The sequence below is a fragment of the Desulfovibrio sp. Fe33 genome, from assembly GCF_028532725.1.
In the GTDB taxonomy this organism is placed as follows: Bacteria; Desulfobacterota; Desulfovibrionia; order Desulfovibrionales; family Desulfovibrionaceae; genus Pseudodesulfovibrio.
The window spans coordinates 1-56,106 of sequence record NZ_JAQKGU010000005.1 but is presented as its reverse complement, the minus strand read 5'-3'; the positions used below and the strand labels follow the sequence as shown (position 1 = coordinate 56,106).

The following is a 56,106-nucleotide window of genomic DNA, read 5'->3' as shown; positions in this document are numbered from 1 at the left end:
CGCCACGTTCATGTTCGCTCACAAGGGGTTTGCGGACACGTCGGGGCAGGAGCTTGCCCGCCTCACCGGAGTGGCCGAGGGGACGATCTTCTATCACTTCAAGACGAAGGAAGGCTTGCTGCTCGCGATCCTCGAAAAGACCAGGGACGAGATAGTGGACCAGTTTGAACGGTTCTTCGAGAACAGGCCGTTCAAATCGGGTCTTGAGATGACGGAGGAGGTCGTTTCTTTCTATCTGTATCTGGCCGGTCTGCTGGAGGACAAGTTCCTGCTCCTTCACCGTCACTTTCTCTACCAGTACTCCGAGTCGAACCCGGAGTTCAGAGCGAACCTGGAAGATATCTACAATTGCCTCGTGGACATCTTCGAGAAGGCTATCGTGACGGGGCAGGAAGACGGCTCCATCGGCATGGAAATCAATCCCAGAAAATCGGCGCTCATTCTGTTTACGATGGCAGATGGTCTGGTTCGATTCAAAAACTACAACCTGTACGATGCGGGCGCGCTGTTCAACGAACTGATGCGCACATGCCGCAGGATGTTGCAGGCGTAATGCAAGGAAGAGGCTGAATGCTTTCACGGATAATCCCTTTCATCGGCTGGTTCAAAGGGTACAATATGGCGGCGCTCCGTGCCGACGCCATCGCGGGGCTGACCGTTGCCCTCGTGCTCATTCCCCAATCCATGGCCTATGCCCAGTTGGCGGGTATGCCCGCCTACTACGGCTTGTATGCGTCCTTTCTTCCCCCCCTGGTGGCGGCCCTGTTCGGCTCCAGCCGTCAGTTGGCCACCGGCCCGGTGGCCGTGGTTTCGCTCATGACGGCGGCATCCCTTGAGCCCCTGGCCACGGCCGGCAGCGAGGGATACATCGCCTACGCCATCCTGCTGGCCCTGATGGTCGGCATATTCCAGCTCCTGCTCGGCGTGCTCAAGCTCGGTCTGGTGGTCAACTTTCTGTCCCACCCCGTGGTCAACGGTTTCACCAACGCCGCGGCCATCATCATCGCTTCTTCCCAGCTTTCCAAGATGTTCGGCGTCTACGTGGACAAGGCGGACCATCATTATGAGACCATCATCCGCGTGGTCGAGAGCGCGGTGCATTACACCCACTGGCCTACGCTGGCCATGGGGGCGCTCGCTTTCGGCATCATGATCTTCCTCAAACGCGTCAATCCGAAGATCCCCAACGTCCTGGTGGCGGTCGTGGTGACCACGGCCCTTTCCTGGGGGCTGGGCTTCAATCACGACGTCAAGGCTCCGCTGGACGCCATCCGCGTTCCCGCCATGCACGACGCCATCAACGGTTTCAACACGGCTGTGGTCGGGATCGAGGATCTGGCCATGCAGCGAACCGCCCTGGGCAAGTCCATGAAGGAAGCCGAGAAAAGCGGGGACCCGGTCGGGATACTCGACATCCAGCACGATCAGAGCGTGGTCAACGTCAAGATGGCCCGCCTCAAGCTCCAGGCGCACGAACTGCGCGCCGGTTTGCGGGAGACCCTGCTTACCGGTGTTGAGCAGGCCGACGGCAGCCTGCTTTTCTTCGCCAAGGACGCGATTCCCGCGGGCATGACCTCGGACGGGCGCACTTGGCGGATCAAGGTCGGCAACGGCAGGCTCGACACTGCTTCCCTGAAGATGATGGGCGGCGGGGCCGTGGTCGGCTCGGTGCCTTCCGGCATTCCCTCCATCAGCGCGCCTTCCCTCGACCTGGAAGTCATGCTGCACCTGGTCCCGTTCGCGGCGATCATTTCTCTGCTCGGCTTCATGGAGGCCATCTCCATCGCCAAGGCCATGGCCGCCAAGACCGGACAGCGCCTGGACCCCAACCAGGAGCTTATCGGCCAGGGACTGGCCAATATTCTCGGCGCGTGCGGCAAGAGCTATCCGGCTTCGGGTTCCTTCTCGCGCTCGGCGGTCAATCTTCAGGCGGGCGCGGTCACCGGCATGTCCAGCGTGTTCACCTCGCTGATGGTCGTCGTCGCCCTGCTTTTCTTCACTCCGCTGCTCTACCATCTGCCCCAGGCCGTACTGGCCGCGGTCATCATGATGGCCGTCATCGGGCTCATCAACGCTTCGGGCTTCATCCATGCCTGGAAGGCCCAGTGGTATGACGGGGCCATCTCCATCCTGTCCTTCATTTGCACCTTGGCTTTCGCCCCGCATCTGGACAAGGGCATCATGGTCGGCGTCGTCCTTTCCCTGCTTGTCTTCCTGTACAAGTCCATGCGCCCCCGCGTCGCCACTCTGTCCCGTTCCGAGGACAAGTCCCTGCGCGACGCCACGGCCTTCGGTCTCAGGGAGTGCAGGCATATCGCCCTGGTTCGCTTCGACGGTCCGCTCTTCTTCGCCAACGCGAGTTTCCTTGAGGACCAGATCACCGAGCGGATGATGGGCAACGACAAGCTTCGGCATATCATTATCGTGGCCAACGGTATCAACGACATGGACGCCTCGGGCGAGGAAGCCTTGTCGCTGATCGTGGACCGGGTCCGGTCCAGCGGTCTCGATATCTCGTTGTGCGGGGTGAACGAGTCGGTCATGGCCGTGCTCGAACGCACCCACCTGCTGGAGAAGATCGGCAGGGACCACGTTTACGCCACCATGGAGAACGCCATCTGCGCCACGCACGAGAGTGCGCATCATGATGGCCAGGAAGATAACTGTCCTCTCACCACTGTTTGCCGCCTGGCCTAAGGCGAGAAAAGGGAGTCAATATGTCTGTCATTACCGTGTTCAACGGATTGTTCTGCGAGGCCGGAGTGGTGGTCAAGCGCGTTGTGGACGCCACGGACTGCCGCCTGGTCACCGACCAAGAGATCGTGGCCGACGCCTCCAAGCTGTCCGGCCTGGCCGAGGACCGCATCGCCCGGGCCTTCCAGGCCAAGGCTTCGGTCTTCAACGCCTTCAGTCACGAAAAGGAGCAGGCCATCGCCTGGATGCGCCTCGCCGTGGCGAAGCGGCTGGTCGCCGGAGAGAACCTCATCATTCCCGGGTTCGCTTCCCAGTTGCCCGATCCCGAGATCGGCCACATCCTCAAGGTTTGCCTTATTTCCGACATGAAGGCCCGCCTGGCCGTGGCAGAGCGTGAGGAAGGCTTCGCTGAGAAGCACGCCATGAAGCTCATCCGCAAGGATGACGAGGACCGCGCCGCCTGGGTCAAGGCCCTGCGGGAAGCCGACGACCCGTGGTCCGGCGTCCTCTACGATCTGGTTCTGCCCGTGGCCTCCACCGGCGTGGATCGTTCCGCCGACCTTATCGTCGAGCAGCTTTCCAACTCCGCGGTCAAGGTTACGGACCGTTCCCGCGCTGCCGTAAAGGATTTCCTGCTGGCCGCGCGGGTCGAAACCGTGCTCGCCAGGGAGGGACACAACGTCCAGGTGGGCGCGAGCAAGGGCACCATCACCCTGACCATCAACAAGCACGTGCTCCTGTTGGAGAAGCTGGAGCGCGAACTCAAGACCATCGTCTCCGATGTGGAAGGCGTCCTGGCCGTTGAGTGTCAGGTGGGCAAGGGATTCCACCAGACCGATATCTACCGCAAGATGGACTTCGAGGTGCCTTCCAAGGTCCTGTTGGTTGACGACGAGCGCGAGTTCGTCCAAACCCTGTCCGAACGCCTGATGATGCGTGACATGGGCTCGGCCGTGGTCTACGATGGCGAATCCGCCTTGAACCTGGTCCAAGAAGACGAACCCGAAGTCATGATCCTCGACCTGAAGATGCCCGGCATAGACGGCATCGAGGTTCTGCGTCGCGTCAAGCGTGAACATCCCGACATCGAGGTCATCATCCTGACCGGCCACGGTTCGGAGGATGATCGGAAGGTGTGCATGGAACTGGGCGCGTTCGCCTACCTGCACAAGCCCGTGGACATCGACGTCCTGAGCGAGACGCTCAAGGCGGCCAACGATAAGATTCGGGCTGGAAAGTAACCGTAAAAGCCGGGTGGCGTCATGGCATTGTTCGAGAAGATACGACCGCAGTTCTGGGATACGGACAGCGACGGCGGAGCAGGCAAGAGCCTCTTCGATTACCGGCGCATCTGGCGCTTCGCCATTATTTTACTGGCGCTGGTGGCTCTCATTCCCCTGATGGTTATGGCCTTCATCGACTATAACGTCACCCGGCATTCCCTGGAGTCGGAGAATCTGCTCCGCGCGGCCAGGACCACCTCCAACACCCGCCGGTCCGTGGCCTACTTCCTGGAGGAACGGTCCAAGGCGCTGGAGTTCCTGATTCAGAATCAGGGCATCGCTGCGCTGCGCGACAAGGAAAACCTGGCCAAGGTCATGTCCTCCCTGGAAAAGAGCTTCGGCGGGTTCGTGGATATCGGCGTGATCGATGCCAAGGGGCATCAGATCGCCTACATCGGTCCGTACGACCTGCTCGGCCGCGATTACAGCGGCCAGGAGGGGTTCGCCACCACCATGACCCACGGCACCTACATCAGCCGGGTCTTTCTCGGGTTCCGCGACGAGCCGCACCTGGTCATCTCGCGGAAGGTCAGGGACGATCGGACCGGGCAGGATTACATGCTTCGGGCCACTCTGGACACGGACCAGTTCAATTCCATTCTGACCTCCCTGGATTTGCCGGGCGGCGGAGACGCCTTCGCGGTGGACCGCAACGGCATCATCCAGACCCCGTCCAAGCAGCACGGCGCATTGCTGACCAAGGTGGACCTGACCATTCCCGGCTATTCCGAGAAGACCAGCGTGCAGCAGGTCCGGGGCGCGAACGGCGAAGAGTACACGGTCGGGTACGCCTATGTTCACGACACTCCGTTCATCGTTCTCGTGGTCAAACGCACCCGTGAGCTGATGAAGCCGTTGCAGACCATACGCATGGAGCTGCTCTGGATACTCATAACGAGCATCGCCGTGATCCTGCTGGTCATCGTGGGCGTGGCCACCCACATGGTCAACAAGATATACATCGCGGACCAGACCAGGGCGCGCACCCTGCATCGCATGGAGCACACCAACCGCATGGCCTCCATCGGGCGGCTGGCGGCGGGCGTGGCTCACGAGATCAACAACCCGCTGGCCATCATCAACGAGAAGGCCGGATTGATCCGCGACCTGTTTGTTTTCAAGCAGGAATACGCCCACGACGAGCGGCTGCTCGGAAACATCGACTCCATTCTCAGTTCCGTGGCCCGGTGCGGCAAGATCACCAAGCGGCTGCTCAGCTTCGCCCGGCACATCGACGTGGAGATGGACGAGATCGAGTTCAACGATCTCGCCAACGAGGTCATCGACTTCCTGCGCAAGGAGGCGGAATACCGTTCCATCTCCATCGAGATGGACGTGCCGGAAAACCTGCCTCCGTTCATCTCCGATCGGGGCAAGTTGCAGCAGATATTCCTTAATCTGGTGAACAACGCCTTCCAGGCCATGAACGACGGCGGCCATCTGTATATTTCCGCCCGGGACACGGCCTGCGACCATCTGATTTTTGTGGTGGAGGACGACGGATGCGGCATCCCGCAGTCTGACATCAAGCGCATCTTCGATCCGTTCTTCTCCACGAAGAAGAAGTCCGGGGGCACGGGGCTCGGCCTGTCCATCACCTATGGCCTGGTCCAGGAACTGGGCGGGACCATGACCGTTGAGAGCGAGGTGGGCAAGGGCACGACCTTCACCATCGTCATGCCTCTCAAGGGGGCCAAGCCCGAAGACAACAGGAAAGACAAGGCATAGCATGAAAGTACTTTTGGTAGACGACGAAGTGGAACTGGTTTCCGCCATGGCCGAGCGGCTCGGATTCCGCGGCCTGGAAGCGGACTGGACGGACAACGGCGAATCGGCTCTGGAGATGGCCGACGCCAACGATTACGACGTGGCTGTTCTGGACATGAAAATGCCCAGGTTGAGCGGCCTGGAGCTTATGGAGCGGATGGCCGCGAAACACCCCGGCATGAAGTTCATCTTCCTGTCCGGGCATGGCTCGGAATCGGATTTCAAGGCGGGCTGCGCGGCGGGCTGCAACTATCTCATCAAGCCCATTCAGCTCGAGGATCTCGTCGCCCTGATCCACAAGGCGACGGAGTAAGGACAAAGGAGTGACCATGAGCCAGACCCCCTGCGTGACCCGCGACGGGCTGCGATTTTTCGGACGCGTCAGCGCATCCGTGTCCCATGAGATCAAGAACGTGTTCGCCGTCATCAACGAGGCGGCCGGTCTGATCGAGGATTTCACGCTCATGGCCGAGCGCGGTATGCCCATCCGGCCGGAGCGGCTGAAGAGCGCGGCCAATTCCATTCAGGGACAGATACGGCGCGGCGATGCCATTGTCCGGAACATGAATGCGTTCGCGCACTCCACGGATGAAGACGTTCGTGAACTCGACCTGGTCGAGGGCCTGAGCCTGGCCGTGGCCCTGACCTCCCGTTTTGCCGATATGCGGCAGATCAAGCTGTCCATGGGCGACTGCAAGCCCGTGTCCATGGCTGTGTGCCCCTTTGATCTGACGCGGCTGCTGCACTCCTCCTTCGCGGCGGCCTTTGATTCCATGAAACCGGGCGACTCGCTGATTGTCACCGTCTCGTCCGTCGAGGGCGGCGCATCGTTCTCCCTTTTCGTGCCCGGAAAGGATGCGCCGCTGAGGAATGACGAACCGTTCGCCGACCTGGCCCGCGCCATGGGCGTTCGCGTCGAAGTGAACGAAAGGACCGGGGCCAGCGAATTGCGGCTTGCTGCCGCGGGCGCTCCCGCGTAAGACAACTTCATACCTGATCGGAGAAGAAAGAAATGGCAGAAAAAGTGCTGCTTATCGATGATGAAGTGGAATTCCTCGAAGCTCTGTCCGAGCGGATGGAGATCCGGGGCATGGATGTGACCACGGCCGACAACGCCGACAACGCCGTCAACGCGATCAAGTCGGGCGACTACGACGCCATCGTGTTGGACCTTCAGATGCCGGATATGAATGGGATCGAGATGCTCAAGGTCATCAAGAAGGGCAATCCGGACATGCAGGTCATCCTGCTCACCGGCCAGGCCACTCTTGAGGCGGGCATTCAAGCCATGAAGCTTGGCGCCATGGACTTCATGGAGAAGCCCGCGGATATCGACGCCCTGACCGACAAGATCAAGAAGGCGCAGGCCAAGAAGATGGTCATTGTGGAAAAGAAGACCGAGAAAAAGGTCAACGAGATTCTCAAGTCCAAGGGGTGGTAGCCTCTCGGGCGGACGGCGAAAAAAAGGCTGCCGGGATTATCCCGGCAGCCTTTTCGTTTGTCGAGGGGCGGGCGGTCAGTCGCCCAGCACCAAGGTCATGGAGTGCCAGGCCGCTCCGCCGTGGGTGGAGCTGGACAGCCCGTCGTCAGCGAAGCCGAAGCGGGCGTAGTAGGGGATGAGCGGCTCCTTGCAGAGCAGCTTGATCGCGGCCTTGCCCAAGTCCCGGGCATGTTCGATGAAGTTGGTCAGGAGCTTTCCGGCGATGCCGCGCTTCTGGAAGCTGGGGAGCACGGAAAGCGAAAAGATAACCATGTTGCGGCCATCCGGATCGTGTCCGATGAGCTGCTTGAATTCCTCGTCCGTGATGTCGTCCTTGTCGGTGGAACCGGCATTCACCTGGCCGACCACGCGGCCTTCCCATTCGGCCACCAGAAAACCTTCCGGGTAGATCTCGATACGGTTGCGCAGGCTGCTGGCCCAGGCGGCTTCGGCGGGCGGGAAGCAGTTGGCCTCAATGGTGTGGCAGGCGGGCAGGTCGTCCATGTCCGCGTGGCGGATGGTCAGGGCTTTCAGCATCAATCCAGCTCCACGCCCTCAAGGGCGGTTTCGAGTTCTTCCCAAGTCTCATAGGCGATTTCAAGATCCGACTCAAGAGCTTCCAGACGTTGTTGGTCCTGGGCCATCATTTCACCGGAATTCTTGTAGTAACCGGCCGAGGACATACGCTCCTGCAATTCGCCGAGTTCGGTTTCCAGCCTCTCGATGAGGGCGGGCATTTCCTTGAGCTTGTCCCGCTTTTTCCCGAGCTCGAACTTTTCCTTGTAGCTCAGTTTCCGCTTGGCCGCCTTTGGCTTTTCCTCGGGCTCAGCCTTGCAGGTGGCCGGAGCCGGGGCCGAAACCGTCCGGGGCCGTTGGCGGAGCCAGTCGTCATATCCGCCCACATACTCCGCGACCAGGCCGTTGCCCTCGAAACCGATGGTCGATGTGACCACGTTGTTCAGGAATTCCCGGTCATGGCTGACCAGCAGCAGGGTGCCGGTATAGTCCATGAGCAGCTCTTCCAGGAGGTCCAGCGTCTCGGCGTCCAGGTCGTTGGTGGGTTCGTCCATGACAAGGACGTTGAAGGGCCGGGTGAACAACCGGGCCAGGAGCAGCCGGTTGCGCTCCCCGCCGGAGAGCACGCCCACCGGAACCTTGGACCGGTCCGGGGTGAACAGGAAATTCTTGAGATGGGTCATGACGTGGACGCGGTTGCCGTTGATGTCCACGAAGTCGTTACCTTCGGCCACGTTGTAGCGGGCCGAGCGGGACTCGTCGAGCTGTTCCCGGAGCTGGTCGAAGTAGCTGACCTGGAGATTTACTCCGTGGCGGATCGAGCCGGATTGCGGTTTCAGCTCACCGAGAAGGATTTTGAGCAGGGTGGTCTTGCCCGCGCCGTTCGGCCCGATGAAGCCGACTTTGTCGCCGCGCATGATCGTGGCGGAGAAATTCGAGATGAGCGGCGTGTCGTCGTAACCGAAGCACAGGTCCTTGGCCTCGATGACGAGCTTGCCGGTGCGTTCAGCGTCCTGGACGATCATCTTGACCGAGCCCACGCGCTCCCGCCGGGCCTTGCGCTCCTCGCGCATCTTCAGCAGGTCCCGCACCCGGCCCATGTTCCTGGTGCGGCGGGCCTTGATACCCTGCCTGATCCAGGTTTCCTCTTCGGCCAGCTTGCGGTCGAAGTTGTGGTTCTGCTTGGCCTCGGCCGCCAGGGCGTCATCCTTGCGTTGCAGATAGGTTTCGTAGTCGCAGTCCCAACTGGTCAGCCGTCCTCGGTCGAGCTCCACTATACGGGTGGCCAGCCTGCGCAGGAAGGCGCGGTCGTGGGTCACGAAGAGCAGGGCCGCATTTCGCCGCAGGAGGAAATCTTCCAGCCATGCGATGGAGTCGATGTCCAGGTGGTTGGTGGGCTCGTCCAGGATGAGCAGGTCCGGGTTGGAGACCAGGGCGCGGGCCAGGAGCACGCGGCGTTTGGTTCCGCCGGACAGGGAGGCGAACAGCTCGTCCCCGTCGAGCTTGAGGTGGGAAAGCGCCGCTTCGATGGTTTGGTGATGCGGCCATCCCCCGGCGTCTTCCAGGGCGTGCTGGGCGCGCTCCAGGCTGTCCACCAGGGTTTGATCCGGTTCCGGCGCTTCGGCCAGGGCGCGGGCGGCGTCGTGGTAGGCGGCCAGATGCGCGCCGACATCGCCGAGCCCCAGGGCTGTGATGTCGTAGACCGTGCCCGCCAGTTCCTGTGGCACTTCCTGGGGAAGCATGGCTACACGGGAGCCGCGCGCGTAGTCGATCGAGCCGGAATCCGGCGGAGTCACGCCTTCGATGATGGACAGGAGGGTGGACTTGCCTTCGCCGTTGCGTCCGCGCAGGCAGACGCGTTCACCGGGCTCGATCTGCATGGACACCTTGTCCAGCAGCACCGTCCCCGTGAAATTGATGGAAATATCTCGTAAACTGACCAGGGCCATGATGTCGCTCAAAGAAAAAAGGGGCTGCCGGACAGCCCCTGTGAGAAAGTTGCCTTCGTTACTTGCAGGCGTCCTGAAACGCCTGGTGCCGTTCGCCGTAGGGCGGGTGCTTGAAAAACGCCGAGCCGGATACGAGGACGTCCACGCCGGCCTGGGTCAGTTCGCGCGCATTTTCCAGGGTCACGCCGCCGTCGATCTGGATCAGGGTGTCTGCCCCGGCCTCGTCGATCAGGGCCTTGAGGTCGCGAACCTTGTCCAGGCAGAAGGGGATGAACTTTTGGCCGCCGAAGCCCGGGTTCACGGACATCAGCAGGACCATGTGGAGTTGCGGCAGCAGATAGCGGATGCTTTCGGGCGGAGTGTGCGGATTGAGGGCCACGGCGGGTTTGGCCCCGGTCTCGGCGATCTGGGCGCAGACCCGTTCCAGGTGGGTGCACGCCTCCGCGTGGACGCATATCAGGTCGGCCCCGGCGTCGGCGAAGTCGCCGATGTACCGGCCAGGGTCGTTTATCATCAGGTGGCAGTCGAAGAAGAGGTTCGACTTGGCGCGCATGGCCTTGATGATCGGCGGACCGAAGGTGATGTTGGGCACGAACATGCCGTCCATGACGTCCAGGTGGACCCATTCGAGGCCGGCTGCTTCCAGGGCTTTCAGTTCGGTTTCCATGTTGGCGAAATCCGACGAGAGCATGGAGGGGGAAAGAATCATTCGCGTCACTCCGCTTGGTGTTTTTGCTGGCAAAGGTGTACCCGCTCGCGGGCGGGACCGCAAGGGTTTCCGAGGGGCGGTCAGGGTTGCTCGGCGATCAGCCGTTCAGCCGTGTAGCCGAGCAGTCCGCCGAGGACCAGGGCGAAGCCGAGGACCTGGAGCACGCCGAGCGCGTTCCCCGGATGGAGCAGGATGCCGAGCGGCAGGGAGGTGAGTATGGCGATGAACATGCCGGTGGCCCAGCTTTCGAGAGGCATACGGGCGTAGGCGATGATGATGCCCAGTCCCAGCCAGTGGAGCAGCACGGCCGCCACGGCCTGCCAGTCGGAGTCCAGGAAGACCATGGGGATGGCGTTCAGGATGCCTGCGGCCAGCCCGAGGAGCAATATCTTGTACAACTTGTGCATGGCCCCTCCGGTTTCTCTTATTTGTCCATCTTGAAATCGACTTTGATCTTGAACAGCTTGTCCGCCGGAAGGTTGAGCACTTTAATGCCCGTGGCCTCGGTGATGGAATCGAGGATGGCCTCGACCGCATCCATGTCCGGCGCGATCAGCGCGAACCAGACATTGAATTCGTTCTCGCGGAGGTAGTTGTGCGTCACCCCGTCGTGCTTGTTCACCTCGGCCACGAAAAGGTCGAGCTTTTCCTCGGGCACGCTCGCCGCGCACAGGGTGGACTGCCAGCCCAGCGCCTTGGAGGTGAAGTTCGCCCCCATGCGCCGAATCAGGCCGGATTGCTTCATGGCCCGGACGCGTTCAAGCACCTCGGCCTCGGTTAGGCCCACTTGATTGCCTACTTCCTCGTAAGGACGTGAGGCGAGCGGGAAATGGGACTGGATGATGTCGAGTATCTGCTTGTCGTATGCGTCCATAGGGTATGCCTTCGGTGGCCAGAGGGGAAACTTTTGAAAAAGTTTTTCCCCCGGACTCCCTTTCAAAACAATTTATCGCGCCTTCGGCGGGGTGCGTCCGGCCGCGTTCGATTCTCTTTCAAAAAATGGCTTCAGGTCAAGCTGTCCGGTCTGACTTCCCATCCCGTCTTCCGCGAAGCGATATAAAAAGTTTGGGAAAAGGGAGGGATGGGGGTCCGGGGGAAGGGAGGGAAAGACCCTTTCCAAAGGGTTTTTCCCTCCCTTCCCCCGGCCGCCGGAGGCGCGGCTACGCCTTCGGCTTTTTCTTCGGGGTGTAGGAGCACAGGGGCTCCTCTTTCAGGTAGTGGCCCTTCATGGTCTGGGCGCGGGCGCGGCAGCCGCCGCAAACCCTTTCGTACTCGCAATGGCCGCACTTGCCGTCGTAAACTTCGGGATTGCGCAGGTTGAGGAACTGCGGGGAGCTCTTCCAGATTTCCGGGAAGGGGATTTCGCGGACGTTGCCGCAGTCCAGTTCCAGGTAGCCGCAGGGCTGGACCTGTCCCCGGTGGGAGATGAAGCAGAAGCCTACGCCGCCGAGGCAGCCGCGCGAGACTGCGTCCAGGCCGAAGTTCTCGAAGTTGACGGGGATGCCGTCTTCCTTGGCGCGCTGGCGCAGGATGCGGTGATAGTGGGGCGCGCAGGTGGCCTTGAGTTGCATGTCCGTGGTCTTGCGGAAGTCGTAGAACCAGTTGAGTACGTCCTCGTACTCCTCGGCGGAGATGATCTCGGTGCCGAGTTCCACGGCCCGGCCGGTGGGCACGAGCAGGAAGATATGCCAGGCGGACGCGCCGATCCGTTCGCAGAGCTGGAAGATGTCCTTGAACAGATGGAGGTTGTTCTTGGTCACCGTGGTGTTGATCTGGAACTCGATACCCGCGTCCTTGAGATACTGGATGCCGCGCATGGAGGCGTCGAAGGCCCCGACCTCGCCCCGGAACTCGTCGTGCTGGACGGCTTCGGGAGCGTCTATGGAGATGGAGCAGCGTTCGATGCCCGCCGCCTTCATCTTCTGCGCGGTCTCGGGGGTGATGAGCGTGCCGTTGGGGGCCATGACGCAACGCAGCCCTTTGCCCTTGGCGTAGGCGATCAGCTCGTACACGTCGGCCCGCATCATGGGCTCGCCGCCGGTGAAGATGATGATGGGGGAGCCCACGTCCGGGAAGGTGTCGATGAGCGCCTTGGCTTCGTCGGTGGACAGTTCGCCCTCGTAGGGCTCGGGGTGCGCCTCGGCCCGGCAGTGCTTGCAGGCGAGGTTGCAGGACCGGGTCACTTCCCAGGCGATCAGGCGGCAGATGGGAGTGACGCCGTCGTCGAGAAACTTCTTGGGCGCGTGTTCCGCGCCGGGATGCATCTTGCCGTGGGGATGCCCGCCGGGATGGCCCTCGGGCGGACAGCCCGTCATGGAGCCGGGATGGCCTTTGGGATGTTCGCTCATATTATTTCAATACCTTGAGTACGTCTTCGGTGAAGTAGGTGATGATCATGTCCGCTCCGGCGCGTTTGAAGGCGACCAGGGATTCCATGACCACGGCCTTTTCGTCGATCCACCCGTTGAGGGCGGCGGCCTTGATCTGCGAGTATTCGCCGCTGACCTGGTAAACAGCCACCGGCGTGTCGAAATTGTCGCGCACCTGCCGGACGATATCGAGGTAGGGCAGGCCCGGCTTGACCATGAGGATGTCCGCGCCTTCCTCGAAATCGGCCACGGCTTCACGCATGGCCTCGCGTCCGTTGGGCGGGTCCATCTGGTAGGTCTTGCGGTCGCCGAACTGCGGCGCGGACTCGGCGGCGTCGCGGAAGGGACCGTAGAAGGCGGAGGCGTATTTGACCGCGTAGGACATGATCGGGACGTTGACCAGCCCTTCTTCGTCCAGGGCGGCGCGGATGGCGGCCACGCGGCCGTCCATCATGTCCGAGGGCGCGATCATGTCGGCTCCGGCCTTGGCCTGGGCGACTGCGGCCCGGGCGAGGAGATTGAGGGTCGGATCGTTCTGGACGTATTCGTTTTTCACCAACCCGCAGTGGCCGTGGGAGGTGTATTCGCACAGGCAGGTGTCGGCGATGACGATGAGCTCGGGCCAGCGGTTCTTGAGAAGCCGGATGGCCTGCTGGACGATGCCGTTGTCGTCGTATGCGCCGGAGCCGGTTTCGTCCTTTTGGGCCGGGATGCCGAAGAGGATGCACGCCTTGAGGCCGAGGGCCACGGCGGAAGCCACCTGTTTTTCCAGTTCCTTGAGGGAGAGCTGGTACTGGCCGGGCATGGAGGCGATTTCCTTGCGGAAGGATTCGTCTTCGGTTTCGACCACGAAATAGGGCATGATGAGGTCGTTGGCGGTGACCGTGTTTTCGCGGACCATCTCGCGCAGGGCGAGGGAGGTCCTCAGGCGGCGGCCGCGGTGGAAATCAGCAGGTATCATAATTACTCCGGACAAGCGTTTTCAAATTGAATTTGAAGATTTCTATACGCTTTTTCAGCGGGCTCGCAAACTTGTGCAAAGAGCGGACGCCGCAGGACTGCAAGGCGGTTTGCGGCAAAAAATCAGGAAGGGCGGCCGGGGAAACCTCTTTTGAGGAGGTCCCCAGGCCGCCCTGGACGTCGTGTTGTTACAGCTTTTCGCCGGTGATTTCTTCGTCGGTGAGGTAGCAGGCGGGGTCCTGGGCCCAGAAGTCGCCATAGTAGGCTTCGGCGCGGGCGCGGAAGTTGCCGCCGCAGATGTTCAGGAACCGGCAGCCTGCGCAACGTCCGCCGACATGCGGGCGCTTGTCCTTGAGTTTTTGGAGCAGCTCGATCTTCGGATCGGTCCAGATCTCGGAGAAGGGGCGTTCCAGGACGTTGCCGAAAGTGAGGTGGCGCATGAACTGGTCGGCGTGGACCTTGCCGTCCCACGAGATGCAGCCGATGCCGCGTCCGGAAGAGTTGCCTTCGTTCCACTTGAGCAGTTCGAGCACTTCCTTGGCGCGTTCAGGGTCTTCCTTGAGCAGGCGGTAGTAAACCAGGGGACCGTCGGCGTGGTTGTCAACGGTAAGGACTTCCTTGGGCAGTCCCTTGTCGAACAGGGCGCGGGTGCGGTCCATGATGAGGTTGACCACGTCACGGGTTTCCTGGTGGTTCAGGTCCTCGTTGATAAGCTCGGAACCACGGCCGGAATAGACCAGGTGGTAGAAACAGATGCGCGGAATGTCCATCTGCTCGATGAGGTCGAACAGGTGGGGAATCTCCACGGCGTTGCGCTTGTTGATGGTGAAGCGGAGGCCGACCTTGAGACCCTCGGCCTTACAGTTCTCGACGCCCTTGAGGGCCTGTTTGTAGGCACCCCGGACGCCGCGGAACTTGTCGTGGACCTCCTCGTTGCCGTCGATGGAGATGCCCACGTAGGACAGGCCGACTTCCTTGAGCTCACGGGCCTTGGACTTGGTGATGAGCGTGCCGTTGGTGGAAATCACCGCGCGCATCCCCTTGGACGTGGCGTACTTGGCCAGGTCCACCAGGTCCTCGCGGACCAGGGGCTCGCCGCCGGAGAACAGCATGACCGGCGCGCCGAACTGGGCCAGATCGTCGATCATGACTTTGGCCTGATCCGTGGAAATGGGATCCTTGTGGCCGCTCGGGTCTATGGCTTGGGCGTAACAGTGGACACACTTGAGGTTGCACCGCTGGGTCATGTTCCAGACCACGACGGGCTTCTTGTCCTTGGAAAATTGAAGCAAATGGGACGGCAGCTGCCCGGATTCGCGGTTGTAACGCAGGGCGTCGGATGCTTCAACGGCGCCGCAGTACAATTTGGAAATGCCTATCATTAATATACCTCTCAGGTGAAATGAAGGTCTCTCAGGTAGCACACAAAATGCGCGGTGTAAAAGACGAAAAAAGAGGCCGGGATTGGCCCCTCGTTTCAATCGGCAAGTCGATGGTAATAACTGTTGCTAGAAAGTCAAGAAAACAATGCGCGGCTAATCGGCCAGCCGAATTTCAACCCTTCGGTTTCGTTGCTGATCCTCTGGAGTCGCGCCGGAGGTCAGCGGGCGGGATTTGCCGAATCCCACAGCTTCGATGCGGTTCGGGTCTACATGCCACTTGTTCACCAGGTACGCCTTGACGGCTTCGGCCCGTTTTCGGGAGAGTGTCAGGTTGTACTGGACCGAGCCCGCGGCGTCGGTGTGCCCGCCCACCATGATCTTGCGCCCCGCGTAGCCGGGCGATGCCAGCGTTTCACCCAGGGCGTCGAGCACGGCGTTGGACTCCGGCTTGACCGTGGCCTTGTCGAAGTCGAACTGGATGTTCAGGTCCAGGCCCGTCACTTCGGGCCGGGGCGTGCCGTCGTCGGCGGTTTCTGACTTCGCTCCGGGGGCGGCCTGTCCCGCATCGGGGCGGACCGCCGTGCCGGTCGCCGGGGACTGCTCGGACGGAAGGTCTTCTCCCTGCGCGCCTTGGGCGGAGCCGGGCATGAGGCCGTTTTTGACCTCATCGGGAGTGGAGGCGTAGCGGTAATTCGCGTTCGGATCGGGCAGCCAGGCCTTGAGCGGTATGGCCATGTCCTTGGCGATGGAGCGGATCATCATGTTGAACGGGCTGTCGCTCATGCGGGTTTCATGTACGAAATAGATATAGTCGTCCGGGTTTTTCTGCTCGATGCGCGCGGATTGGAGCATGGTCCAGAGCAGGTCGCCGCTTCCCGCCGCGTAGACGTCCACCTGGAGGGTCACGGCGGAGTCGTCGAGGGTGGTTCCGTCGTAAAAATAGGGGACCTTGCCGATGACAAGCAGGTCCGCTCCGCGTCGACGGGCCGTCTCAAGGGCCGAGGAGAGCCCCTGGTAGCCATAGCCGGAAGCAAGCTCCATGGTTGAGAACAGCCGTTCCTCTGTCCAGACATTGAAGAATATTTGGGAGAAGGACGCGGACAGGGCCGCGTGGTCCGAGTTCTCCTGCTGAATGACGAAGGGATGGAAGTAGGCGGTCAGCGGCGTGTACTGCTTGCCCCTGGGGTGAACGGAGACCTGGAGCGCCGATTTCCTGACAGGCGCGTCCGTGTATATCTTGGTCTGGTCGGTCAGGGACAAGTCCACGTGGGAGCACGCGGCGACAATCAGCAACATGCTGAAAAGAAGTATTTTTTTCATATCATTCACCGGCTGATGGTTGAAACCGCCCGGTACGTCCCGCCGGAATTGCGACGGAGCCGGAATCCTCGGCGAGATCAAAGCAATATGTATGCCGGTGAATCTATTGGAGGGTCTGGGTGGGCGAGGGGGCGGATTCGATGGATTCCAGGAGCTGCTCGCGCGATTCCTGGAGCCCCTGCCGGAGGAGGAGCTTTTTGCCGGTGGAGAGCTTTCGGAACTCGGGCCGGTCGGCCAGTTCCGAAAGCCGCTCCATCTCGACGATAATGCTGCGGATGAGCTTGTGGATGTCGCGTTCCCGGGGATTGAGCTGGGAAGCGAGCAGGGCCAGGTCGCGTATTTCGATGGCCAGGCGTTTGAAGTTGCGCGGATCGGTCTGGCGCGCCAGTTTGCGGTGGGCCTTGTAGGTCTCGATTCTGCGCTTGAACCATCCGATCATAAACTTTCCTTATACGGTCGCCATCTGCCCCTGGAGCATGAGCAGGGCCATGATCATGCCCAGCAGAAGAGGCAGCAAAAGGACCGGGATGATCTTGCTGTAGCCGGTCTTGTGGATGTGCTTGAGACCGATGGCGGTGAGAGCCAGTCCCCACACGGCGTAGAGAAACATCCAGCCCGCCATGAATTCCACGGTGAACATGGGGATGATGCCGGTCATCATGGGGGCGTAGGCGTAGGCCACGGCCCTGAATGAGCCCTCGAATCCCTTGCCGCCCACCTTGAGCAGGCTGAGAATGACATGGTAGAAGCCGGAGATGGCGAACAGGGACAGGGCCACGAAAGCCGGGGTGAGCAGGAGCTCGAACAGCCCGTTGGTGGCGTCGTAGGGCACGGCCTGGAATCCCTGGCCGGAAACGTCCACGCCGGGCGTCAGACCGACCACGCCCCAGGCGTACTGGGCCACGGTCTGGATCATGGAGACCAGGATGGCGAAGGTCAGGGGCTTGGACAGCCCGTTGCCAACGGGCATGACCGAGAAGAACAGGCGCGGCGAGAGCAGGACCAGCTTGAGGGTCAGGAAGAGGCCGTGGAAAAATCCGTAGCGGTCCAACTGCTCGAAAGGCGGCGGAACCTGCATGGACATTTCGTCCTCATCCTCGTTCATGAATTCTTCCTGCATGGGGTCCGGGAAGTCCGCATTGAACTCTCCGGTCCAGCCGGGCACGGGTTCCTGATCCTGCTCCTGGCGGTGCTCCTCCGCGCCGTAGCGGTGTTCAGCGTGGGGCTCGTCCTGCACGGAGCGGCCCTTGTCGGGCGGCGTCATGGTGTGCAGCCGTTGCCACAGGGCGTCATTGGAGTCGTCGTCCGGGTCGGGCAGGTTGGGGAAGGCTTTTTCCCGCTCCTTGTCGGCGCGTATCTCGGGCCGTGTCGGAGGCTCATGGCGGGGGGGGCTGTAGGTCTCGGGGGCCGGTTCGGCCTGCGGCTCGGGAGTGGAAGTCTCGCTGACCGCCGATTCGGGGGCGGCGGGCGGTTGGGGGGCGGAGGCAGGTTCCGGGCGAGCGGCCGGCTCGGCTTCCTCCAGGAGAAACTCCTCTTCCGGCAGGTCGCGGAATTTGAACTTGGTCTGGCATTTGGGACAGGTCGCCACCTGGGATCGGGCGGGAATCCTGTTCTCGTCCACCTCGCGGGTGAACCTGCATTCGGGACATGTTATCTGCATTGTCGTTCCTTGAAGGACATGTATTTCACGATGTACGGTCTATACACTTTGTAGGTCAGAATCAAGCGGTCTGCAATCGGCCGCGCCGTCAGGCCGGGTTTTCCTCCAGGAGAAGCATGGAGAGGGAACCCATGAGGAGCGAGGCTTCGGGCAGCAGTGAGCGCTGCACGGTCGGATAGTCCTTGCTGAGCACATGGCCTACGGTGCCTCCTCCGGCCTCGTCGAACCGTTTGAGCTTCGCGGCCAGTTCCTCGGGGGACTTGCGCAACCGGCTGTAGTGCAGGATGGGCGCGTCCAAGACCAGGGCCGTGCGTCCGGTGATGCCGGTCAGCCGTTCGTGCACGGGACGCGTGAAGCGAACGGATTCTCCCTTGCGGAAGAGACGCAGTTGCAGGTCCGGCCACAGGCCGTAGCCCGCCTTGCACCTGTTTTCGTCCGGATACAGGGTCATGCGCGGGAACCAGCACGCCTCAAGCCGCTTGACGAGCATACAGGCGGTCAGCAGCCCCCAGACGTCTTCGCTGAAGGCTTCGTCGCCGTCCAGAAAGAGCGTCCATTCTCCCTCGCAGTGCTCGAGGGCGTGATTGCGCTGGGAGGCGAAGTCATCCAGGGGCCGGGCCAGATGGCGTATCGGCGCGGCGCAGGCGAAGTCGCGGTCGGGCGCGCATTCGGCGTCCCAGACCACCACCACTTCGCGGACCCACTCCGGGAACTGGGCGAAAAAGGTGTCGAGATCGGGTTCGTCCGGGTGCAGGATGACTCCCACGGACAGGTCCGGGGCCTGGACGCCCACGTGGCTCAGGTACGAGCTGTTGATGGCCTGATGCGGCCGGGCATTCATGAACAGCCGCTGGAGATTGCGGTATTCCGCGCGCCTGTCTTCGGGCAGGGTCGGATTCAGCGCCATGGTGACGTTGTCCGGGGCAACCCCGCTCATGTTCAGAATATAGAGATGGGCCCAAGGCGACGTGTCGGCCAGAAGCGAGGCGCGTGAGCCGGGGCCGTTCCATTCCGGGTTGGCGGCCAGGAAGGCGCGCGCCTTGGCGGGATCGGTCTCGCAGACGATCAGCCGAGTGCCCTCGGGCAGTCCCCGGGACAGGGCCAGGGCGTGTTCTCCCCCTTCCAGCCCGAACAGGACCAGGGTCTCGCTTTCGCTCTTTTCCAGGAGACGCAGCGTGCGTTCGGCGAACGCTACGGTTTCTTCCGCACTCGGAGCCTTGGGCGCGGGAAGGGCGTTTTCGTCGCCCTGGAAGCCGAATTCGAGGACTGCGTGGGTATATCGTTCGATCAATTCATGGTTCATTGCGTGATTCCTTTGCGCCGGAGCAGTTCCAGGTAGAGGGCCTCAAGCCGTTTGGTGATGGCCTGCATACGGTAAAGGCGCGCGGCCTTGTCCCGACCGGCCAGCCCCATCCGCCGCGCTTCGACCGGATGGGAAAACAGGTAGTTGAGGGCATTGGCATACTCTTCCGCGTTGTTGGCCACAAGTCCGGTGACGCCGTGTTCCACCAGTTCGAGCTGCGCGTTGTCGCGCAATCCTTCGCTCGGGTGGGTGACAACGGGCAGGGAACAGGCCATGGCCTCGGCGATGACCAGCCCGAAGGACTCGCCGGCGTCGTTGCCGTGGGCCAGGACCGAGACTCCGTTCAGGAAATCCGCGATCCCGGCGTCGGTCTCCACAGGGTCGTGGAGGATGACGTTGCGTTCCAGGCCGTGTAGGCGAATGAACTCCACGGCTTCGGGGACGGCCCCGATGACGTGGTAGCGGAAGTCGGGCACGTTTCGCACGAGTAATGGCAGGAAGTCCAGGGCCATTCGCGACCATTTGCCCGGGTCGGGACGGGATATGCGTCCGGCCGCGGGGGCGTCGTATTTACGGTTCGTCCTGGTCGCATTTGCGAAGAAGTCCGTGTCCACCGGGTTGTACAGGTATGTGTATCGGCCCGGATGCGGGCTGATGCCCGTGGCGTGGGAGAACCGCGTCAGGCAGAAACGGGAGACGAACAGGGTGTGGTCGATGACCGATGCCTGGGGGCTCGGGTCGTGGCGGCCGAAGACGTTGGTCTCCACCACGGCGGGCACGCGGGCGCGTTTGAGGGGAACGAGCAGTTCGGGTTCGGGCCAGCCTGCGCGGTGGATATGCACGATCTGCGGTTTGAACCGCCCGAGCACCGAGAGAAGGTCTCCCCCGATGAACGTGTCCACGCCCGAGGCGCGGATCTGCCTCGCGCGCACCCCGTCCGCCTGGCTGTAGACGGCCGGTATGAACCGGGACCGGTCGAGGTTGGTCACGAAGAGTTGCATGACCTTTTCCGTGCCGCCCAGGCCCAGGGATTTGATAACGTGAAGAACGCGGACAGGGGATGCATCCATGGCGGAAAAGTGACACATGCCGCATGTGTTGTAAATGACCGTCTATGGCCTCAAGAAAAAGGCCCCCGCGAAGGGGGCCGGTGATTCATCGGTTGGCGTTGTTGTAGGCGTTGGCCGCACGGAACTTGGCGGCCGCCGCGGCGGTCCGGAGCTGGGACGGCGTGGATGGAGCCGGAGCCGGTTTCGGAGCGGGGACGGTCTGCTTGGGCGGTTCCGCCCTCTGCGGAATCGGCGCCGCCGCATGGGCGGGCATGGCCTGAGCCGCCAGGGAAGGCTGAGGCGGCCTGGGTGCGCTTCCGGTGGATACGGTGTCGCCGGGGGCGGCCTTGCCGTCATGGATGGGCACGATCTGGGCGTAGGCCGAGCGGAGTCCGTCAAGAATCTTGATGACGTCGTCGATCATCTTGTTGTCCAGGCGGATGTTGGCCTTGACCAGTTGGGTGGTGCAGAACATGTAAAGCTGGCCGAGCTTTGGGGTGATGTCACCGCCTTTTTCCTTGTTCAGGCTTTCGGACAGCTCATGGATGATCGCCATGGCCTTGGATATGTAAATGCCCTTCTTGGCATAGTCCCGGTTGTCGATTTCCCGCTTGGCCCGCTTGAGGAATTTGATCGCCGCCTCATAGAGCATGAGGAGGAGTTCCCCCTGGGTAGTGGTTTCGACCTGGGTCGCCAGATATGCCTTTGCTGGGTTGGCCATCAATTACTCCTTCTATTCAAGCTGCGCCAATGCCGCTTCAAGCTGCCCCTGCTGAAGCTCGTACTGGCCGAGCAGAGAGTCGAGGCGCGCGTACTTCAGGCGCAGGTTGCGTTCCAGTTTCTCGATCCTGGTCTCCTCGTACGCGATCTTGTCGTCGATGGAGTCCATGATGTCGTTGTAGTTGTTCTGCAAGACCGCCAGGGGGCCGCCTTCATACGTAAATTTGTTGTAGGGCTTGGTCAGCGCGGTCAGCTCGTCGATCATCTCAGTGGCTTTGCCCGCCTTGACCGCCACCTCGCCGGAGTAGGTTCCGGCCGCAGTGTTGTTGAGCCGCAGGGCCATACCTTTCGCCGCGCCGGTCAGCCCGGTGATTTCCCAGCCCGATACGGACGCTTCTTCGCCGTTGATGGTGGCGCTGATGATCTGCGAGCCGTCGCTGACGACTTCGATGTCGTAGTCGCCGGGCATGGTCGTGCCGTCGATGAGCGAAGTGAAGGTGAAGTCCGTGGTCCGGCTGACGCCTGTCGGCTCCAGGGAAAAAAGTTCGGCCACGGCCGTGGGGTCCGACTGGAGGGCTTCTTCAAGCTTCTGATAATCGATGGTCAGCAGCCCGTAGGTGGCCGAGCCCTGTTCGGCGTCGGTCAGGATGCCGAGCTGCGACAGGGAGGAATATTTGTCGCCGGAGAGGGTGTCGTCGTCCCAAGGGGTGAACCCCAGGCCGATGTTGGCCGTGATGTTCTTCAGATTTTGCGAAACGATGTCGATGCCGTAGTTGCCGGTCAGGATGGAACCTTCGCCTTCATCGTCCACCTTGGTCAGGGCGATGATCTGGGCCCGGATGACGTTGACCGACTCCACGAAGGTCGCCACGTTCTCCGCGATGGAGTCGGTGTCCGTGGTTACGGTCAGGCTGATGACCGAGCTCGGATCTGCTTCCTTCAGGTTCAGGGTGATGCCTGTGATGATGTCGTCGATGGTGTTGGAGCCGCGTTCGATCCAGCCCGCGTTGGAAGTGGGGAAGCCGTCCACGCGAATCTGGCTGTTCTGGGCGTTCTGGGTCTCGGTGAAGCTGCCTGCGCCGAAGGCGAGCGAGCCCGCGTTGGAGATGACCAGTTGATTGTCCGCGCCCAATCCCTTGCCGGAAAGCTGAAGGTGGTAGGCACTGCCGTCGAATATGGTCGAGGCCTGGATCAAGCCCCGGGAATCGGGGTGGTTGTTGATGAGATTGACGAATCCCTCCAGCGTGGTGCCCGCCGAAATGTCGTCGATGGTCACGGACTGGCCGCCGTAGGAAAAGGTGAAGGACGTGTCCGAGGAGGCTATCACCGAACTCAGGGAGTCGGCCCCGGAGTTGGTAATCAGGATATCGTTGGTGGCCAGTTGGTTGACGACCACGGTGTGGGTGGATTCAAGAGCGTCGGCATCGGCCGCGGCGGTGAGCAGGTTGGTGTTGGAGCTGGTCGCGCCCTTGGTCATGAACTCGTTCAGGGTGTCCATTCCCTCAAGGGTGGTCTTCAGGCTGAGCAGTTGGGTGTTGAGTTCCTGGAACTGTTCGTTCTTGGTTTCCCAGGTGGCCTTCCAGTTCTCCAGGCGCGTGATTCTGGTCCGCTCCACATCGACGAGCCCGTCGATGAGGGAGTTGAAATCGGTCCCGTTTCCCAGACCGGTGAAGTTGATCGAACCCGATGTGTACGTGCTGTCTGCCATGGTTGCATCCTTGATCGGAAGTTTTTTCCCATTCCATTAGGTATGAAATGGACTGCAATCATGATGCCACGAAAATAAAACAAGAAAACCTTGGAAATACAAAGGGCCGGACCCACTTGGAGCCCGGCCCGAAAGTCGCTTTGCAGCGATGCTTTTGCCGCCTAGCCGAGCAGGGACAGAGCCATTCTCGGCATACTGTTGGCCTGGGCCAGCATGGAGACTGCGGACTGGGTCAGAATCTGGTTGCGCACGAATTCGGTCATCTCGGTGGCGACGTCCACGTCGGAGATGCGGGATTCGGACGCCTGGACGTTCTCGGCCTGGATTTCCAGGACGGTGACGGTGTTTTCCAGGCGGTTCTGCAACGAACCGAGGTTGGCGCGGATCTTATCCTTGGAGATGATCGCGTTGTTCAGGACGTCCAGCGATTGCTGAGCCAACTGCTGAGTGGAGATGGAGCGTCCCGAGGTGCCCGTTGCGCCGAGGCCGACACCGAGAGCGGAGGCCGTGGCCGTGCCGATCTGGATGTAGTAGTAGTCTTCCGAGGAGTCGTTGCCGGTGCCGAAGTGGACCTTCAGCTTGCCGGTGGACTGGAGGCCGGAGCCGTCGTGAGTCGCGCCGGACAGAGCGCCGTTGAGCAGGTAGATGCCGTTGAAGTCGGTGGAGTTGGCGATACGGGTGATTTCCGAAGCCATGGCCTGGTACTCGGAGTCGATGATCAGGCGCTGGTCGGAGTTGTAGGTACCCGTGGAGGCCTGCATGGCCAATTCCTTCATACGGATCAGTTTTTCATCGATAACGCCGAGAGCGCCGTCAGCCGTCTGGATGAGGGAGATGGCGTCGTTGGCGTTGCGGATGCCCTGTTGCAGGGAGCTGATGTCGGAGCGCATCAGTTCGCGAACGGCCAGACCTGCGGCGTCGTCCGCGGCCTGGGTGATGCGCAGACCGGAAGACAGGCGACGGGTGGACGTTTCCAGGTTTCCGTAAGAGACACCCAGGTTGCGAGCAGCATTCATCGCCATCAAGTTGTGGTTGATAACCAGGGACATAATTTCCTCCTTGAAATTGTTTTGGCTTCCATGCCTAGGTCGTATCCCGGCGGAATAAGGTTTTGCCGGGTAACCTTCTTTTGTTGCTCACTTCATCGGCGATGGCTGTAAAAACTTTAGGCTTCATGAACGATTTTTATATTCCGTATTCCATGAATATGGCTGGACTTTTCGGCGGGTGCTGGAAAAGGCGGACCAAAAGGCGCGTCAAAGCCCGCCTGGGCCGCCGGGATGCGGCGGAATGCAGGGCGACGGAGAGGAAGTGTCGTGGAATCGGTGTGTTGCGCGGATCAGCCGAAAGTGTCGCGCATGATCGAGAGGAGCTTTTTCAGGCGGTTCTCGTAGGTGTGTTCGGCCAGAATGCGGCGCAGGGCGGCCTGGGCGATATTCTTCCGTGCCGTCTCGTCGGCCGCGAATCGCTCCACCGTCGCGGGGATGTCCTCCACGCGACGGTAGACCGCGGCTTCGCGATCCAGGTCGAAGAGGTCCTCCATCTGCTCGCGGTGGTCGGTCAGGAGGAACCCGCCGCAGGCCGGGACGTCGAAGACCCGCTGGTTGACCGCGCCCTTCATCTGGCGGCTGGTGCAGTTGAAATTGATTTCGGAGCACGGGTAGAATCGCGGAAGGTCCCTATAATAGTCCAGAGGCGGCAGGAGTTTCGCTTCGGACTTTCCGAGGAGCCCGGTCCATCCGTCGTCTCCGACGATGAGCGGGGCATAGGGAAGGGTGGCCCGCACGCAGGTCAGCCTGTATTGCCGTGTGGCCTCCCAGGTGAGCAGGGATTCGGCGGCCAAGCGTTGTTCGCGGGCGGGCAGTCCGTGCAGCGCGTCGAGCCAGTCCTGGCGCTCGGCTTTGAGGAACCGAACTACCGAAGTTTCGCCCGAATTGCCGAACGCTGCGGCCACGGCCTCGTATTCTCCGGCCAGTGAAGCGGGCAGGGCGGCAAGGGCAAGGCTTCGGGCGACAGGCCTAGCCATGGAGTTGCCCACGAAGGATATCCCGCTTTTCCATTCAGGAAGCCCCGCGCCCGCGCTGGGATGAAATCTGTGCGGGTCCGTGGCCAGGGGCAGGTAATGCACATGCTTGAAGCCCCTGTTCAGCATCTCGTCGAGGTTGCCCGCATCGAAGGTGAAGATGGCCGTATTGTCCGCGCCGGGGTGGGCGTAGTCGAAGAGGATCAGGTGCGGGTTGTCCACGAACCAGGAGGCGAGCGGCAGGCCGAGGTCGTCGAGCAGCCCGGCCAGTTTGCCTTCGCGGTCCAGGCCGAAGTGGTTGACCGTCAGGACGAAGTCCGGCCGGAAGTCGACTACCGCCTTGAGCAGATTCTCGATGAATCGGCTGCTGCCGGTCTCGCGATCGTCCAGACGCAGGGGGCGGCACGGGACGTCCAGCCGTTGCAGGGCCGCCTGGATTTCCCGGCAGAGGAAATAGTCGGAGTCGAGGAAGAGCGCGCGGGGCCGGGATGACCGGAATTTCGGGTATCGGGCCAATGACCAGAAATCGGTGGGCGCGCCTTCCTTGAGGATTTGGGCCAGTGCGCCGTAGTATGCCCGGTCGAGCCTCTGATACAGAGGGAGGATCACCGGAACGAGAGGGCGGCCGCCGTGTTTCTCGCGCCAGGCCGTCAGACGGTCCAGGGCGCGGGCCGGGTCCGGGGCGTCGACATGAAGACAGGTGTCGGGTGCGCGGCCGTCGACGGCGTTGGTCAGGGCGAGCAACCCGGTCTCCTTGTCCGCTACAGCCACGGGCAGTCCCCGCTCAAGCAGCAGGTCCAGGCAGTGTCCAAGCCCTGCGCCAAGGAGCACGGGCAGGCTGTTGTCCGGTACGGCCCGGGCCAGTTCGGATTCCCGCTCAAGGCCGCTCCGGCCCCAGAGGTGCCAGGTCTTTCCCTGGATGCGGATGCGCAGGTCCGCGAGCGTTTTGTCATCGAAGACCTGTTCGGCCGTGTACGGGATGGAAGGCATGATTGGGATTTGTACTGCATTTGCCGCGTGTCCGGCAAGGGCGGGCGCGGACGAAAAGGGCCGCCCCGGCTTTTGCCGGAGCGGCCCGCGACTGCTTTGTGGGGCGTGTCTTATTCGGACCCGCCGAACAGCCCCTTGATGGCGCCGCCAACGGATTCTCCGGCCTTGCCCGCTCCCTCAACGGCCTTGCCGAGGGCCTTGGAGAGCTGCTTGCCGACTTCGGTCACAGCGCCTGAGACGTCGCCGGTCATTTCGCCGAGGACCTGGGCGAAAGCCTCTGCCGGGGTGGTCTCCTTGTCCTTGCCGATGTCCTTCATGTGGATGTCGGGAAGAGCGATGCCCATGCCCTTGTCTCCGAAGGCGTCGAGCATGGAGCCGCCCAGGTTGATTTTCCCGTTGCGGACGATGAAGTCATTGATCTGGATCGTCTTTCCGGCTCCCGCCTGTTCATCCTTCGCCGCGGCGTCCTGCTTCTTCTCGCTGGCCACGGTTTGCTTGATATTGTTGACGATGGTCTGGAAGTTGTCGGTGTTGCCCCGTTTTTCATAACTGATGACCGGGCTGTCCACGAAGACTTCCTCAATGATGATCTTGTCCTTGGTCAGGGAGTCGGTGTTCACCTTGACGCGGATGGTTCCGCATTCGATGGCGCTGGGCATCTTGAATCCTTCCGGGTTGCCCAGGTAGAAATCGGACAGTGTGCCCGATCCGGAAAGAACGGAGATATCCGCGGAACCGAGCCTGACGTCGGTTTTGGTGATGGGCGGGCCGAACTCTTCAACGGCGGTTTTCACCAGGCCGCCGAGGTTGAGGATAATGAGCACCACGGCGGCGATGATGCCTGCAATGAGAACGCCTGCGCCTATGAGGATGTATTTTTTCATTTCGGCTCCTGGTTGGGGATGGAAATTATTGGGAAACCATACTGCATTCCCGCTGTCCGGGCAACCCGTCAGCGGAAATGTCGCGGAAGTGTCGGAAAGGGGTCTCCGGCCAAATGCCGCATGTCCTTGGTGCCGGCGCCCAGTCTTCCCGAATCGAGGGACGGGCCGGGTTCGGGCAGGATTTCTTCGGCCCGATCGAACACCGCTGGTTCAAGGCGGCGGCAAAGGTTGGCGGCCTGATCCGCGGCGCGGTCCATGAGTTCGGTCAGACTTTCTTCCCGGGGATCGCCGGAGACCGGATCAAGATAACGGATGGGCCCCTGGATGCGATAGGCCTGATCCAGCCAGCGGGGCGAGTAGAACAGGGCCGCGATCTCCCTGGCGGTGTTCGGGAGCCATGCCGATGCCGCGAATAGGGTCTTGGACAGGCCGCTCGACGGGAAAAGCGACTGGAAGCGGGCGAAGACGCCGAAGGCCGAGGCCAGCGCCGGGGCCGCCTTGGCTTCCCGGATGTCGGCGAGCTCGGCCAGTCCTGCCATGGGGAGGGCCGTGTATAGGGCCGGCCCGAGAGCTGTGAGCAGGTTGCGTATACGGTAGAGGGGGCTGCCGATCATCTCCGGGCAGGCGGTCATGTCCATGAGCGATTCCAGGGCGCGGTGGCGCTGACGGGCCAGGGACTTCTCGCGGCGCGACGCGGCGTAGTAGTCGCCTGTCAGGTGCCAGACCATGGGATGCATGACCGTGTCCGCCCAGAGGTGGGAGGCCATGCCCACGAGCAGGGCGGCAGCCAGATCGCGGTCCGGAGCCGTCGCTGCGTGGCTGGCCTGGAGCCGGAGCAGAGCGTGTGTGTCTTCGCCTTTCGCCCCGTGAATGCGGTGAGCCATCTTGGCCATGGGCAGGGCGCGGGGCGTGGCCCCGAAAAACAGGGCGTCATGAAACACGGCCCCGAGGAACAGTCCTTGGGGGCGGGCCGCGATGCCGGGCGCGAAACGCGTGTCGGCAAGTCTCGCCGCGGTCTTTTCGGCTGTTTTGAAGTGAATCAGTTCCTTGGGCATGGCGTTCGGTTTATGGTTTGCCTTGCGACCATCCTACTTGATACTGTCCGCGTGGCAACAGAAACATTAAACGGTCGAGGAGAACATGTCCAAATATCTTATTAACGAAGAGTATGCCGTGGAGGAAGCCGGTGCGGCCAAGGCGTATGGCCGGGGCGAGCGGCGCGAAGACTATGCGGACCCGTGGAAGGAGACCGGCAACGTCATCCTGCTCGGACTGCCCGGTTCCGGACGCCGCGAGTTGGCCCGTCTGCTGGCCGAACGCACCGGCAAGTCCGCGATTGTTCCGGAGGATGCGCAGGCCGCGGCCGAGGCGTTGCGGGGGAGCGGTGCGGTCATCGTCCTCGAAGACCGTCTTGTCGACGCTCCCGAAGTCGGGCCGCTCATCCATTCCGCAGGCAAGGTTTTTTATCTCATGGCCGACACCCATCTGCTTTCAAAGCGGGTGGCCGAGCGCGACGGAATCGCCGATGCCGACGAACTGTGGCGCGGCCTTTCGGCCCGGCTTGCGGAAGTGGAGCCCGTCTTTTACAGCGTGCTTCATTTCATTCTGCAGGGGGCGGAACAGCCGCAGGACCTGCTGGACGACGCCATGGAGAAGATCGGCTACTAGGGCCGCACGGGAGGCTGGTGACAGCCCCGGCGGTTTACGGTAAGCAGAGACACCTTTTCACCTACCTACATATATAATTGGAGCCCAAGACATGCCGGAAAAGCAACTCAGGGTCGAGTTTCTGTCCATGACCCCCAATGCACTGTCCCTCATCTACGCCGCGTTTCGCCAGTGCTACCACGCCGGGTTCGTGGCCGACATGTGGCCGCGGCTGCTTTCCGGAGAAATCGACCCGCAGGTCCAGGCGGACTTCGTATCCAAAACCATGGAGTCCGGACACGACAGTCCCATCGAGCATGTGTCCATGACCTTCGCCGTGGAGGGAATTTCCCGCGCCTGTTCCCATCAGGTGGTCAGACACCGCATCGCTTCCTATTCCCAGCAAAGCCAGCGGTACGTGGCCGAGAACGACATGGACTACATCCTGCCTCCCGCCATAGCTAAGATTCCGGAAGCCAAGGAACGATTCGAGGCGTTCATGGCCGAGGTGCAAAGCGCATACTCCGACCTGCGGGACATCCTGGTGGCCCATGGGCGTCAGTCCAAGGCCAACGAGGACGCCCGCTTTGTTCTGCCCCAGGCCGCCGAGACAAAAATCGTCATGACCATGAACTGCCGAAGCCTGCATCACTTCTTCCACTTGCGCTGCTGCAATCGCGCCCAGTGGGAGGTCCGGGCCATGGCCAACGCGATGCTGGCCGTCTGCAAGGAAAAGCTGCCCGCAATTTTCGCCAACGGTGGAGCGCGCTGCGAACAGCTCGGATATTGCCCGGAATCAGCAAAATTCGCCTGCGGGAAATACCCGACGCGGCACGAACTCGATGGATGATTTTTCCATAGGCCGGGATTTTTTCCTGCCGTCGGGAGGCCTTGTCCTCCTTGCCGTTTCAGCCTTTTTGGAAAAAATGTTAATCAATTCGAAACATTGTAGCTGTTCGTAACGAACGGGTCGCCGTCAGCCCTTGCGCTTAGCGGGTTTTACGGAATATCGGAATGTCGGTTGTAGACGTTTATCATATACAGTAATAATTGTTATTTTTTTATTCTAAATTATTACAATATGTTAGAGCAATATGGCTTGAATTACTCCCGATTGAGTAGGAAACAGGTTGTCGCAAATCGAAAATAAAGAATGCGAAAAATAGTGAAATCATGAAGAAATTGTCGAAATCGCGATTGTAACATGTTGAAAAGATTTTCAACAGTTGTTTAAAAGTGGATACTCTAGATTTCTTCGAGACCCTGAAAACCCTTGTTACGCCGATGTTTCAAACCGGCCGGGCCTGAAACGGCGGCGCTCTGTGGGTTTTTAAATAAATAGATATATTACAATATGTTATCTGATTGAGAGACTGTCGATAATCTGTTTCGGTCTTTGGCGTTTCATTGAATAATGCGAATTGTTTCTTCCACCCTGATACATTATCTCCCTCAACATGATCGACACTGCCTGGAAGCAAATACTCTACTCTCTTGAGAAGAGCCTCAACGCTGGTCTCTTCACCGTATGGATTAAACCCCTGAAAGGTCGCGTGGACGGCAATCGTCTCACCCTGACCGCGCCCAACGAGTTCGTGGCCAACTGGGTGCGCGACCGCCTGCTCCAGGTTATCCGCGAGTCCGCGGCCGAAGTTCTCGGCGTGGAACCCCGAATCACCATCAACATCGCAGCACGGGAGCCCGGCGCGAAAGTGGTTTCCCCGGCCGGGAAAAAATCGGCCGTCGCGGAGCGCGCCCCCCGGCATATGGGACTGCCCCTCGGGCAGAGCCTCAAGCCCGTGACGGTCTCCAATTGGCGGTTCTCCTTCGATGATTTCGTTGTGGGTCCCTCCAACGAGCTCGCCTGCGCGGCCAGCAAGTCCATCGGCTCCACGGCCTTCAATTCCGATCATCTGTTCCTCAGCTCCGGTCCCGGGCTGGGCAAGACGCATCTGCTGCAATCGGTGGGCAACGAGCTTTGCCGCACGTCCAACCGCAAGCATCTCAAGGTCGCCTGCCTTTCTTCTGAAGAGTTCGCCACCCGCTGGGTGCTGGCCTTCAAGGCCGGTCAGGTGGATCAGTTCAAGGCTCAGTTCCGCGAGTCCCTCGACGTCCTGTTGCTTGAAGACGTCCACTTTTTCCAGGGCAAGGAGAAGATGCAGGAAGAACTGCTCTGCACCCTCAACGCCCTGCGCGATCGCGGCTCCAAGGTGGTCCTGACCAGCTCGTTCATGCCCAAGGAATTTTCCAAGGTCGATGATCGCCTGGTTTCGCGCTTCTGCTCGGGCTTCCTCGCGCACATTAACAGGCCGGACATGGAAACCCGCCGCCGTATCCTTCTGGACAAGGCGCGCCGTTTGCAAGTCACCGTGCCGGTCGAGGTCTCGGAGCTCCTGGCCGAGCGGATCACCACCGACATTCGCCAGTTGGAAAGCTGCCTGAACAACCTGGTCCTCAAGGCGCGTCTGCTCAATCGCGACGTGACCATGAATCTGGCCTGGGAAGTGCTCGAGAACTACGCGGTGCAGAACGCCTCTCCGGATTTCCCGCATATCATCCAGTTTATCTGCAAATGCTACGGCCTGTCCGAAGATGAGCTGCGTTCCAAGAGCCGCAAACGCGACATCGTTCTGGCCCGCAACACCGCCTTCTACCTGGCCAGGAAGCATACTGAACTGTCGCTCAAATGCATCGGCGAACGTTTGGGCCGCAAACATTCCACCGTGCTCAAGGGCATCACCAAGGTGGAGCGGGAAATTTCCCTTCAGACGCCGCTGGGACGGCAGATCGAGAACACCACCCAGCGGCTCACGCCGTAATACGCCCCCCGCATATTCTCCCGGCAACGCCTTCGGCATCAGTCACATGGTCGAGCCGCGCTGAGGGAGAATATTTCAGGCCGGTCGCAAGACCGGCCTTTTTTTTTGGGAATTGCCCCTTTTAAGTTTCTGAAGAGAGAAATCAGGCGCTGAAAGCCGCTCCGCATGATTAGTCGGGTGATTTCGCCTCCGGTGGGCAAGGGGTCGCCCCCTTGCATCCCCTGTGAGCGCCTTCGGCGCGTTCTTTTTTCGCATCGCGGCGTTCTGCCGCGAAAGCGGGAAGTTAAGGTTATTAGGCGTTGGGGTGCGCCGGTTCATTTTCGTTTAAGGAAGAATCTAATGTGCGGAGTATGCGTGGAGGTGTCTCAAAAACGTCGGTGGACATGAGGCCGGTGACGCCGGGTAGGAGAACGGCGCGCGGCGTCTGCGTAGCCGGATCGCTTCCGGCGGACGGAGCTAGTGGGAAGTGGTCCCTTGCGCCGGGTCAGCCGAGCGGCGAAGCCACATCGTGGAGGAAGCGGATGACCTGGGTGCGGATATCGTCGCGGATGGCGCGGGCAGCGGACCGTTGCTCCTCGGGCGACCCGGTGACGAGCTCGGGATCTGGAAAGGCCCAACTGAGGCTGATGGTGCCGTATGGCAGCTGCGGAAGCCTTGAAAGGGTCTCGGGACCGCAAGTGCTGATGACGTAGTGGAAGGGCGGATTCCCGCGGAGCTGGGCGAGGACGTTGCTGGCGACGTTGTTCGCGAGGTCGAAGCCGTCTTCGCGCATGACGTTCAAGACCAGCGGGCTGATGGCGGTGGGAGCGGTCCCGGCGCTTTGGACCTCGAAGCGGTCCTGGCCGAATTTGCGCAGAAAGGCTTCGGCGATCTGGCTTCTTCCGCTGTTGTGTACACAGATGAAGAGCACGCGTATGGGGGGCATGTAGGCAACTCCTTGTGGGAATTGCTCTAGCTCTGCAACGTTACGGGCGTAGGACGGTCCGGTGGCCGGAGTGTATCAACTTTCCGGTAACGGCGCGTCAGGCGTCATTCGGTTCGCCGTATCCGCCGCCGCCCGGGGTCTCCATGCGCATGCGGTCTCCGGCGCGCAGGGTACGGTGGAATTTGCCCGGTTCCGTTTGCGCGGCATCCCTGCTGATGACGACATTGACGCCGGGAGAGCCGGATCGCCCGCCGTTCACGCCGAAGGGACCGCGTGTGCGTCGTTCGGAAATGACCGTGATCTCGGCGTCGGCAAGCATTTCCAATTCGCGGATCAGACCGTCGCCGCCGTTGTGCCGCCCTCGGCCGCCCGAGCCTCGCCGGATGGCGTATTCCCGGACCCGGAAGGGGTAGGCGTACTCCAGGGCCTCTATCGGGGTGTTCAGGGTATTGGTCATGTGCGAATGCACGGCGGATTCGCCGTCATGGCTCGGGCTTGCCCCCATGCCGCCCGCCAGTGTTTCGTAGTAGGCGAAGGGAGAGGTTCCGTCCCTGCCGCCGATGGTCAGATTGTTCATGGTTCCCTGGCTGGCGGCGGGCATGGATTGGGGGAGGGCCTTGGACAGTGCGCCGAGGAGTACGTCCACCAGCCGTTGGGAGGTCTCAACGTTGCCGCCGGCCACCGCGGCCGGGAAGGCCGCGTCCACCACCGAGCCGGGCCGGGTGATGACGGCAAGCGGGCGCATACATCCCGCATTGGCCGGGATGTCGCGTCCCGCCAGGGCGCGGAATACATACAGCACGGCGGACAGGGTAATGGCTCTGACCGCGTTGACGCCGCCTTGCACCTGATCTCCGCTGGCGGAAAAGTCCAGCCGGGCATGGTCGCCTTCCACGGTCATGGTCAGGCGGATGGCGATATCTTTGTTGCCCTGGCCGTCGTCTTCGAGAACGTCCTCGAAGTCGAACGTCCCGTCCGGGATGGAGGACACCGCCTGCCGGGTGATGCGTTCGGAATAGTCCATGAGGGCGCGTCCGTAGTGGGCGCAGGTGTCGAGCCCGTATTTCCCGATGCATTCGTTCATGCGTCGGACTCCCGTTATGTTGGCCATGAACTGCGCCGAGAAGTCGCCTTCGCGTTCAAGCGGGGTGCGCACGTTGTTGAGAATGAGGCGCATGAGCTCCGCGTCCGTCTTTCCGTCCCGAACGATGCGGACCGGGGGGATTATCAGGCCCTCCTGGAAGAGGGAGACGGACAGGGGCATGGAGCCGGAGGACATTCCGCCCACGTCCGCATGGTGGGCGCGGTTGGCGACGAAGAACACTGGTTCGTCCGTTTCCGGGGCGAAGACCGGGGCCACGATGGTGATGTCGGGCAGGTGTGTGCCGCCCTTGAAGGGATCGTTGAGCATGACCATGTCGCCTGGGGCGAATCCGCCTTGTTCCTCCATGGCGGTCATGGCGGCTTTGACGGACAGGGGCATGGAGCCGAGATGCACCGGAATGTGTGCGGCTTGGGCGATCATGTCGCCCTTCGCGTCGAAGATCGCGCAGGAGAGGTCTCGGCGTTCCTTGATATTAGGTGAAAAAGCCGTGTGGGTCAGGGTGACGCCCATCTCCTCGGCAATGGAGGAGAAGCGGTTTTTGAAGACTTCCAGGAGGATGGGATTGGTCTGCATACCGAAGACTAGCCGCAAGCCGGTCGGTCCGGCAACCTCTTTCCCGGTTTATGCCTTGCGCAGGGCTTCGAGTTTCCGGCGCGCTTCATCCGGATTCAGGCCGCGTTTGGCCGCGATCTGGTCCAGGTTGGCCTCGGCGTCGGAGGGGCGGACGTAGACGGGATCAATGGACTCGCTGGAAAAATCGGCTTGATTCGCTGCGATCAGGAGACGTTCCGGCGCAGGGTTGTCGAAGGCCGGGTCGAGCAGGACGTAGCCGGGGTTGGTCCCGGCGAGTTCCTCGAAGAACGCGGCGTTCTTGCGCAGGCCGGTGCCCATGAGATGGGCCATTGGACCGAACTCGGTCATGCGCGAAGCGGCCTGTTCGAGGGACAGGGCGTCCAGCGGGGCTGTCTCCGTCAGGTCCGGGCAATGGAAGGACTGCATGTAGACCAGTCCTCGCCGGGCGTACGTCAGGACGTGAAGCGGCCCGTCGAGCAACGGTCCGGGGCCGGAGGCCAGCAGGGGCAGGTAATCGATTCCGGCCAGGGGGATGCCCAGCCCGGCGGCCAGCCCTTCGGCCGCGGCCAAAACCAGGCGCAGGCCGGTGAAGCTGCCGGGGCCGCGTACGCAGGCAATGCGGGCGAGCGCCTTCGTAGTCAGTCCGAATTCATCAAGCACGGACTGGAGTCCCGGTACGAGGAACCGCACGGACTGGCCTGGCACGGTCCACTGACGGGAGGCGAGCAGCCAGTCGCCGTCGGGACCGGGTTGGCCCAGCACGAGCTGAAGCCGTTCCTCGGCCCCCGCCAGAACCAGGGTAAGATCGTGGGGCGTTGTGGTTTTGGGCATGGCCATGGATGGTCCTAGCCCAGGAGTCGGCGCACGTCGTTGAAGATGGCCAGGGACATGAGCAGGAGCAGCACGAGCAGCCCCACGCGCATGGACATGGCTTTCCAGCGGTCGCTGAGCGGCCTGCGGAAGATGATCTCCAGCCCGAAGAAAAGGATGTGCCCGCCGTCCAGGACGGGAATGGGCAGCAGGTTGATGATCGCCAGGTTGATGGAGATGAGCGCCATCATGCCGAGCAGGTCGAAGAAGCCGTTTTGGGCCGACTGGTGGACCATTTGAGCGAGCATGATCGGCCCGCCGACGGATTCCACGGGGATGAGCCGCTCGATGATGGAGACGAATCCCTTCACCACCACTTCGGACATGTACCAGGTATGGGCCAGGGCGGGCCAGATGCCGAGGCCGTCGATGGGCTCGTAGCGCATCTGTCCGGCCTGGTTGATGCCGACCATGGGGACGGTTACGTCTTCGCCGAACAGGTTCTTGAAGGTGTTCACCTGGGGGGTGACGGTCAGGGTCAGCGTTTCGCCGGTCCTGTCCACCACTACGGAGAGGGGTTTGCCTTCGGCGGCGCGGATGGTTTCGACCATCTGCGTCCAGGATTTTACGGGAACGCCGTCAATGGCCGTAACGACGTCGTCCTTGACGAATCCGGCCTCGGCCGCGGGGGAGTCGGGCAGGACGCCGCCCACCACGGGCAGCATGACGGCCTGTCCCTGGGCCAGGGCCAGGAACCAGTAGATCAGGAAGGCCAGCAGGAAATTGAAGAACGGACCGGCGGCCACCACGCAAAGGCGTTGCCAGGCCGGGCGGTTCTGGAAGAGCTGGTCATCGGGGAAATCGGATTCCTCCTCGCCCTGCTCACCGGCCAGGGCCACATAGCCGCCCAGGGGGATGATGGAAATCTTGTAGTCGGTCTTGCCCGAGGTGAAGCCCGCCAGCTTCGGCCCGAAGCCCAGCGAGAAGGCCTTGACCCCCATGCCGAATATCCGGGCCACTACGAAGTGGCCGAGCTCGTGAAAGAAGATAAGTCCGCCCAGTACCAGGACAATGGCGATGGTGCTCGTGATCATGTATTCCTCGTGTCGCCGCGTTGGTGAAAAAAGCGTGCGGCTCCGATAACTATAACCATTTTCGGATGGCTGGCTAGAGGCGCGCCTCGGTTTCCCGCCGGACCTCCCGATCGAGGGCCAGCACCGCCTCCGGCGTGGATACGTCCACAGGGGCGTGGCGGTCAAGTCCGGCTTCGATTATGGCAGGGATGTCGGTGAATCCGATGCGTTCGTTCAGGAAGGCGTCCACGGCGATTTCGTTGGCCGCATTGAGCACGATGGGGTGGCTCGGTCCGGCGTCGAAGGCTTCGCGGGCCAGCCGCAGGCAGGGGAAGGCGTCCAGGTCGGGTTCCTCGAAGGTCAGTGTGCCCACCGAGGCCAGTTGGAGCCGGGGGACGTCCACCGTGACCCGCTCGGGGTAGCAGAGGCAGTGGGCGATGGGCACCTGCATGTCGGGGTTGCCCATGTGGGCCAGTTGGGAGCCGTCGACGTACTCGACCAGGGAGTGGACGATGGACTGGGGATGAACCACCACGTCCACCATCTCGGGCGGCAGGCCGTAGAGATGGCAGGCCTCGATAAGTTCGAGCCCCTTGTTCATCAGGGTGGCCGAGTCGATGGAAATTTTCGCGCCCATGTTCCAGTTCGGATGGGCAAGAGCCTGATCGCGGGAGACTGTTTCGAGGAACGCGCGGCTTTTGCCTCGGAACGGTCCGCCGGAAGCCGTCAGGATCAGCCGCCTCAGCTCTTCGTCCTTGCCGTGCCCCGCCAACCCCTGGAACAGGGCGTTGTGCTCGGAGTCCACGGGCAGGATCACCGCCCCGGTCCTGCGGCAGGCTTCCCGGATAAGGTGGCCGCCCAGAACCAGGGATTCCTTGTTGGCCAAGGCGATCATTTTGCCTGTTTCGGCCGCAGCCAGGGTCGGGGCGAATCCGGCCGCTCCCACGATGGAGGAGAGGACCATATCCACATCGTCCATGACGGCCAGCCGGATGTACGCGTCGGGGCCGACCAGCAGTTCGGGGGCGTAGCCGACGGGCAGGTTGTCGAGAAATTCGTGTCGGGCATCGTCGGTCAGCACGGCCGCGTATTCGGGCCGGAACCGGGCGCACAGTTCCGCCAGCTTGCGGCCGTTGCGTCCGCCCGCCAGCGCCTTGACCGTAAACCGCTCGGGGTGCTTGCCCACCACCTTGAGTGCGGAGTCGCCGATGGAGCCCGTGGCCCCGAGAATGGCGAGCCTGCGCGGGAAGGGCGGAGTGGCGACCGATGCGGGCCAGGGAGAGATGTAGGTTTTCATGGGGTGGTCCCGGAACTAGGCGAAGAAGGGCTGGAACATGGAGATCAGTCCGTAGCAGGGGGTGACGAAGAGCAGGCTGTCGACCCGGTCAAGCAGACCGCCGTGGCCGGGGAGAATGACCCCGGAGTCCTTGATGTCCAGGGAGCGCTTCAAAGCGGACTCGAAGAAGTCGCCGAATTGGGCGGCGACGTTCAGGGCCGCGCCGAGCAGAAGCCATTTCCACCAAGCCACGTCGGGCAGGCCGAAAATCAGGCCCCAAACCAGGGTGGCGGCGGTACATGCGCACAGTCCGCCGATGGAACCGGCCCATGACTTTTTGGGACTGATGCGAGGCCATATCTTGCGCTTTCCGAACAAGGTCCCGGCATAGAAGGCGGCGGTGTCGGAAACCACGGCCGCCCCCAGAACCAGCAGGATTTCAAACCTGTTGTATTGGAGAAAGAAATGTAAATTCAGCGGGATGTAGAACAGGCCGGCCAGGAAGATCGCCGCGTGGCGGTACGATGCTGCCACGTCCTTGTTGTATCGCAGCAGGAAGATCATGGCCGAAGCCCAGAAGGCCAGCGCCATGGTGATGGCCGGATAGCGAAGGTCGTTGGTGGTGTAGGCCCACATGAGCAGAAAGGTGCAGGCGGCTCCCAGCGCTTTGAATGCGGTCATGGACTGCACGGGCCGGAACATGGAGTAGAACTCCCACAGGGTCAGGACACTGAACAGGGCGAGAACCGCGAAGAGAACCCATCCCTGGAAGAACAGGGCGAGAGCCGGGAGTATTGCCAGGACGGCGCTGGTGGCGATTCGTTGCTTGTGAGGGGAGTTTTCCATAGGTGAATTCAGCGGTTAGTGATGTTTTCGGATTCAGGTGAATCCATTCCCTCTACGCTATTTGCCGGGCGGGGGCAACAGGGAGGGCCGCCCATAGGCGGCTATGCATTGTCCACCTGTTCCCCCGTTTTGCCGAAGCGTCGTTGGCGGCCGTTCAGGTCTTCGATGGCCTTGTCCAGCTCGGACGGGGTAAAGTCCGGCCAGTAGATATCCGTGAAGTAGAATTCCGCGTAGGCAGACTGGAAGAGGAGGTAGTTCGACAGGCGCAGTTCTCCGCTGGTGCGGATGACCAAATCCGGGTCGGGCTGGCCTCCGGTCCACAACTCTGCGGCGAAGGTTTCCTCGGTGATCGCTTCGGGGGGAACCCCTTTGGCGGCCAGATTCCGGGCCGCGCGGACGATCTCCTCCCGGCCCGAGTAGTTCAGGGCCAGATTGAGGGTCATTTCCGAACACGTTGCGGTTTGGCGCATGACGTGCCTGAGCACCTGACGGACCGCCAAGGGCATGTCGTCGATTTCGCCCAGGACGTTGAGACGGATGCCCTGTTCCTTGAGGCCCGCCTCCTCCCGCTTCAGGAAAGTGGTCAGGAGGTCGAAGAGCGTCTTGATCTCGTCTTTGGGGCGGGACCAGTTTTCCTTGGAGAAGGTGTACAGGGTCAGGTGGCGAACGCCGAGCTCGCGGCAGCGGGTGACCACGGCGCGGGCCGCCTCGGTCCCGGCCCTATGGCCTTCGGAACGCTGCAGCCCGCGCTGTTTGGCCCACCTGCCGTTACCATCCATGATGATGGCTATATGGGTGGGGATATGCATGTTGCTCAAGGAATGTCCCGTTAGATTTCGAGGATTTCTTTTTCCTTGGCGGCCATGACTTCGTCGGCCTTCTTGACGTATTCGTCGGTCATCTTCTGGACGTCGCCTTCACTACGGCGCAGATCATCTTCGGAGATTTCCTTGTCCTTTTCCATCTTCTTGAGGATGTCGTTCATGTCGCGTCGCACGTTGCGGAGGGCGATCTTGGCGTCTTCGGTGTATTTCTTGGCCACCTTGACGAGCTCCTTGCGGCGCTCTTCGGTCAGGGGCGGGATGGCGATGCGGATGATCTTGCCGTCGTTGACCGGATTCAGGCCCAGATCGGAGCTCTGGATGGCCTTTTCCACGGCACCGAACGCGCCCTTGTCCCAAGGCTGAATGGTGATGGTCTTGGAGTCGGGCACGGATACGGAGGAAAGCTGGCTGATGGGAGTGGGCGTGCCGTAGTAGTCCACCTGGATGGAATCCACCAAGGCGGTGGTGGCGCGGCCCGTGCGCAGCTTGCCGAATTCTTTTTCAAGGGAGCCGATGGCCCCGGCCATTCTTTTTTTGCCGTCGTTCAGTACGGTTTGCATGTTAGTCTCCTTGAACAGTCGTTCCGATGTTTTCACCGTTGGCGGCCCTGCGGATATTGCCTTCCTTGTGGAGGTTGAAGACGATGATCGGCAGGTTGTTGTCTCTGGCCATGGAAATGGCGGTGGAGTCCATGACGCCCAGACGCTTTTCCAGGGTCTCCATGTACGAGACCGTTTCATATTTGACCGCGTCGTCGTATTTGGCGGGGTCCTTGTCGTATACGCCGTCAACCTTGGTGGCCTTGAAAATGGCGTCGCATTTGAGCTCGAGCGCCCGCAGGGCGGCGGCCGAGTCCGTAGTGAAGTAGGGGTTGCCGGTCCCGGCGGCACAGATGACCACCCGGCCCTTGTCCATGTGCCTGAGCGCACGGCGGCGGATGTACGGTTCGGCGACGTCGGCCATGGACAGTGCAGTCATGACCCGGGTGTCGCAGCCGTTTTTCTCCAGCGCGTCCTGAACGGCCAAGGCGTTCATGACGGTGGCCAACATGCCCATGTAGTCGCCCTGGGCGCGGTCCATGCCCTTGGCCGAGGCCGCCATGCCGCGAAAGATGTTGCCTCCGCCGATGACGAGCGCCATCTGCAGGCCGGTGGCGGCCACCTCGGCAATCTCTTTGGCAAACTGGCCGATGGCGCTCGGATCGATGCCGAACTGCTGTTCACCGGCAAGAGCTTCGCCGCTCAGTTTCAATAAAATCCGCGAATAACGCGTCTTGGTCATTGTTACCCCTGGGTGTCGAATGGTTGCGATACGATCTCGCCAAAAGGCGATAGCATGTTTTCCGGACAAAAAAAACGGGCCGTGAGGCCCGTTTTCATTTTTTCGGCAGTTCGGTTACTCGGCCTTTTCACCGAGAGCCAGTCGGTAAAAACTGGCGACGGCGCCGCCTTTGAGGATCTGCTTGATGGTCTGCTTGTCGTCCTTGATGAAGGCCTGTTCGACCAGGCAAACGTCCTTGTAGAACTTGTGCAGGCGGCCGGAAACGATCTTCTCGGCGATGGCTTCGGGCTTGCCCTCGTCCATGGCCTGCTTGAGGTACAGGGCCTTTTCCTTTTCCAGGATATCGGCCGGGAGTTCGTCGGAGGTGATGCAGGCCGGGTTCATGGCGGCCACGTGCATGGCCACGTCCTTGGCCACTTCGACGTCGTCGGTGCCGGTCAGCTCGACAATGGAGCCCAGCTTGTTGTTGGAGTGGATGTACACGCCGAGCACGCCGTCGGTGGAAACCTTGGCGAAGCGGCCCACGCCCATGTTCTCGCCGAGTTTGGCGATGAGGTCGGTGACGTCGGTCACTTCCTCGGGCAGGGCGGAGGCGTCGCCGGAGGTCACGTCCAGACCGGCGATCTTCTCGGACAGAGCCTGGGCGAAAGCCTGGAAGTCGTCGCCCTTGGCGACGAAGTCGGTCTCGCAGAGGAGCTCGGAGATGACGGCGGTCTTGCCGTCAGCGGAAACGTAGGGAGTGATCAGGCCTTCGGAAGTGGCGCGTCCGGCTTTCTTGGCGGCCTTGGACAGACCCTTCTCGCGAAGGTACATGACGGCCTTTTCCTCGTCCCCTCCGGACTCGGCAAGGGCCTTCTTGCAATCCATCATGCCGGCGCCGGTCTTTTCGCGCAGGGCCTTAACTTGTGCAGCAGAAATCGACATTATTAGTTCTCCTCGGTAGCGGCCTCGGCGGTAGCTTCGGCCTTCTCTTCGGGTTGCTCGGCGGGAGCGGTCACGTCCTTGGCTGCGGCTTCGGCCTTGGAGGCGAAGTCCTTCTGCATGGCGCTGCCCTCGGTGCAGGCGTCGGCCATATGGGTGGCGAACAGCTTGATGGCGCGGATGGCGTCGTCGTTGCCGGGGATGATGTAGTCCACCATGTCGGGATCGCAGTTGGAGTCAACCACGGCGACAACGGGGATGCCGAGCTTGCGGCATTCCTGAATGGCGATCTGCTCGCGCTTGGGATCGATGACGAAAACGGCCTGAGGGGCTTCGGTCATGTCCTTGATGCCGCCCAGAGCCAGGTTCAGCTTTTTGATCTCACGGTTCATGCCCACTGCTTCCTTCTTGGTGTAGCGGGAGATGGAACCGTCCTCGAACATCTGCTCGAGGGTCTTCAGGCGGTCGATGGAACGCTTGATGGTCTGGAAGTTGGTCAGGGTGCCGCCCATCCAGCGGTGGGTGACGTAGTACATGCCGGCGCGCTCGGCCTCGGCCTTGACGGATTCCTGAGCCTGGCGCTTGGTGCCGATGAACAGGACCTTGCCGCCCTTGGCGACGGTGTTGACGATGAAGTCATGGGCGGTGGCAAACATCTTGACGGTCTGCTGCAGGTCCATGATGTGGATGCCGTTGCGGGCGCCGAAGATGTAGGGGCGCATTTTGGGGTTCCAACGGCGGGTCTGGTGTCCGAAGTGGACGCCGGTCTCCAGCATCTGCTTCATAGTAACGTAAGCCATGATGATCTCCTGGGTTTTTCGTCCATCCCGCGGTCCTGTAAGGAGCTCGTGCCATCACGGGCCACCCGGAGTTATGGGCGGGATGTGTGAATTTAAAGTCGGGGGTAGTTAACGCATTGTTCCGCGGTTGGCAAGGGGGAAAACGCGTTTTTTCCCGGTTTGTAAGCTTCCCGCGGCCGTCGTCACTCGCCGAAAGCGCGATTCATGAGCCGTTTTCCCAGTCCCCCGAAATCCTGGGGCGCATAGCCGAAAACTTCGCGCCACACGCCGGTCGACTCCATGCAGAAGTAGAGCTGTTCCTCCATGCCGTGGGCGCGCAGCCTGTCGACCATGAACTTGAACTGTTCGACGCGCAGGGGGCGCAGCAGCCGCGCCTTGCCGTCCAGGCCGGGAACAAACTCATTATAGATGTACGTGGTTTCCGGGAACTTGTCCTCGATGATCGGCGTAAGCTGGGGCATACAGCGGAAGGAGCCGAGAGACATGTAGGCGATCTGCTCCGGCCTGACATAGTCGAAGATGCGGTCGATGATCTCCGCATAGCCGTCGCGCCAGCCGTCGAAACGGATGATCGGGTCGAAGTGCAGGCATACCTTGAAACCCGCCTCGGCGCAGGTCCGCGCCGCCTCCAGCCGCTCCGTCAAGGTCGACACGCCGAACTCCTCGTGCTCGTTGACGAACGGGGCGTTCAGGGACCATGCGGGCAGGACGCGGTCCGTGCGCGTGGTTCCCTCCATCCAGGAGAGGTCCACCACCTTGGATTTCAGCTCCAGCACCACATTTTCGTAGTCTTCCAGGAAACGCACCAGGTCGCGGCTGTAGCCGGTCAGGTGTTCCAGGGCCAGGGAGTCGGTGAATTCACCGGTGCCCACCCGGAAGCGGGTGGATCGGTCCGTGCCGAATCCGTCGGCCAATTCCCTGAACAGGTCGTCCTGATTGGCCCATATCTTGAGCATCCGGTCCTGGAAATACGCCTGGAGGATGCAGTAGGAACAGGCCATGGGGCAGTTCTCGCCGATATGGATGATCCGGTAGCCGCAACAGTGGTAGGCGCGGGTGCCGGGACAAAACCGAAGGAATTTCCCCTTGTATTCCTTGAGATACAGGGCCTGGGTTTCGCCTTGTTCGAAGCTCACCCTGTCCTGATCCGGCGCAACCACGGTCCAGGGAATGTCCGCCTTGCCGCCGTCGGCCAGCCGTTCGCGGACGCGTTTGACCATCGGGGCGTCCGTCATGGACTCGTCCACGAATACTTGGCCGATTTTGCTCAGGTGGGCGGGCAGACTATTCATCGTTGCCGCCCGGATTGAAAACGGCTTCCCAGGCCGGAGAGTCGGCCATGGCCCGCAGTTCCTCGATGGCCCTGGCGAGCCGGCCTCTGTCGGCGATCCGCACGGACAACTCCGCGCCGTCGGTTTCGAAACTGTCCGGCTGGACCAACTTCCAGGATGTCCCGCCCGTAACGGTCCGCGCCGCAGCGTCGAACCGGCCGCGCAGGCGGGTCAGCTCGGGGTATCGTACCTGCCGGGCCGCGGCGCAGAGTCGCGCGATGGCGTCCTTGGGCGAAAGTCCCTGGCCGAGGATGTCGTCCATCCCGGCGCGGGCCATGACCTCCGCCACAGGACATCCCGCCATCTGTCCGGTCTCGAAAAGCCAGGTCAGCAGGTTGACCGCGTTGGACCGGGACCAGGACATGGCTGAGAACAGCGGCAGGACCGCATCGCGGTCGGCGTCTGACATGCGCCCGAGAATCGTTCCCGCGGCAAGCGGCAGGAATCCCCGGCCCAGCAGCGCCTGCCACTCGGCGGGCATTTTGAGCCAGTCCATGAGCGACCGGGCGTCCTTGGATTTCGGCCGAACCCCGAGGCGGGGCAGGATGTCGCGTTCCAGGGTTTCGGCGTCCATGAGCGGGGCGAAATACTGCAACGCCTTGAAGCGCATGGCGTCGTCGAGCTCGCGATGGGCGTTGTCGGCCAGGTAGAGCAGGCCGAGCCCCACCGCGTCCGCGTCTTCGACCATGCGGGCCAGGACGGGCCTGTCGAGTTCCGTCAGAACGGCCAGCCGGGCCGCGCCCGCAGCCAGTTCCAGCCCGTTGCTCCCCGCATGGACCAGGATCGGCGCGGACTGTCCTATTTCCTCAAGGGATTTTCGAAGTGATTCCGTAATATTGTCGGCCCAGAACAAATGGCTGCCCCCGGCCCGGACGGCCTCGGCAGAGGCCGTGAAAATCTCGTTTGTCAGATGCAATGCGGACTCCTGAAAGTTTCTCTCTTTGTCGCTTCAACGGATTGATATTGTTTGCGAAAGAGGGTATTTTAAGGCGAAGCTTGTAAAAAAGTGACTGTATTTCAAGTGTTTAAGTAAAGTTGGAGAGCACGTCACGACTTGACATTCTCGCGTTGGTCTTCCTATAGGACTAAACCCGTTAAAAACCAAGTGCTGTGCTTTTCGCGGGGCAGACGGCTCCGCGATTCCGATAAGGACAACCAGAAACGATGTGGAGTGAAGTATGCCTGACCTCAAGACCCAAAGAACGTATGCACTCGTCGGTCACGGCGGTAGCGGCAAAACCACCGTCGCCGAGATGCTGCTTTTCAACTCGGGAGTTGTAAACCGCCTCGGCAAAGTCGAAGACGGGAACACCGTACTCGACTTCGAGCCCGAGGAAATCAAGCGTCGCGGTTCGATCCAGCCCGGTTTCGCCAGCTTCAAGTGGAATAAGAACGATCATTTTCTCATTGATACCCCCGGCGACTCCAACTTCGCGGGCGATCTCTCCTATTCCCTCACGGCAGCAGACGGCGTGGTCATGGTTATCGACGCCGTGGACGGCGTCAAGCCGCTGACCCGCAAAATCTGGGCCCGGGTTCAGGATATGGGCCTTCCCTCCATGATCGTCATCAACAAGATGGACCGCGACAGGGCCGACTTCGACCTGGCCTTCCACGGCATTTCCGAAGCCTTGGGCGCGCGCCCCGCGCTGCTTTACTATCCCATCGGCTCCAAGGAGAATTTCAAGGGCGTGGTGGACATGATGTCCGGCAAGGCGCTCATGTTCGGCGCCGACGGCGCGGTCTCCGAGGGCGAAATCCCCGGTGATATCGCCGACGAGGTCGAGACCATCCGCGAAACCATGATCGAGAACATCGCCGAGAGCGATGAGGACCTCATGGAGAAATATTTCGAGGAGGGTGAGCTTTCTCCCGAGGATATCACCAAAGGACTCAAGGTCGGCGTCGCTTCCGGCGAACTGGTCCCGGTCGTGGTGAGCGCGGCTTTGAACTGCCAGGGCGGCCAGATGATTCTGGATACCGTCCAGAGCCTGCTCCCCGGTCCCCTGGACCACAAGCCGTGGCAGGGAGAGGACGGCAGCGAACTGCCCAGCTCCCCGGACGAATCCATGGCGTGCTTCGTCTTCAAGACCCAGGCCGACCCCTTTGCCGGGCAGTTGACCGTGGTCCGTGTGCTTTCCGGTGAGCTTTCTCCCGACTCTCAGCTTGTGAACACGGCCAACGGCGAGAAGGAGCGCGTCGGACAGCTTCTGGCCATGAACGGTAAGGAGCAGACTCCGGTGAAGACCCCCATGGGACCGGGCTCCATCGTCACCCTGGCCAAGCTCAAAAATACCCACACGGGCGACACCCTTGTCACGAAGGGCGAGTTCAAGCTCGCCAAGCCTGAAAAGGCTCCTCAGCTCATCACTTTCGCCCTGGCTCCCGAGGAAAAGGGCGAAGAGGACAAGGTCTATGCCGCCGTGGGCAAGCTTCTCGAAGAGGACATCACCCTGACCCTGTCACGCGATGAGGAGTCCGGGGACATCCTGCTCTCCGGCATGGGGCAGAACCATATCGAAATATCGGTCGAAAAGGCCAAGCGCCGCTACAAGACCGCCATCGTGCTCAAGACTCCCAAGGTCCCGTACCGCGAGACCTTCAAAACCGGCGCCCGTGAGATTCAGGGACGCCACAAGAAGCAGTCCGGCGGACGCGGCCAGTTCGGCGACTGCTGGATTCACGTTGCCCCCAAGGGCTCCGGCGAAGGCTACGAGTTCGTGGACCAGATCGTGGGCGGTTCCATTCCGCGTCAGTTCATCCCCGCCGTTGACAAGGGCGTTCAGGAAACCGCCGCTCGCGGCGTGCTCGCCGGATTCCCCGTCATCGATTTCCAGGTGACGCTCTACGACGGCAGCTATCACAACGTGGACTCTTCGGAAATGGCCTTCAAGGTGGCCGGTTCCCTGGCCTTCAAGAAGGCTTGCGAAAAGGCCAAGATGGCCCTTCTCGAACCGATCATGCTCGTTACCGTGGCCGTGCCCGACGCCTTCATGGGCGACGTTATCGGAGATCTCTCCTCGCGTCGCGGCAAGGTGCTCGGCTCCGACTCCCAGGCAGGCCTCACAGAGGTTAAGGCGCATGTGCCCATGGCCGAAATGCTCCGCTACGCCCCGGACCTCAATTCCATGACCGGCGGACAGGGCACTTTCTTCATGGAGTTCGCCGCTTATGAGGAATGCCCGCCCCAGGAAACCGAGAAGGTCATCGCCGCCCATAAAAAGGCCATCGAAGAGTAATCCGGTAATCACTTGTGACCCCAGAGGGCGACGGCTTGGCCGCCGCCCTTTTTTGGGTGCCTCCGGCGGCCGGGGGAAGGGGAAGGAAACCCTTTGAAAAGGGTTTTCCTTCCCCTTCCCCCGGACCCCCAACCCCTTTCTTTCCTAAACTTTTTGTCGCCGCTTCGCGGGGGCGGCAAATGATTTGTTTTTCTTCAACGTATTTTTCTAGCTAGAAAGTCGTTTCGGGGAGAGGCTCACCCCATCGCATACCTGCACCCGCGCGAATGCGCATACAAAAAGTTTCGGAGGGAGAGAGGGGATAGGGGGTCCAGGGGGAAAGGGGAGAGAGGGCAGCCCTTTACAAAGGGTGCCCTCTCTCCCCTTTCCCCCTGGCCGCCGGAGGCATTTTAGGCACCGCGCGGATTTTTCTTTTCTTGTTTCATGCAGTGTTTTGGTTTAGTTACGGAGGAGTTTGCACAATAAGGACGGATCATGCTTCGACGACTGTTTTTCACCATACTGCTCGTTCCCGTAACCATTTGGTATTCATTGAAGATGCTCAAGGTGGACCCGAAGACCTCCACGCCCGCCGAATATGACCGTTGGGGATTGGCCTGGGGCGCTGCCGCTGTGAAGCTTTCCGGCATCCGAATCGAGGCGGACATGGGCGAGGTGGACCCGGAAGGACACTACGTGTTCATCGGTAACCACCAGTCGAACTTGGATATTCCGGTCCTGTTCAAGCTGCTGAAGGGTAATCGCATTCGGTTTGTGGCCAAGAAATCCCTGTTCGATATACCTCTTTACGGCAAGGCTCTGGCCCATGCGGGGCATATTTGCATCGACCGGGGGAATCGGCGTGCGGCCATGCAGTCCCTGAACGAGGCCGTGGAGACCGCCAAGGGCGGCATTTCGCCGCTCATTTTCCCGGAGGGGACGCGGAACACGAAGTTGGACGAGTTGTTGGAGTTCAAGATCGGGGCCATGATTTTGGCGCTCAAGGCCGGGCTGCCGGTGGTTCCGTTCGTCATGACCAATACCGGGCGCGTCATGGGCAAGGGCGATTTCATCATCGACAACCGGCCCGTGGTCCGGTTCAAGGCTCTGCCCGTCATCGACCCGTCCCGATACACCCTCAAGGAGCGTGAGCAGTTCAAGAACGATTTGTATGCCATGATGAACGAGGCATACAAGGAACTGCTGGCAAAAGGGTAGGTGAACTATGGCTGGAAAGTCCTTCACATTGTATCCGCTGGGCGGGCTCGGCGAGATCGGCATGAACTGTATGCTCTACCAGAGCGGGAAATCCCTGGTCATGGTGGACTGCGGCCTGATGTTTCCGGAGGACTACCATTTCGGCGTTGACGTGGTCATTCCCTGCTTCGATTTCGTCATGCGCCACAAGGACCAGCTCAACGGCATCATCGTGACCCACGGCCATGAGGACCACATCGGCGCGTTGCCCTGGCTGTTGCAGAACGTGGATGTGCCTGTCTACGGCTCCGAGTTCACCCTCGGGCTGGTGGAGAATAAGCTCAGGGAGCATGATCTGGACCGATGGGCCGATCTGCGGCCGGTGCGTCCCTACGATCGTCTGTTGCTCGGCGATTTCCGCTTCAATTTTTTCCCGGTCTGCCATTCCATCATCGAAGGATTCGGTCTGGGCATCGAGACCCCGGCCGGAAGGGTGGTCCACACCGGCGATTTCAAGATCGACCGCAACCCGTTGGGCGGTCATGCCACCGACCTCGGCGCGTTCCGCAAATTTTCCGAAGAGGGCGTGCGGCTCATGCTCTCGGACTCGACCAACGTGGGCAACGAAGGATTCGCCCTGACCGAGCGGGAGATCAAGGTTTCCCTGCGCGAGATATTCAATACGGCCAAGGGGCGCATCCTGGTATCCCTCTTTTCCAGCCATATCCAGCGCATCCAGGAAATCTTCGACCTGGCCGACGCCGAGGGCCGGAAGGTGGCCGTGTCCGGCAAATCCCTGCACCGCAATATCGAACTGGCCCGCGAGCAGGGCCATCTCAAGGTGCCCAAGGGGACGTTCATCGAGCTGGATTCCCTGGACGCGTACGGCGATTCCCAGTTGGTCCTGCTTGTCACCGGGTCCCAGGGCGAGCCGTTGGCGGCCTTGTCCCGCATCGCCATGGGCGAGCACCGGCAGCTTTCCGTCCGGCCCGACGATCTGTTTATTCTTTCCTCCCGGTTCATTCCCGGAAACGTCAAGGCCATCAATAGGGTCATCAATAATCTGTATCGCCTCGGGGCCGAGGTCCTGTATGAAAAGATGCATGGCATCCACGCTTCGGGCCATGCCCATGCGGGCGAGCTGACCCACATGCTTGAAACCGTGCGGCCCGAATACTTCATTCCCGTGCATGGCGAATATCGCCATCTGGTCAAGCACAGCAGGTTGGCCGTGGACTGCGGCGTGGAAGCGGAGAAATCACTGGTGGTGGAGAATGGCCAACCCGTGACCTTCCGCGATGACGGGACCATCGAGCTTTTGCCCCGCATCGCCGCGGAAAAGATTCTGGTGGACGGCAAGGGTGTGGGCGATGTGGGCCAGAGCGTGCTCAAGGAGCGCCAGCTCCTTGCGGGCGAAGGCATGGTCATCGTGGTTCTGGTGGTGGACGAGGCGTCGGGCGAGATTTCCATGGGACCGGACATCATGAGCAAGGGGTTTGTTTTCGAGCAGCAGTATATGCATCTTCTGGACGACGCCAAATGCATTGTTCTGGATGTGCACGAAAATATTGCTCCCGGCGATACGACCAAGCTCAAGGAGCGCATCCGCTCGGCTCTGCGGAGGTTTTTCCGCAAGGTCCTCGGTCGTGACCCTGTGGTCGTGCCTCTGGTCATCTCCATCTAGCGTCTGGACTTCTCGTTGTCCTTGGGATAGATAGACCGATAAACTTTCTTGATGTTTTTTTGAGGGGGCCTTCGACATGAAACGGATTCTGATGGCAACGGCCATGACGGTTATGGTTCTCCAGCTCGCCGCTTGCGGAGCCCAGAAAAACGATCTCGACATAGGGGCCGGGCTGATTCGTCAAGGCGATTGTGCGGGAGCCCAGGTCTATCTGGACAACATCATCGCTGAGCCCCGCAACGCCATGGATATGGCTTATGCTTATTTCCTCAAGGGCCGCTGCGCCGAGCAGGCTTCCGATTACGAAGCCGCCTATGAAAATTTTTATGCGGCCAAGATTCTGGTTTGCTACGCTGTGAGCAACAGCACCCACGTCAATCTGGATACCTACGCGCGCAGCGAGTATTGCCAGAAGTTAATTCCCGAAAAGCTTGAGGCTCTTTCGGCCAAGATAAGTGATCCCGCCAAGATCGAGAGCATCGAGAGTCGAGTCAACGGGATTCTGCGAGCCGATTACCTTAAAAGATTCGTAAAGAAGCCGAACTAGTTTTGATGACGCCCCGCCTCGCGGGGCGTTTTTTTTGTCCACCTTTTACCGGGAGAACGGCATGGCGTTGGCGGACTATACGGCGAATGTGGAATACCTTCAGGAAAAACTCGGCAAGGCTTTCGGGGCCAAGCCCTGGCTGCTGAACATGCCGGGGCGGTCGGTGGCCTGCAAGATCGACCAGCATTACTATCTCGCGGTTATGCCCGGCTTTCTCGAAGCCCTCGGGCGGGTGGGCGGCATGTTGCCCTCAAGGGTTCTTGATGCATTGGTCAGGACCGGCAATCTCATCACCAGGGCGCCGGAACGGGACCCGCACATCCCTCTTACCGTGAGTTGGGGCGCACGGGCCGTCACGCTCGCAGGCGCATTCGTCGACGCCGATTTCATTGACCGCGCCGTCAAGACTTACGGTGGTCTCGGCTGCATCCTCAATGTCTCGGAACTCAAGATTTCCACTGCCGACCGGGAACGCGTCGAGAGTCTTTTCAAGCATAAGACCCCGCCCCAGCGGCTTGCGTATTTTTAACGTCGCAAAACCAACGAAGGGACGGGGCGGAGGACTCGCGCCCTTTGGCGAAGAGGGGTGTCGGAGGCCTCTTGAAAAAACGGCGTGACCGCTTTCGTTCGATTTGCGAAGTGGGCTGGAAGACCTGTCTGAAAAGGAATGCGTTGGGTCCGGGCCATGCAAAACGCCGCCCGCAGGTACAATACTGCGGGCGGCGTTTTGCGTTGTCCGGCGGCGTCGGCTGCTAGACGTCGGAGAAGCGTTTTTCGAGCATGATCTGGAGGATGGTCTGGTCCGTCTGGATCATGCCGTCCACGGCCAGGGTGCCGACGTTGCGCATGGTGTCTTCGGAGGACAGGCCGATGATGCCGTCGGTGTGGTGGACGTTGACGCCCTGAAGCGAGAAGAGGGCGGCCTGGACGGCTGTGCCCGCGGCCGTGGCGAGCTTGAGCGCGCAGCCTGTCTTGGCCCCGTCGCAGATGATTCCGGCCAGGTCTTCGAGGAGATTCTTGATGGCCCCGGCGATGTGGTGGGCGTCGCCGCCCAGGAGATAGGTGATTCCGGCGGTGGCTCCGGCTCCCGCGGCCACGGAGCAGCCGCAAATGGCGGACAGCCGTCCGGTGTGCGCTTTGACGAAGGCGGTGACGATGTGCGAGAGGGCCACGGCTTCGAGCACGGCCTTGGTCTCGACGCCTTCGACGTAATCCTTGACGGCCCAGATGGGCAGGATGGCGGTCAGGCCGTGGTTGCCGGACCCGGCGGAGGACATGGCGGGCAGGGACGCGCCGGACATGCGCGCGTCGGCGGCGGCCGAAGCGAGGATGCGTGCGGCGAGCATCATGTCCTTTTTGATGAGTCCCTGGCGGCAGAGGCGCTCCAGGGTCTTGCCCACGCCCAGGCCGAGGCCGTACTTGAGCCCGCGTTCGGCGAGGCGCATGTTTACGTCCACGCCTTTCTGGAGAAAGGCGTAGTCGTCCTCGTCCAGTTGTTCGGTCAGGGCCATGAGTTCGTTGAGCGTCAGGGTCTTGAGCCACGCTTCCATGGCCGCGACGGGGGAAGGCTCGCCGTCCGCGCGGGTGCGAATGAGCGGGCTGTCCACAGGATGGCCGTTGAGAGTCAGGGAGACGATGTTGTCGTGCAGGCCTTCGATGACCGATTCGGCCACGTTCTCTCCGGCCCGGGCCTTGGTCCGAATGAGCAGACCTTGGTGTTCCCTGATGAGGGTGACGTCGATCCTGCCTTCGGCCAGGGCTTGCTTGGCGGACTTGACGTGCTCGTCGGTGACGGTCTGAAGCACTTCAAGGCGCAGGGCGGGATCGCCGCCGCTCGCGCCCAGGGCCGCGGCCGTGTCCAGCCCGGACAGCCCGTTGGCTCCGGGGATGGAAACGGCCAGGCCGTTCTTGTAAACGTTGGGGTCCACGGCGACTTCAAGGGCGTCGTAGTCCCTGGACGGGAGCAGGGACACGGCCGCGGCCGCCCCCAAGGCGATAGCCACCGGCTCGGTGCAACCTAGTGCGGGGGCTACCTGGATGGAGAGGACGTCCTTGACCGTGAAGCTCATGGCTAGCTCCTTGCCGTGCTTTTCGGACAGTTGGCGCTGAGGTGGCAGACCTCGCATCCGCCGGTGTAGGGATAGGGCGTGAGGACCGCGTATTTGCGGTTGACCGAGCCCTCTTCGTTCCAGGTCAGGCCGAGGGTGTCGAAGGCTTCGAGCACGCCTTTGCCCGGGCGGGGCAGGGGGGCGCATTTGCCTTCTTGAAGTTCGGGCACGAACCCTTGCGCCGAGCTCATGACCATGGTGATGGCCAGGGCATGGAAGAGCAGTCCGTGAGTCGGGGAATCCTGCCAGATGCCTTCGATGGTTTCCTCGACGGCCTGATCAAGGAAGATGAGCACGAACTTGCCCTCGCCCTCGGTGTTTTTCAGTTCATATGCCTTGAGGCTTTCGACGGCCCATTTGTCCCAGAATTCTTCGAATTCTTCGAGGATGTCGCCGTCGATGCGGGTTTCGCCTGCAACTTCCATGAAATACATCATGTCGAAATCGGGATTGGGGGTCATGGGAGTGATGTCGTATTTTGCCATATGGTGTTCTCCGTAAAGGGGATTGAGTGCATCAGGGAGGCTTTGCTTACCCTTTTTCCCGATTCCGCTCAAGTTTTCCGGTCAATTCGTTGCGCTCGCCGAGAAAGTGAGGTTAGTATCGCAGGCAAGGGAGATAGGCCCCCATTGTACGTTGTCAACACCGTCCCGTGGAGCGACTTGGAGATTCAATGCCCCCTGACCGAAGTGAACCGCTCTTTCTCAAGTTCAGGCGGCCCAATGTACGCTTTCTGTTCCTGGCCATCGTCATCGGCGGGTTGGCCGGGTACGGCGCGGTTCTGTTCAAGCTTATCCTCAAATACATGCAGTGGGTGTTCTATCAGAACACCAATGATTGGCTGACGTTTGCCGGGGCCGTACCGCTGTGGATGAAGATCGTCATGCCCACGGCGGGCGGCTTGGTGGTCGGGCTGATCGTCAGTTTCTTCGCTTCCGAGGCCAAGGGACATGGCGTTCCCGAGGTCATGCAGGCCATCGCCCTGCGGGGCGGGCGTATCCGCAAACGCGTGGCCGCGGCCAAGATTTTCGCCTCGGCCGTGACCATCGGCTCGGGCGGATCGGTTGGCCGCGAAGGCCCCATGGTTCAGATCGGGGCATCCATCGGCTCGTCGGTGGGGCAACTGTTTAAGATTCCCCGGGCGCATATGAAGACCATGGTCGGGTGCGGCGCGGCGGCGGGTATAGCCGCCACCTTCAACGCGCCCATCGCCGGAGTGCTCTTCGCGCTGGAAATCATTATCGGCGATTTCGGGGTCATGCAGTTTTCGCCTGTGGTTTTGTCGTCGGTCATGGCCACGGCCATTTCCCGCTATTATTTTGGCGACTTTCCCCATTTCGATATTCCGTCCTATTCCATCGTGTCCCTATGGGAATATTTGTTATACCCGGTACTCGGCGTGGTCACGGGGCTCGTGGCCCTGGCGTTTACCAATACGCTGTACTGGCTTGAGGACCTGTTCGACGCCATTCCCATTCCTGAGTGGAGCAAACCCGCCATCGGCGGGGCTGTGCTGGGCTGCATCTTCGCGATCTGGCCCCAGGTCTTTGGCGTGGGCTACGGGGCAATGAACATGGCCCTGATAAATCAGACGCCGTTCATGCTCATGCTGGTGCTGATCTTCGTCAAGATCGCCGCCTCCAGCGTTACGCTCGGCTCAGGCTCTTCGGGTGGCATTTTTGCGCCCAGCCTGTTTATGGGGTGCATGACCGGCGGCGCCTTCGGCTATGCGGTTCACTGGCTGTTCCCGGCGTACACGGCCATGCCGGGCGCATACGCCTTGGTGGCCATGGGCGGCCTGGTGGCGGGTACCACGTATGCGCCCATCACCGCCATTCTCATCATTTTCGAGATGACCTCGGACTATTCCATCATCCTGCCGCTCATGCTCACCTGCATAACGGCGACGGTCATGAATTCTACCATTCAGCGGGCGTCCATTTATACCACGAAGCTGCTACGGCGGGGCATCGACATCGAGGCGGGCAGGGAGCGGCATCTGCTTTCGCACATGCTGGTCAAGGAGGTCATGGTGCGCGATTTCGTGACCATCCCTCAATCCATGACTCTGTCGAGCATCATCTGGACCTTCAAGACCCAGAACGCGCCGTACCTGCATGTGGTGGACGAGGAGGACAGGCTGACCGGGATAATATCCTTCCGGGACCTGCGTGCCGTGCTCAACGAGGACGGGTTGAACGATCTGCTCATCGCCCACGATCTGGCAACACCCAACCCCGTGACCGTGACTGCGGACGATACCTTGCAGGACGCCCTGGACAAGATCACGGATCGGGGCGTGTCCCAACTTCCTGTGCTCAGTTCCGGCAAGGAGCCGAAGCTGGTGGGAACCCTGACCGAGTTGGCCATCGACGCCGCCTATAATTCTGCAACGGTCAGGGCGGAGATCGCCGAGGGCCACGAGCGGAAGGGGGGCTAGCATCCCCTCCCGGTCCGGGTTTTTCAATTGCCGTTGAGGCCCGCCGCCCTTTGTGCTAGCTTCCGTTTGCCGGTCGGCGAGGCCGGTAAAATGCATTTCGAGGGACCGACCGCATGAACGACATCCGTATTTCCGTGACCCTGTCCTTGGACGAGAAGTATCCCGAGGACGGATATATCGACTTCAACCTGTCCGTGGACGGGCAGTACCTTCACGATATCGGGGTGTATGTCGACCCCGTGGATCTGGTCACATCGGCTACCATGTCCGGCGAGTTCTTCATCTACACCTGCGACTGCGGCAATCCTGCCTGTCAGGGCATCGACGACGGTGTCATGGTTTCCCATACGCCGGACACGGTCATCTGGCGGCTCAAGGACCCCATTTCCTGGCCTCCGGACGAGCCCCGGCCCGACTGGGAGCAAGACGTGGAGTTCATCTTTCCCCGCGACCTCTATCTCCAGCAGGTTTCCATCGCCCTGGACCACGCCAAGCGCATAGCCCGCGGCTTCAAGCTCCCCGGACACCTTTGGGTCGGTCCCGATCTTTCCATGGAAGGGCTGCTGGCTTTGGAACTGCCCCCGCAGGAGGGCGGTTTCTTCGCCCTTGAACCCCAGGGGCGTGCCCTGCACTGATTCTCGGGCCGGTTCGGAATACCGGATTTGCGTATTCCGGAAAAATAATCTAATGTCCGTATATGCTCCGGTTGCTTTTCCGGTGGAGCGATCCACCAGGAGGAGCGGACATGTCTGTTAGTATTCCCAGCCAAAGCCGTTTTTATCGGGCGCGTCTGTTGCGTGCGCCGCCCTCGCCGCGCGGAGAGAAACCGTTCGGGGGGACTGCTGTGTTCAGGGCTCGGGCCGCATGGCCCGCGGGAGGAGTACCTGCTTTCGGGGCGAGCGCGAGTTCGCCGCAATCATAGCCGAAAACAGGATGCGCTCATGTACGTGCCAATCAAGATTTATCCCAATCGGCGGAGTCTCAGAGGGTGTCTGCTCATAGCCGCCTTCTGCCTCGGGCTGGCCATGTTCGGTTTCCAGCTCGTGAACGATAAAAATCTCAAGCTCGCCGTGTATTGCTTCAGCATGGCGGGGTTCGCCGTGGCCATGATAAATGCCGTCGCGGTCATGACCCGGCAGCCCATGGTCAAGATTCTCGACGACCGATTCTCGGTGTATACGCCATTCGGCTATGCGTTGGTCCGGTTCGGAGAGGTCCTGGCCTTTCGCAGGAACCGGATGCCGTTTCGCCGTTCCCTGCGCGTTTACATCAACAATTCGGCCCGGCCGAAATTCCCGTCCGCCTTTTGCAGGCTGCTTTATGCCGTGGTCAGCCTGAATTTTTCCAATACCGTCTCCATTCCCGGCTACCTTCTTGGAGCCGATCCTGAATCCGTCATGCAGATGCTTGAAAAACGGCGTATCGCCGCCGTGCGCCTGGACGCCGTCGGCGAGTACAATCCAACGGCATTGACCTCGTTGGGCTGATAGCGGCTGGGTAGACGGACCCGCATGGCGGGTCCGTTGTGGCGCCTCCGGCGGCCAGAGGGAAAGGGGAGAGAGGGCACCCTTTGTAAAGGGTTGCCCTCTCTCCCCTTTCCCCCTGGACCCCCTATCCCCTCTCTCCCTCCGAAACTTTTTGTATGCGCATCCGCGCGGGTGCGGGTACGCAAAAAGATAAACCTCTCCCCGAAACGACTTTCGAGCTAGAGGGATACTTTAAAAGAAAAACAAACCATTTGCCGACCCCGCGAAGCGGCGACAAAAAGTTTGGGAAAAGAAGGGGATGGGGGTTCGTGGGAAGGGGAGGAAACAACGGTACAGTCCGGGTACATAGGTAACACATTAGTCCGGGAACATGGGTAACACTTTGGGCATGGAAGCCTGGAGGTGCACATGCCCTGGAAAGAGGTGAA

The 56,106-nt window shown here is 61.2% G+C and carries 52 protein-coding genes (1 of these 52 only partly in view); 18 read left to right on the top strand and 34 right to left on the bottom strand.

The features are described from left to right. The 7 genes in view from PSN43_RS08410 to PSN43_RS08380 are tightly spaced (at most 32 nt apart) and all read left to right on the top strand, a layout consistent with a single transcriptional unit that may run on beyond the window. Window positions 1-553 carry the 3' portion of a TetR/AcrR family transcriptional regulator gene (locus PSN43_RS08410; protein ID WP_272700284.1) on the top strand. Its footprint begins 29 nt before the window's first position, so only the last 553 of its 582 coding nucleotides appear in the window; its start codon lies beyond the left edge, outside the window; it ends in the stop codon at window positions 551-553. Window positions 554-570: 17 nt separating this feature from the next. Next, on the top strand, window positions 571-2,697 hold the full coding sequence (locus PSN43_RS08405) for a SulP family inorganic anion transporter (protein ID WP_272700283.1): 2,127 nt from the start codon (window positions 571-573) through the stop codon (window positions 2,695-2,697). Between the two features lie 20 nt (window positions 2,698-2,717). Next, a complete protein-coding gene (locus PSN43_RS08400; protein ID WP_272700282.1) occupies window positions 2,718-3,935 on the top strand; it encodes a response regulator in 1,218 nt (405 codons plus the stop codon). Between the two features lie 21 nt (window positions 3,936-3,956). Next, on the top strand, window positions 3,957-5,705 hold the full coding sequence (locus PSN43_RS08395) for a sensor histidine kinase (protein ID WP_272700281.1): 1,749 nt from the start codon (window positions 3,957-3,959) through the stop codon (window positions 5,703-5,705). A 1-nt stretch (window position 5,706) separates the two neighbouring features. After that, a complete protein-coding gene (locus PSN43_RS08390; protein ID WP_272700280.1) occupies window positions 5,707-6,057 on the top strand; it encodes a response regulator in 351 nt (116 codons plus the stop codon). A gap of 16 nt (window positions 6,058-6,073) precedes the next feature. After that, a complete protein-coding gene (locus PSN43_RS08385) occupies window positions 6,074-6,724 on the top strand; it encodes a sensor histidine kinase (protein WP_272700279.1) in 651 nt (216 codons plus the stop codon). Window positions 6,725-6,756: 32 nt separating this feature from the next. Beyond that, window positions 6,757-7,185, top strand: coding sequence for a response regulator (locus tag PSN43_RS08380; protein ID WP_272700278.1), 429 nt, complete (start codon window positions 6,757-6,759; stop codon window positions 7,183-7,185). Window positions 7,186-7,260: 75 nt separating this feature from the next. On the opposite strand, the gene PSN43_RS08375 is transcribed toward PSN43_RS08380, so the two are convergent. From PSN43_RS08375 to PSN43_RS08285, 19 genes are all read right to left on the bottom strand, one after another. Continuing rightward, window positions 7,261-7,761 carry a GNAT family N-acetyltransferase gene (locus tag PSN43_RS08375; RefSeq protein ID WP_272700277.1) on the bottom strand — a complete coding sequence of 167 codons (501 nt, stop codon included), beginning with the start codon at window positions 7,759-7,761 and terminating at the stop codon, window positions 7,261-7,263. Beyond that, window positions 7,761-9,689, bottom strand: a complete 1,929-nt coding sequence (locus PSN43_RS08370; protein ID WP_272700434.1) for an ATP-binding cassette domain-containing protein — start codon at window positions 9,687-9,689, stop codon at window positions 7,761-7,763. Before PSN43_RS08370 ends, PSN43_RS08375 begins: the two co-directional genes overlap by 1 nt. 58 nt (window positions 9,690-9,747) lie before the next feature. Further along, window positions 9,748-10,398: a ribulose-phosphate 3-epimerase gene (rpe, locus tag PSN43_RS08365; RefSeq protein WP_272700276.1), complete on the bottom strand. Its 651-nt coding sequence runs from the start codon at window positions 10,396-10,398 to the stop codon at window positions 9,748-9,750. A gap of 80 nt (window positions 10,399-10,478) precedes the next feature. Continuing rightward, complete coding sequence (locus tag PSN43_RS08360) at window positions 10,479-10,805, bottom strand: hypothetical protein (RefSeq protein WP_272700275.1); 327 nt, start codon at window positions 10,803-10,805, stop codon at window positions 10,479-10,481. A gap of 17 nt (window positions 10,806-10,822) precedes the next feature. Continuing rightward, window positions 10,823-11,272 (bottom strand): siroheme decarboxylase subunit alpha, encoded by a 450-nt coding sequence (gene ahbA, locus PSN43_RS08355; RefSeq protein ID WP_272700274.1) that lies wholly within the window; start codon window positions 11,270-11,272, stop codon window positions 10,823-10,825. A 286-nt stretch (window positions 11,273-11,558) separates the two neighbouring features. Then, the gene (gene ahbD / locus PSN43_RS08350; protein WP_272700273.1) at window positions 11,559-12,746 is read right to left on the bottom strand and encodes a heme b synthase; all 1,188 of its coding nucleotides are present in this window, start codon (window positions 12,744-12,746) and stop codon (window positions 11,559-11,561) included. A 1-nt stretch (window position 12,747) separates the two neighbouring features. Then, window positions 12,748-13,728: a porphobilinogen synthase gene (gene hemB / locus PSN43_RS08345; protein ID WP_272700272.1), complete on the bottom strand. Its 981-nt coding sequence runs from the start codon at window positions 13,726-13,728 to the stop codon at window positions 12,748-12,750. 187 nt (window positions 13,729-13,915) lie between these two features. After that, window positions 13,916-15,109 carry a 12,18-didecarboxysiroheme deacetylase gene (gene ahbC / locus PSN43_RS08340; RefSeq protein ID WP_272700271.1) on the bottom strand — a complete coding sequence of 398 codons (1,194 nt, stop codon included), beginning with the start codon at window positions 15,107-15,109 and terminating at the stop codon, window positions 13,916-13,918. 153 nt (window positions 15,110-15,262) lie between these two features. Continuing rightward, window positions 15,263-16,429 (bottom strand): OmpA family protein, encoded by a 1,167-nt coding sequence (locus PSN43_RS08335; RefSeq protein WP_272700270.1) that lies wholly within the window; start codon window positions 16,427-16,429, stop codon window positions 15,263-15,265. 103 nt (window positions 16,430-16,532) lie between these two features. After that, window positions 16,533-16,868 carry a hypothetical protein gene (locus tag PSN43_RS08330; RefSeq protein WP_272700269.1) on the bottom strand — a complete coding sequence of 112 codons (336 nt, stop codon included), beginning with the start codon at window positions 16,866-16,868 and terminating at the stop codon, window positions 16,533-16,535. Window positions 16,869-16,877: 9 nt separating this feature from the next. Next, window positions 16,878-18,089, bottom strand: a complete 1,212-nt coding sequence (locus tag PSN43_RS08325) for a YIP1 family protein (RefSeq protein WP_272700268.1) — start codon at window positions 18,087-18,089, stop codon at window positions 16,878-16,880. 88 nt (window positions 18,090-18,177) lie between these two features. Then, complete coding sequence (locus tag PSN43_RS08320) at window positions 18,178-19,392, bottom strand: glycosyltransferase (protein WP_272700267.1); 1,215 nt, start codon at window positions 19,390-19,392, stop codon at window positions 18,178-18,180. Beyond that, window positions 19,389-20,462, bottom strand: coding sequence for a glycosyltransferase family 4 protein (locus tag PSN43_RS08315; RefSeq protein ID WP_272700266.1), 1,074 nt, complete (start codon window positions 20,460-20,462; stop codon window positions 19,389-19,391). The genes PSN43_RS08320 and PSN43_RS08315 overlap by 4 nt, the downstream gene beginning before the upstream one ends. An 85-nt stretch (window positions 20,463-20,547) precedes the next feature. Beyond that, on the bottom strand, window positions 20,548-21,162 hold the full coding sequence (fliS, locus tag PSN43_RS08310) for a flagellar export chaperone FliS (RefSeq protein WP_272700265.1): 615 nt from the start codon (window positions 21,160-21,162) through the stop codon (window positions 20,548-20,550). A 12-nt stretch (window positions 21,163-21,174) separates the two neighbouring features. Then, entirely contained in the window at window positions 21,175-22,869 is a 1,695-nt protein-coding gene (fliD, locus tag PSN43_RS08305) for a flagellar filament capping protein FliD (protein ID WP_272700264.1), read from the bottom strand. Window positions 22,870-23,030: 161 nt separating this feature from the next. Beyond that, entirely contained in the window at window positions 23,031-23,918 is an 888-nt protein-coding gene (locus tag PSN43_RS08300) for a flagellin N-terminal helical domain-containing protein (protein WP_272700263.1), read from the bottom strand. A gap of 290 nt (window positions 23,919-24,208) precedes the next feature. Next, entirely contained in the window at window positions 24,209-25,882 is a 1,674-nt protein-coding gene (locus PSN43_RS08295) for a CgeB family protein (RefSeq protein WP_272700262.1), read from the bottom strand. A 110-nt stretch (window positions 25,883-25,992) separates the two neighbouring features. Continuing rightward, the gene (locus tag PSN43_RS08290; protein WP_272700261.1) at window positions 25,993-26,766 is read right to left on the bottom strand and encodes a hypothetical protein; all 774 of its coding nucleotides are present in this window, start codon (window positions 26,764-26,766) and stop codon (window positions 25,993-25,995) included. Window positions 26,767-26,834: 68 nt separating this feature from the next. Next, a complete protein-coding gene (locus tag PSN43_RS08285) occupies window positions 26,835-27,821 on the bottom strand; it encodes a zinc dependent phospholipase C family protein (protein ID WP_272700260.1) in 987 nt (328 codons plus the stop codon). Window positions 27,822-27,906: 85 nt separating this feature from the next. Here PSN43_RS08285 and PSN43_RS08280 point away from each other — a divergent pair, with 85 nt between their 5' ends. The 3 genes from PSN43_RS08280 to dnaA all read left to right on the top strand — a co-directional run bounded on the left by PSN43_RS08280 (window position 27,907) and on the right by dnaA (window position 31,232). Then, window positions 27,907-28,434, top strand: a complete 528-nt coding sequence (locus PSN43_RS08280) for a hypothetical protein (RefSeq protein ID WP_272700259.1) — start codon at window positions 27,907-27,909, stop codon at window positions 28,432-28,434. A gap of 91 nt (window positions 28,435-28,525) precedes the next feature. Next, entirely contained in the window at window positions 28,526-29,263 is a 738-nt protein-coding gene (gene thyX, locus PSN43_RS08275) for an FAD-dependent thymidylate synthase (protein WP_272700258.1), read from the top strand. A 607-nt stretch (window positions 29,264-29,870) separates the two neighbouring features. Next, a complete protein-coding gene (gene dnaA, locus PSN43_RS08270) occupies window positions 29,871-31,232 on the top strand; it encodes a chromosomal replication initiator protein DnaA (protein ID WP_272700257.1) in 1,362 nt (453 codons plus the stop codon). Between the two features lie 484 nt (window positions 31,233-31,716). Here dnaA and PSN43_RS08265 read toward each other — a convergent pair whose 3' ends face one another. The 13 genes from PSN43_RS08265 to PSN43_RS08205 all read right to left on the bottom strand — a co-directional run bounded on the left by PSN43_RS08265 (window position 31,717) and on the right by PSN43_RS08205 (window position 43,913). Beyond that, complete coding sequence (locus PSN43_RS08265; RefSeq protein WP_272700256.1) at window positions 31,717-32,157, bottom strand: arsenate reductase ArsC; 441 nt, start codon at window positions 32,155-32,157, stop codon at window positions 31,717-31,719. A gap of 97 nt (window positions 32,158-32,254) precedes the next feature. Further along, a complete protein-coding gene (locus PSN43_RS08260) occupies window positions 32,255-33,835 on the bottom strand; it encodes a hydantoinase B/oxoprolinase family protein (protein ID WP_272700255.1) in 1,581 nt (526 codons plus the stop codon). Between the two features lie 48 nt (window positions 33,836-33,883). Then, the gene (tsaB, locus tag PSN43_RS08255; RefSeq protein ID WP_272700254.1) at window positions 33,884-34,666 is read right to left on the bottom strand and encodes a tRNA (adenosine(37)-N6)-threonylcarbamoyltransferase complex dimerization subunit type 1 TsaB; all 783 of its coding nucleotides are present in this window, start codon (window positions 34,664-34,666) and stop codon (window positions 33,884-33,886) included. Window positions 34,667-34,680: 14 nt separating this feature from the next. Beyond that, window positions 34,681-35,739, bottom strand: a complete 1,059-nt coding sequence (rseP, locus tag PSN43_RS08250) for an RIP metalloprotease RseP (RefSeq protein WP_272700253.1) — start codon at window positions 35,737-35,739, stop codon at window positions 34,681-34,683. A gap of 73 nt (window positions 35,740-35,812) precedes the next feature. Further along, entirely contained in the window at window positions 35,813-37,015 is a 1,203-nt protein-coding gene (gene dxr / locus PSN43_RS08245) for a 1-deoxy-D-xylulose-5-phosphate reductoisomerase (RefSeq protein WP_272700252.1), read from the bottom strand. A gap of 15 nt (window positions 37,016-37,030) precedes the next feature. After that, entirely contained in the window at window positions 37,031-37,840 is an 810-nt protein-coding gene (locus PSN43_RS08240) for a phosphatidate cytidylyltransferase (protein WP_272700251.1), read from the bottom strand. Window positions 37,841-37,941: 101 nt separating this feature from the next. Beyond that, window positions 37,942-38,649, bottom strand: coding sequence for a polyprenyl diphosphate synthase (gene uppS, locus PSN43_RS08235; protein ID WP_272700433.1), 708 nt, complete (start codon window positions 38,647-38,649; stop codon window positions 37,942-37,944). A 20-nt stretch (window positions 38,650-38,669) separates the two neighbouring features. After that, window positions 38,670-39,224: a ribosome recycling factor gene (frr, locus tag PSN43_RS08230; RefSeq protein WP_272700250.1), complete on the bottom strand. Its 555-nt coding sequence runs from the start codon at window positions 39,222-39,224 to the stop codon at window positions 38,670-38,672. Window position 39,225: 1 nt separating this feature from the next. After that, window positions 39,226-39,945, bottom strand: coding sequence for a UMP kinase (pyrH, locus tag PSN43_RS08225; protein ID WP_272700249.1), 720 nt, complete (start codon window positions 39,943-39,945; stop codon window positions 39,226-39,228). Window positions 39,946-40,059: 114 nt separating this feature from the next. Continuing rightward, window positions 40,060-40,869, bottom strand: coding sequence for a translation elongation factor Ts (gene tsf / locus PSN43_RS08220; RefSeq protein WP_272700248.1), 810 nt, complete (start codon window positions 40,867-40,869; stop codon window positions 40,060-40,062). A gap of 2 nt (window positions 40,870-40,871) precedes the next feature. Continuing rightward, a complete protein-coding gene (rpsB, locus tag PSN43_RS08215; RefSeq protein WP_272700247.1) occupies window positions 40,872-41,666 on the bottom strand; it encodes a 30S ribosomal protein S2 in 795 nt (264 codons plus the stop codon). Window positions 41,667-41,848: 182 nt separating this feature from the next. After that, window positions 41,849-42,958 carry an SPL family radical SAM protein gene (locus PSN43_RS08210; RefSeq protein WP_272700246.1) on the bottom strand — a complete coding sequence of 370 codons (1,110 nt, stop codon included), beginning with the start codon at window positions 42,956-42,958 and terminating at the stop codon, window positions 41,849-41,851. Next, on the bottom strand, window positions 42,951-43,913 hold the full coding sequence (locus PSN43_RS08205) for a hypothetical protein (RefSeq protein WP_272700245.1): 963 nt from the start codon (window positions 43,911-43,913) through the stop codon (window positions 42,951-42,953). Before PSN43_RS08205 ends, PSN43_RS08210 begins: the two co-directional genes overlap by 8 nt. A 262-nt stretch (window positions 43,914-44,175) precedes the next feature. Here PSN43_RS08205 and PSN43_RS08200 point away from each other — a divergent pair, with 262 nt between their 5' ends. The 5 genes from PSN43_RS08200 (at window position 44,176) to PSN43_RS08180 (ending at window position 50,172) form a co-directional block, all read left to right on the top strand. Continuing rightward, on the top strand, window positions 44,176-46,236 hold the full coding sequence (locus PSN43_RS08200) for an elongation factor G (RefSeq protein WP_272700244.1): 2,061 nt from the start codon (window positions 44,176-44,178) through the stop codon (window positions 46,234-46,236). Between the two features lie 474 nt (window positions 46,237-46,710). Then, window positions 46,711-47,433, top strand: a complete 723-nt coding sequence (locus PSN43_RS08195) for a lysophospholipid acyltransferase family protein (RefSeq protein ID WP_272700243.1) — start codon at window positions 46,711-46,713, stop codon at window positions 47,431-47,433. A 7-nt stretch (window positions 47,434-47,440) separates the two neighbouring features. Further along, window positions 47,441-49,096, top strand: coding sequence for a ribonuclease J (locus PSN43_RS08190; RefSeq protein ID WP_272700242.1), 1,656 nt, complete (start codon window positions 47,441-47,443; stop codon window positions 49,094-49,096). A gap of 76 nt (window positions 49,097-49,172) precedes the next feature. Then, window positions 49,173-49,643: a hypothetical protein gene (locus PSN43_RS08185; RefSeq protein WP_272700241.1), complete on the top strand. Its 471-nt coding sequence runs from the start codon at window positions 49,173-49,175 to the stop codon at window positions 49,641-49,643. A gap of 61 nt (window positions 49,644-49,704) precedes the next feature. After that, window positions 49,705-50,172 (top strand): hypothetical protein, encoded by a 468-nt coding sequence (locus PSN43_RS08180; RefSeq protein ID WP_272700240.1) that lies wholly within the window; start codon window positions 49,705-49,707, stop codon window positions 50,170-50,172. Window positions 50,173-50,395: 223 nt separating this feature from the next. Here the strand turns inward: PSN43_RS08180 and PSN43_RS08175 are convergent, their stop codons facing one another. Then, window positions 50,396-51,712: an L-cysteine desulfidase family protein gene (locus PSN43_RS08175; protein ID WP_272700239.1), complete on the bottom strand. Its 1,317-nt coding sequence runs from the start codon at window positions 51,710-51,712 to the stop codon at window positions 50,396-50,398. Between the two features lie 2 nt (window positions 51,713-51,714). Next, the gene (locus tag PSN43_RS08170; RefSeq protein ID WP_272700238.1) at window positions 51,715-52,236 is read right to left on the bottom strand and encodes a hypothetical protein; all 522 of its coding nucleotides are present in this window, start codon (window positions 52,234-52,236) and stop codon (window positions 51,715-51,717) included. 188 nt (window positions 52,237-52,424) lie between these two features. Here PSN43_RS08170 and PSN43_RS08165 point away from each other — a divergent pair, with 188 nt between their 5' ends. From PSN43_RS08165 to PSN43_RS08155, 3 genes are all read left to right on the top strand, one after another. After that, on the top strand, window positions 52,425-54,191 hold the full coding sequence (locus PSN43_RS08165) for a chloride channel protein (protein ID WP_272700237.1): 1,767 nt from the start codon (window positions 52,425-52,427) through the stop codon (window positions 54,189-54,191). 113 nt (window positions 54,192-54,304) lie between these two features. Then, the gene (locus tag PSN43_RS08160; RefSeq protein ID WP_272700236.1) at window positions 54,305-54,826 is read left to right on the top strand and encodes a hypothetical protein; all 522 of its coding nucleotides are present in this window, start codon (window positions 54,305-54,307) and stop codon (window positions 54,824-54,826) included. 306 nt (window positions 54,827-55,132) lie between these two features. Then, window positions 55,133-55,678, top strand: a complete 546-nt coding sequence (locus tag PSN43_RS08155) for a hypothetical protein (protein ID WP_272700235.1) — start codon at window positions 55,133-55,135, stop codon at window positions 55,676-55,678. Window positions 55,679-56,106 lie beyond the last annotated feature (428 nt).

What these genes read in the sequence shown, in the direction of transcription:
- pyrH (WP_272700249.1), bottom strand. Translation starts at nt 39,945, where the DNA reads ATGACCAAGACGCGTTATTCGCGGATTTTATTGAAACTGAGCGGCGAA.
- PSN43_RS08290 (WP_272700261.1), bottom strand. Translation starts at nt 26,766, where the DNA reads ATGAAAAAATACATCCTCATAGGCGCAGGCGTTCTCATTGCAGGCATC.
- PSN43_RS08300 (WP_272700263.1), bottom strand. Translation starts at nt 23,918, where the DNA reads ATGTCCCTGGTTATCAACCACAACTTGATGGCGATGAATGCTGCTCGC.
- thyX (WP_272700258.1), top strand. Translation starts at nt 28,526, where the DNA reads ATGCCGGAAAAGCAACTCAGGGTCGAGTTTCTGTCCATGACCCCCAAT.
- frr (WP_272700250.1), bottom strand. Translation starts at nt 39,224, where the DNA reads ATGCAAACCGTACTGAACGACGGCAAAAAAAGAATGGCCGGGGCCATC.
- PSN43_RS08330 (WP_272700269.1), bottom strand. Translation starts at nt 16,868, where the DNA reads ATGATCGGATGGTTCAAGCGCAGAATCGAGACCTACAAGGCCCACCGC.
- PSN43_RS08260 (WP_272700255.1), bottom strand. Translation starts at nt 33,835, where the DNA reads ATGCAGACCAATCCCATCCTCCTGGAAGTCTTCAAAAACCGCTTCTCC.
- PSN43_RS08190 (WP_272700242.1), top strand. Translation starts at nt 47,441, where the DNA reads ATGGCTGGAAAGTCCTTCACATTGTATCCGCTGGGCGGGCTCGGCGAG.
- PSN43_RS08155 (WP_272700235.1), top strand. Translation starts at nt 55,133, where the DNA reads ATGTACGTGCCAATCAAGATTTATCCCAATCGGCGGAGTCTCAGAGGG.
- PSN43_RS08240 (WP_272700251.1), bottom strand. Translation starts at nt 37,840, where the DNA reads ATGGAAAACTCCCCTCACAAGCAACGAATCGCCACCAGCGCCGTCCTG.
- PSN43_RS08210 (WP_272700246.1), bottom strand. Translation starts at nt 42,958, where the DNA reads ATGAATAGTCTGCCCGCCCACCTGAGCAAAATCGGCCAAGTATTCGTG.
- ahbD (WP_272700273.1), bottom strand. Translation starts at nt 12,746, where the DNA reads ATGAGCGAACATCCCAAAGGCCATCCCGGCTCCATGACGGGCTGTCCG.
- rpsB (WP_272700247.1), bottom strand. Translation starts at nt 41,666, where the DNA reads ATGGCTTACGTTACTATGAAGCAGATGCTGGAGACCGGCGTCCACTTC.
- PSN43_RS08175 (WP_272700239.1), bottom strand. Translation starts at nt 51,712, where the DNA reads ATGAGCTTCACGGTCAAGGACGTCCTCTCCATCCAGGTAGCCCCCGCA.
- PSN43_RS08165 (WP_272700237.1), top strand. Translation starts at nt 52,425, where the DNA reads ATGCCCCCTGACCGAAGTGAACCGCTCTTTCTCAAGTTCAGGCGGCCC.
- PSN43_RS08385 (WP_272700279.1), top strand. Translation starts at nt 6,074, where the DNA reads ATGAGCCAGACCCCCTGCGTGACCCGCGACGGGCTGCGATTTTTCGGA.
- PSN43_RS08400 (WP_272700282.1), top strand. Translation starts at nt 2,718, where the DNA reads ATGTCTGTCATTACCGTGTTCAACGGATTGTTCTGCGAGGCCGGAGTG.
- PSN43_RS08280 (WP_272700259.1), top strand. Translation starts at nt 27,907, where the DNA reads ATGTCCAAATATCTTATTAACGAAGAGTATGCCGTGGAGGAAGCCGGT.
- fliS (WP_272700265.1), bottom strand. Translation starts at nt 21,162, where the DNA reads ATGGCCAACCCAGCAAAGGCATATCTGGCGACCCAGGTCGAAACCACT.
- dnaA (WP_272700257.1), top strand. Translation starts at nt 29,871, where the DNA reads ATGATCGACACTGCCTGGAAGCAAATACTCTACTCTCTTGAGAAGAGC.
- PSN43_RS08370 (WP_272700434.1), bottom strand. Translation starts at nt 9,689, where the DNA reads ATGGCCCTGGTCAGTTTACGAGATATTTCCATCAATTTCACGGGGACG.
- tsaB (WP_272700254.1), bottom strand. Translation starts at nt 34,666, where the DNA reads ATGCCCAAAACCACAACGCCCCACGATCTTACCCTGGTTCTGGCGGGG.
- PSN43_RS08375 (WP_272700277.1), bottom strand. Translation starts at nt 7,761, where the DNA reads ATGCTGAAAGCCCTGACCATCCGCCACGCGGACATGGACGACCTGCCC.
- PSN43_RS08335 (WP_272700270.1), bottom strand. Translation starts at nt 16,429, where the DNA reads ATGAAAAAAATACTTCTTTTCAGCATGTTGCTGATTGTCGCCGCGTGC.
- PSN43_RS08395 (WP_272700281.1), top strand. Translation starts at nt 3,957, where the DNA reads ATGGCATTGTTCGAGAAGATACGACCGCAGTTCTGGGATACGGACAGC.
- PSN43_RS08315 (WP_272700266.1), bottom strand. Translation starts at nt 20,462, where the DNA reads ATGGATGCATCCCCTGTCCGCGTTCTTCACGTTATCAAATCCCTGGGC.
- rpe (WP_272700276.1), bottom strand. Translation starts at nt 10,398, where the DNA reads ATGATTCTTTCCCCCTCCATGCTCTCGTCGGATTTCGCCAACATGGAA.
- ahbA (WP_272700274.1), bottom strand. Translation starts at nt 11,272, where the DNA reads ATGGACGCATACGACAAGCAGATACTCGACATCATCCAGTCCCATTTC.
- PSN43_RS08180 (WP_272700240.1), top strand. Translation starts at nt 49,705, where the DNA reads ATGGCGTTGGCGGACTATACGGCGAATGTGGAATACCTTCAGGAAAAA.
- PSN43_RS08405 (WP_272700283.1), top strand. Translation starts at nt 571, where the DNA reads ATGCTTTCACGGATAATCCCTTTCATCGGCTGGTTCAAAGGGTACAAT.
- PSN43_RS08160 (WP_272700236.1), top strand. Translation starts at nt 54,305, where the DNA reads ATGAACGACATCCGTATTTCCGTGACCCTGTCCTTGGACGAGAAGTAT.
- PSN43_RS08265 (WP_272700256.1), bottom strand. Translation starts at nt 32,157, where the DNA reads ATGCCCCCCATACGCGTGCTCTTCATCTGTGTACACAACAGCGGAAGA.
- PSN43_RS08285 (WP_272700260.1), bottom strand. Translation starts at nt 27,821, where the DNA reads ATGCCCAAGGAACTGATTCACTTCAAAACAGCCGAAAAGACCGCGGCG.
- rseP (WP_272700253.1), bottom strand. Translation starts at nt 35,739, where the DNA reads ATGATCACGAGCACCATCGCCATTGTCCTGGTACTGGGCGGACTTATC.
- PSN43_RS08200 (WP_272700244.1), top strand. Translation starts at nt 44,176, where the DNA reads ATGCCTGACCTCAAGACCCAAAGAACGTATGCACTCGTCGGTCACGGC.
- ahbC (WP_272700271.1), bottom strand. Translation starts at nt 15,109, where the DNA reads ATGATAGGCATTTCCAAATTGTACTGCGGCGCCGTTGAAGCATCCGAC.
- PSN43_RS08195 (WP_272700243.1), top strand. Translation starts at nt 46,711, where the DNA reads ATGCTTCGACGACTGTTTTTCACCATACTGCTCGTTCCCGTAACCATT.
- uppS (WP_272700433.1), bottom strand. Translation starts at nt 38,649, where the DNA reads ATGCATATCCCCACCCATATAGCCATCATCATGGATGGTAACGGCAGG.
- PSN43_RS08170 (WP_272700238.1), bottom strand. Translation starts at nt 52,236, where the DNA reads ATGGCAAAATACGACATCACTCCCATGACCCCCAATCCCGATTTCGAC.
- tsf (WP_272700248.1), bottom strand. Translation starts at nt 40,869, where the DNA reads ATGTCGATTTCTGCTGCACAAGTTAAGGCCCTGCGCGAAAAGACCGGC.
- PSN43_RS08390 (WP_272700280.1), top strand. Translation starts at nt 5,707, where the DNA reads ATGAAAGTACTTTTGGTAGACGACGAAGTGGAACTGGTTTCCGCCATG.
- hemB (WP_272700272.1), bottom strand. Translation starts at nt 13,728, where the DNA reads ATGATACCTGCTGATTTCCACCGCGGCCGCCGCCTGAGGACCTCCCTC.
- PSN43_RS08185 (WP_272700241.1), top strand. Translation starts at nt 49,173, where the DNA reads ATGAAACGGATTCTGATGGCAACGGCCATGACGGTTATGGTTCTCCAG.
- fliD (WP_272700264.1), bottom strand. Translation starts at nt 22,869, where the DNA reads ATGGCAGACAGCACGTACACATCGGGTTCGATCAACTTCACCGGTCTG.
- PSN43_RS08380 (WP_272700278.1), top strand. Translation starts at nt 6,757, where the DNA reads ATGGCAGAAAAAGTGCTGCTTATCGATGATGAAGTGGAATTCCTCGAA.
- PSN43_RS08360 (WP_272700275.1), bottom strand. Translation starts at nt 10,805, where the DNA reads ATGCACAAGTTGTACAAGATATTGCTCCTCGGGCTGGCCGCAGGCATC.
- PSN43_RS08325 (WP_272700268.1), bottom strand. Translation starts at nt 18,089, where the DNA reads ATGCAGATAACATGTCCCGAATGCAGGTTCACCCGCGAGGTGGACGAG.
- dxr (WP_272700252.1), bottom strand. Translation starts at nt 37,015, where the DNA reads ATGAAAACCTACATCTCTCCCTGGCCCGCATCGGTCGCCACTCCGCCC.
- PSN43_RS08295 (WP_272700262.1), bottom strand. Translation starts at nt 25,882, where the DNA reads ATGCCTTCCATCCCGTACACGGCCGAACAGGTCTTCGATGACAAAACG.
- PSN43_RS08320 (WP_272700267.1), bottom strand. Translation starts at nt 19,392, where the DNA reads ATGAACCATGAATTGATCGAACGATATACCCACGCAGTCCTCGAATTC.